A 53,962-nucleotide genomic window follows, 5' to 3' on the forward strand; every position below is an offset into this window, starting at 1 on the left:
CCTGCTGCTCGCCTCCGCGTGCCTGTGCGTGCCCGGGCTCATGGCCGCGGGAGGGCTGAGCTCGTTCGGCCGTCCGGAGCTGCGCAGCGCGGGCCTGCTGCTCACGCTGATCGTCTACCTGCTCGCCTTCGTGCTGCTGGTCCCGCTCTACGGGGTGTGGGGCGCGGCGTGGACCAGCGTGATCGGGAACATCGTCATGAGCTCGTTCATGATCGCCAAGGCGAGCAGGGTGCTCGAGGTGTCGCCGTGGCGCTTCGTCGCCATCACGTGGGCCGACGTGCGCCGCACCTGGGACCTCGGGATGCAGTCGGCCCGGGTGGTGCTCAGGCGTCTGGGCCGTTGACCGAGGTCTCCCCCGACGCATCGTCCGCGACGTCGGCGACCGCCGCATCGTCCCTGACCCCGGCATCGCCCGCGACCTCGCCGTCGCCCCCGGCTGCGGCATCGTCCATGACCACCGCGTCCTGACCGACCACCGCCGCGCCGATCAGCGTCGTGAGCGGCACCGCGAGGACGAGGCCGATCGAGCCGACGAGCGTGCGCACGACCTCCTCGGCGATGTCGGCACTCGTCAACGTCAGCCCGATGCTCTGCTGGTACATCGACACGAAGAGGATGGTCGGCAGCGCGGCGCCCACGTACGCGAACGCGATCGTGTAGACCGTCGAGGCGATGTGGTCGCGACCGATGCGCATGCCGCGGCTGAACAGCTCGCGCCTTCCCATGTCGGGGCGCGCCGCGCGCAGCTCCCACACGGCCGAGGCCTGTGTGATCGTCACGTCGTTGAGCACGCCGAGCCCCGCGAGGATGATGCCGCACAGCACGAGCCCCGGAAGCGAGACGCCCCGGTACCAGAACTCGAGGTGCACCCCCTCCTCGCTCCAGATGCCCGTGAGCTGCGAGGCGTCGACGGCCCACCACGCGAGCAGCGCCGTGACCGACAGCCCCGCGAGCGTGCCGAGGTAGGCGGTCGTCGTGCGCGCGTTGACCCCGTGCGCGAGATAGAGCAGCACGAACAGCGCCCCCGAGCCCGTCACGAGCCCGACGATGAGCGGGTTGCCGCCGTCGAGCAGCGCGGGCGCGGTGAAGAAGATGATGATGCCGAACGCGAGCGCGAGGCCGAGCAGCGAGCCGAGGCCCCGCCATCGCGCGACCGCGAGCACCACGACGACGTACAGCAGGAACAGCAGCAGGATGGGGGTGTTGCGCTCGAAGTCGGAGAAGACCAGCGTCCCGTCCTCGAGCTGAAGCGCCCGGATGATGTCACCGGTCTCGATCTCGAGCGTCGGGTCGCCCGTCTCGAGCAGCGTCTGCTCGCCCTCGGACTCCTCGCCATCGATGATGACGCCCCACGTGCCGTCGTCCGCGTTCTCCGACGTGACCTCACCCGTGACCCATTGCGCGCCGTCCTCGACGGTCTGCATCGAGCCGAGCATGTCCCATGAGCTGGGCCATACGACCATCGCGCCGACGAGCGTGAGGAACACCACCGCCGCGACGGCGGAGCCGAGCACGATCGACGTGCGCTCGCTCGCGCGCGGCCGCTCGTCGCTCATCTCTGCGTGCGAGTGGCCCGCACCCATCGAGTCAGGAGCTCCCCGGATCAGGCGCCGAGGAGCTTCGGCGCGAGGTACTCGGACACCTTGCTGAGCGCGACGCGCTCCTGCTGCATGGTGTCGCGGTCGCGGATCGTCACGGCCTGGTCGTCCTTGGTGTCGAAGTCGACCGTGAGGCAGAACGGCGTGCCGACCTCGTCCTGGCGGCGGTAGCGCTTGCCGATCGACTGCGTGACGTCGAGCTCGATGTTCCAGTGCTGGCGCAGCTCGTCGGCGAGCGCCTTCGCGGTCGGCACGAGCTCCTCCGACTTGGACAGCGGCAGCACCGCGGCCTTGACCGGCGCGAGGCGCTTGTCGAGGCGCAGCACGGTGCGGGTCTCGGTGCCGCCCTTGGCGGTGGGCACCTGCTCCTCCTCGTAGGCCTCGACGAGGAACGCCATGAGGGACCGGCTCAGTCCGGCCGCGGGCTCGATGACGTAGGGCACGAAGCGCTCGTTCGTGGCCGGGTCGAGATAGCTGAGGTCCTTGCCGGAGTGCTCGGAGTGCGTCGACAGGTCGAAGTCGGTGCGGTTCGCGATGCCCTCGAGCTCGCCCCACTCCGAGCCCTGGAAGCCGAAGCGGTACTCGATGTCCACGGTGCGCTTAGAGTAGTGCGACAGCTTCTCCTGCGGGTGCTCGAACAGGCGCAGGTTGTCCGCAGAGATGCCGAGGTCCGTGTACCAGGCGTGACGCGTGTCGATCCAGTTCTGGTGCCACTCCTCGTCGGTGCCGGGGACGACGAAGAACTCCATCTCCATCTGCTCGAACTCGCGCGTGCGGAAGATGAAGTTTCCGGGCGTGATCTCGTTGCGGAACGACTTGCCGACCTGGGCGATGCCGAACGGGGGCTTCTGGCGCGAGGCACGCATGACGTTCTCGAAGTTCACGAAGATGCCCTGCGCGGTCTCGGGGCGCAGGTAGTGAAGACCCGAGTCGTCCGAGGCGGCGCCGAGGTAGGTGCGCAGCAGGCCGTTGAACATCTTGGGCTCGGTGAACTGGCCGCGCGTGCCGCAGTTCGCGCACGCGATCTCGGCGAGGCCGCCCTCGGGGGCGCGACCCTTCTTCTCCTCGAACTCCTCGAGCAGGTGGTCCTCGCGGTAGCGCTTGTGGCAGGACAGGCACTCGACGAGCGGGTCGACGAAGGCCTTGATGTGGCCCGAGGCCTCCCACACCTGCGGCGCGAGGATGACGGACGAGTCGAGGCCGACGATGTCGTCGCGGCTCGTGACCATCGAGCGCCACCACTGGCGCTTGATGTTCTCCTTGAGCTCGACGCCCAGGGGTCCGTAGTCCCACGCCGACCGGGTTCCGCCGTAGATCTCGCTGCAGGGGAAGACGAAGCCGCGACGCTTCGCGAGCGAGATGACGTTGTCGAGACGGCTGGGTGCGGCCACGGTGGTGCTCCTCGGGGGTGGGTTCGATGCTCGCGTCAGTCTATAAGCGACCGGGCCCACCTCGTGCCGCGGATGCCCTCGAACACGGCGACGGCCCGGCTCCCCGAGGGAAGCCGGGCCGAGCGACTGCCGAGCCGCGACTACGCGCCCCGCGCCGCCGCCTTGAGCTTGCTTCCTGCGCTGACCTTCGCGACGGTCTGCGCGGGGATCTCGATCGCCGCGCCCGTCTGAGGGTTGCGACCGGTGCGAGCCGAGCGCTGAGCCGTCTCGATCGTAAGGAAGCCGGGCAGGCGCACGTCGTCGCCGCGACCGAGGGCCTCGGCGGCCTCCGCCTCGAAGCCGGCGAGCACCGCGGCCACGGCGTCCTTCGACAGCTCGGCACGCTCGCCGATCCGTTCGATCAGTTCGTTCTTGTTCATGAGCGCTCTTTCTCCTTATAGCTGGCGCCGCCTGCGCCCTTGCTGGACGCGCGACGGGGTTGGTGGCGATGCTCGCGCCGCGCGATTCCTCGCGGACGGCCGAGCATCGAGGCGTGTGAAGCGGCCCTCCCGTCTCTCGACGGAAGGGCCGCTTGAGGCGTCTCGTTGTCCGTGCGGCCCATCCCCATAAGCCCTCTGGACCGAGGCGCCGATCACCGGTGCGTTGTCAAGACCTACCGGTGATCAGGATCCACGAGGCCCTTCTGGACCGCGCGAACCAGGGGTCGCGGCACCCGATGGGTGATGCCGTCGACGGTGACGGGGACCAGGGCCGGCTGCTCGGCCTTCCACTGCGCACGGCGCTTGCGGGTGTTCGAGCGCGACATCTTGCGCTTGGGAACTGCCATGTCAGCCCTGCCTTCCCTTGAATCGAGGGTTTCGCTTGTTGATGACGTAGAGCTTCCCGCGGCGGCGCACGACCATCGCGCCCTCCTTCTTCGCGAGAGAGCGGATCGAGGCGCGGACCTTCATCGGCCCTCCTTCGCGTAGCGGCGGTTGAAGCGGTCGATGCGCCCGGCGGTGTCCACGACCTTCGCCTTGCCGGTGAAGAACGGGTGGCTCGCGGAGGAGATCTCGACGTCGATCACGGGGTACTCGCGGCCGTCCTCCCACACGATCGTCTGGGACGAGGTCGCGGTGGAGCGGGTAAGGAACGCGAAGTCGGCGGAGCGGTCGCGGAAGACGACGGGCTCGTAGCGCGGGTGGATTCCCTTCTTCATGGCTACCAGCTCGACTTCGTCACGCCGGGGAGGTCGCCGCGCAGCGCCGCCTGCCTGAACGACACTCGTGAGAGCCCGAACTTGCCGACGTGGCCTCGGGGTCGGCCGTCGGCCGAGTCGCGGTTGCGCAGACGCACGGGGCTCGCATCGCGAGGGAGCGCGTGGAGGGCGGCCATGGCGTCCGCCCTCCCCTGCGCGGTCAGGTGCGGGTTGACCGAGGCCTTCTTGAGCTCCTGGCGGCGCTCGGCATAGCGGGCCACGGTGGCCTCGCGCTGGTGCTGGCGCGCGATCTTGCTCTTCTTCGCCATCAGCGGGTCTCCTTGAAGTCGACGTGGCGCCGCGCGATCTTGTCGTACTTGCGGATCACGAGGCGGTCGGGGGTGTTGCGGCGGCTCTTGGTGGTGACGTAGCGCACGCCGGTGCCGGCGGTGGACTCGAGCACGATCTTGTCGCGCACGTCCTTGCGGCCGGCCATCAGATCTTCTCCCCGCTCGCGAGGAGGCGGGCGGCCACCGCATCGATGCCGTCGCGGTCGATGACCTTCAGGCCCTTCGTGCTGACGTTGAGGGTCACGTGCCGTCCGAGGCTCTCGACCCAGAACCGCTTGCGCTGGATGTTGACCTTCCACCGGCGGCTCGTGCGCCGGTGGGAGTGGGAGATGGTGTTGCCGAAGCTGGGGACTGCCCCAGTCACCTGGCATCGCTGTGCTGACATGCCGGACAACTTAGTAATGATTCTCATTCGCGTCAAGTGCTACAGTCTCACGCCATGAGCACCTTCACGATCTCGATCCTCGCCACCCTGGACCCCGTGGTTCGGGCGGCGCTCGCCTTCCAGCTGGCCACCGACTCCCCCGACACGGTCGTCGTCTCGCACGACGTCGACGAGGACGGCGTCCGCCACGTCGCCTCGGGCGCATGCGGCGTCGTCGAGAACGAGTCCGCGCCCCTCGAGCACTCGTGCCTGTCGTGCGCGGTGCGCGAGGACGTCATCCCCACGCTCGTGCGGATGCGCGACGAGGGCTGCTGGGCTCACGCCGTGGTCGCACTCCCCGTCACGGCCGACCCCGCTCCCCTGCTGCGCTCCCTCGAGCACGAGATGGGCCGCGCGGGAGTGCTCGCGGGCGCCCGGTTCGGCAGCGTCATCGCCGCGCTCGATGCCGTCACGCTCGTGGACGACGCCTTCTGCGACGAGTGGCTCGACGACCTGGGACTCGGGCTGTCGAACGACGACGATCGCGTGCTCGCCGAGGCCGTCGGTCCGGTCGTGTCCGTCGCGGACGTCGTGCTGCTCCTGAGCGAGTCCGAGGTGACCCCCGAGGCACGCGCGCTCGCGACGCACCTGCGTGGCGAGGGGGCAGCCGTGATGGACGGGGTGCTGGGCGAGGTCGACGCCGAGCGCCTGCTGTCCCGCAGGGGGCGGCCGGCCGATGCGCTGGCGAGGATCGCCCCGGCCCACCGCACGTCGCGAGTCACCAAGGACGAGAACGGCGTGTGGACGCTCGTGCTCGACAGCCCCCAGGCCTTCCACCCGGCACGGCTGCGCGAGAGCATCCACCGCTTCGCCGATCACAACGTGCAGGCGCGCGGGCACTTCTGGGTCGCCTCGCGCCCCGAGGGCCTGTGTGTCTGGGAGGCCGCGGGCGGTCAGGTGCGCGTGGGCGAGCACGGCCCGTGGCCGTCCGCGCGCCGCCGCCGGACGCACCTGCGGATCACCGGCATGGGTGCGGATCGCGCCCAGATCGCCCAGGCGTTCGCGGACTCGCTGCTGCGCCCCGGAGAGGCGATCGACGCCGACGCGGACACCATGGAGGACTGGTTCCCGGAGGCCTGATCGCGTCGCAGAACGTGAACCACCTGCGCGCTTGCTAGCGAGTTTGACAATGATAATCACCATACATACATTGGGTGTCATGAAGATTCGCTCCTCCGCGGCCCTCGCGGCCGCCGCCTCGTCGGTGCTGCTGCTCAGCGCCTGCTCGACCTCGACCGACGACTCGGCCAGCGCCTCGTCCGACTCGGACCTGCCACTCATCGCGGCGTCGTTCTACCCGCTTCAGTTCGTGGCGGAGCAGGTCGGCGGCGACCTCATCGACGTCCTCCCGCTCGCGCAGCCGGGCGTCGAGCCCCACGATCTCGAGCTCTCCCCCGCGACGGTCCGCTCCCTGAGCAAGGCCGACCTGGTGCTCTACCTCACCGACTTCCAGGCCGCCGTCGACGACGCGATCGAGTCGACCGGCGTGACCGGCCTCGACGTCACCGACTACGTCACCCTCATGGACGGGGACGACGAGGACGAGCACGAGGATGAGGAGCACGAGGACGAGGAGGAAGAGGAGCACGACCACGGCGACGTGGACCCGCACTTCTGGCTCGACCCGACCCTGCTCGCCGAGTACGCGGACGCGGTCGCGGATGCCTTCGGGGAGATCGACCCCGACAACGCCGACACCTACACGGCCAACGCCGAGGCGCTGAACACCGAGCTCGAGCAGATCGACGCCGACTACACCGAGGGCCTCGCCTCGTGCGAGCGCACGACGATCGTCACGAGCCACTCCGCGTTCGGCTACCTCGCGGCGGCGTACGGCCTGACGCAGGAGTCCATCGCGGGCATCGATCCCGACACCGAGCCCTCCCCCGCGCGCCTGCGCGAGCTGCGTACGATCGTCGAGGAGACGGGCACCACGACCGTGTTCACCGAGGACGCCGTCTCCGCCAACGTCGCGAAGTCCCTCGCGGAGGACGCCGGCGTGGAGACCACGGTGCTCAGCCCGATCGAGACCGTCGCCGACGGCGAGGACTACATTGAAGTCATGAACACCAACCTCGAGACGTTGCGGTCCGCACTTGGCTGCTCCTGATCTCACCAGCACCGACGCCCCCGCCGCACTCGATGCGGCGGGGGTTCACGTGTCTCTCCAGGGCAACGAGATCCTCCACGGGGTCTCCCTGAAGGCACATCCCGGCGAGGTCGTCGCCCTCCTCGGCGGCAACGGCTCCGGGAAGTCGACCCTCGTGCGCACCGTCGTCGGCGCGATCCCCGCGTCGGCGGGCACGATCTCGATCTTCGGCCAGCCCGCGGACGCCAAGAGCCGCGCGCGCCTCGGCTACGTGCCCCAGCGCATCTCGGCCGGAGGAGGCGTGTCAGCCACCGCGAGCGAGGTCGTCGTCTCGGGCCTGCTCGGCGCGGGCACCGCGTCGCGCCACGGTCGACTAGGCGGTCTGATCCCTCCGCGCAACGCGAAGGCCCTCGCCAAGGAGGCGCTGCGCGAGGTCGGCATCGAGGACCTCGCGGGTCGCGACGTCTCCCGCCTGTCCGGCGGTCAGCAGCAGCGCGTGCTCATCGCCCGCGCGCTCGTCCGCAAGCCCGACCTCATGATCCTCGACGAGCCGATGGCCGGCGTGGACCTCAGCTCCCAGGTGCAGTTCGCGCACACGCTCGGGCACCTCAAGGACCACGGCGTCGCGATCGTCGTCGTCCTCCACGAGCTCGGAGCCGTCGCGCGGCACATCGACCGCGCGGTCGTGCTCGACCACGGATGCGTGACCTACGACGGCCCGCCGCCCAAGGACATGGGAGTGCACGCCCTTCCCGGCCACGACCACGACCACCCGCACGACGACCAGCGTCGCGACGACCCGACGATCTCGATGGAGGTGCCCGGCGCATGATCGAGCTCCTCACGGACCCCCTGGTCCAGCGCATCCTGCTGGTCGGGCTCCTCGTCGGCATCACGGCGCCCGTCGTCGGCACGTATCTGGTGCAGCGGCGCATGGCGCTGCTCGGCGACGGCATCGGCCACGTCGCTCTCGCGGGAGTCGCGGCGGGCTGGCTCGCGGGCTCTGCGGCGAACCTCGCCGAGCAGGACGCCTGGGCGATCCCCGGCGCGGTGGTCTTCGCGGTGGCCGGCGCCGTCACGATCGAGCGCCTGCGCTCCCGTGGCGCGGCCGCCGACATCGTCATGGCGGTCCTCTTCTACGGCGGAATCGCGAGCGGCGTGCTGCTCATCTCGCTCGCGGGCGGCTCGAACGCGAACCTCCTCGGCTACCTCTTCGGCTCGATCTCCACCGTGACGTGGAACGACGTGTGGTGGACGGTCGGCATGGGCTCGGTCATCCTGATCATCGGCATCGGGCTGCGCAGCGCGCTGTTCTCCGTGACCCACGACCAGGAGTTCGCCGAGTCGACCGGGCTGCCGGTCAACGCCCTCAACATGGTCGTCGCGGTGCTCGCCGCGATCACCATCACGGTGTCGATGCGCGTCGTCGGCGTGCTGCTCGTCAGCGCGTTGATGATCCTCCCCGTCGCGATCGCCCAGCTCATCACCAGGTCCTTCTCTCGGACCATGCGGCTCGCGATGGCGATCGGCGCGGTGCTGACGCTCACCGGGGTGTGGATCACGCTGTTCCAGGACCTGAGCCCTGGCGCGCTCATCGTGGTCCTCGGCGTCGTGGTCTACGCTGCCGTGGGTCTGATCACCACCCTGACGCACGTGAGGAAGGCTCCCGCATGACCGAGGCAGCACGCCCCCGCATGACCCGGCAGCGCCAGGCGATCCTCGACGCGCTCGACGGCGGCGGCTTCCGATCCGCCCAGGACTGGCACGACCACCTGCGCCACCAGGGCGCGTCGATCGGGCTCGCCACGGTGTACCGCAGCCTCCAGCACTTCTCCGAGTCGGGCGACGTCGACACCGTCGTGACCGCGTCCGGCGAGACGCTGTACCGCCGTTGCGAGCAGCCCGAGGTCCACCACCATCACCTCCGCTGCCGCAACTGCGGCGCGGCGGTCGACATCGACATCCCGGACCTCGAGTCCGTCGCGACGCGCATCGCCGCCAAGCACGGCTACACGAACGTCGATCACACCGTCGAGCTCATCGGCACCTGCGCGGACTGCGCGAAGGCGGGCGGCTGATGGCAGGTGTGCCGTCGTTCATCTCCGACGGCCCCTGGCTCGGGCTCTTCGCCTTCCTGTTCTGCGTAGTCCTGCTGCGCGCGCAGGCGACGTACTGGGCGGGACGCTGGGTGCGCCGCGGCGCGGAGGCCGCAGCCCATGACGAGGTGCATGGTCGACGCGCCCGGTTCGCGAAGCATCTGTCGGGCCCCTCATGGGAGCGCGCGCAGGCGTTCCTGGATCGATGGGGCTTCGTCGGGGTCCCGCTGTCGTTCCTCACGATCGGCTTCCAGACGATGGTCAACGCCGCCGCCGGCTACACGCGCATGCGATGGGACCTGTACACGGCTGCGATGATCCCCGGCTGCGTCGCGTGGGCCGTCGTCTACTCGTTCCTCGGGCTGAGCCTCATGAGCGCCTTCGCGCGCTCGCCGTGGCTCGGCCTCGGCGTGGTGGCCGGCGTCGTCGCGGCGGCGTGGGGACTGACCACGCTGCGCCGCGCGAGCGCGCGCAAGGCTAGCGCACAGGGCTAGGCAGCGCCGAAGCGCCGGTTCCGACGCGCATACTCCTCGATAGCCGCCCACAGGTGCGTGCGGTCCACGTCGGGCCACAGCACGTCGGAGAACACGTACTCCGCGTAGGCCGCCTGCCACGGCAGGAAGTTGCTCGACCGCTGCTCTCCGGAGGAGCGCCAGAAGAGGTCGACATCGGGCATGTCGGGCTCGTCGAGGTGGGCGGCGAGAGTCGCCTCGGTGATCTTCTCGGGGTTGATCTCGCCGGCAGCGACCTTGCGCGCGATCTCCTTGGCCGCATCGGCGATCTCCGCGCGACCGCCGTAGTTGACGCACATCGTGAGCGTGAGGACCTTGTTGTCCTGGGTGAGCTCCTCGGCCTTCTCAAGCTCGGTGATGACCGACTTCCACAGGCGCGGACGCCGGCCGGCCCAGCGCACACGCACGCCCCACTCGTGCATCTCGTCGCGGCGTCGCCGGATCACGTCGCGGTTGAAGCCCATGAGGAAGCGCACCTCCTCGGGGCTGCGCTTCCAGTTCTCGGTGCTGAACGCGTACGCGCTGATGTGCTCGACGCCGACCTCGATGCCGCCCGCGACCACGTCCAGCAGGGAGGCCTCTCCCCTGGTGTGCCCCTCGGTGCGGGGAAGCCCGCGCTCCTTGGCCCAGCGACCGTTGCCGTCCATCACGACGGCCACATGCTTGGGCACCGCATCCTTGGGAAGCTCCGGGGGCGTCGCACCGCCTGCATGGGGGAAGGGCATCGTCGGGCTCACCCGTGTCAGCCTACTGGGGCCAGGACGATGCTCGGGCAGGGACGATGCGGGTGCCGGCTATTCGATCAGGGCGTCCGAGATGGCGGTGAGGGCGGCGGCGCGAGCGTCGGTCGCGGAGCGCCCGCGGCGGGCGACGAACGCCTCGACCAGGCCCTCGATCACGAGCGCCATGCCCGCGCGCGAGGTGAGCAGCAGCTCACCGGTGAAGGACGGGGCTGGGGAAGGCACCACAAGGATCGTGTTCGCATGCTGAGCCAGGGGTGAACGGGCGAAGGCCGTCAGGCCCAGCACCGTCGCGCCCGCGGCGCGGGCCGTGATCGCGGCGCCGACCGTCGTGGTGCTCGTGCCCGATCCAGAGATCGCGAGCAGGACGTCGCCCTCGACCAGCTGCGACGCGGTGATGCGCTGCGCGAGCGAGTCGGGCACGTACTCGACGGGGCGTCCCGCGCTCACGAGCCGCAGCGTGACGTCGTACGCGAGCGGAGCGGACAGTCCGCTCGCCGCGACCACGACCCTGCCCGCGCCATCCAGCGCCTCGAGGAACTCCTCGACGGCGCCCGCCGTGAGCCCGGAGGCCGCTGCCGGCAGCGTCTTGCTGAAGCGGTCGAGCGCACCCAGCACCACGCCGAGGCTGCCCTCGGCGCCGAGGGCGGGGTCGGCCACCTCCTCGCGCGCGAGCGCCACGCGCAGCTGGGGATACCCCTCGTAGCCAAGCGACTGCGCGGCCCGCACGACGGAGGCCCGCCCCACGCCCGCGGCCGTCGCGAGCTGCTGTGCGGTCATGTCGACCGAGGCGGCGGCGTCCTCCGCGATGGTCTCCGCGACCCTGCGCTCGCTCGGCTGGAGCGAGGGCAGGAGCGCGGCGATGCGCGCGCTCGGCGGCGCCTCCGGGGCTCCGGTCCAGGTCATGCGTGCTCCCCTCCCCAGGTCACGTGCGATCCGCCTCGGCGTGAGGGACGCGTCAGCGTGACGCGGCTCGCGCCCACGCGAGGATGTCGTCGTACAGCTCGGGCAGCGTCTCCGCCGCCATGGTCACGTCCGCGCGGTGCGTCTCCCACGTGGCACCGATCAGGGCGCTCGCGGCTCCCCGGTTCACCGCGGGCTCGAGATCGTTGACGTAGATGTCGCCGACGCTGAGCACGGGACCCGTCGGCAGGACCTGGTCGATCACCATCGCGAGCCCCGCGGGCTTGCGGGCCGAGCACACTCGGCGCGTGATGACGCTCGCGCCGAGAACGGCAAGCGCCTCGGTGATCCGCACGTCCGGCGAGTTGGTGACGAGCATGAGCTCGGCGTGCTCGGCGAGCCGGGCGAGGAACCCCTCGAGACCCTCCGGCGCGTGGATGGGCGCCTCCTCCGTTGCGAGCGCCGCGCGCGAGCTGACGTACCCGGTGGAGAGCGCATCGTCCCCGACCCCCGCCTCGAGCGCGACGATCCTCACGGCGTCGTAGCCGTCGATCGCGGGCCCCTCGCCCGCCTCGAAGGCGGCCAGCGCCTCGAGCGCCTGCGCGGCGAGGTCCGGAAGGCCCGCCGCCTCGGCGACCCCCCTCGCGTACGCCTCGATCGGCCCGTTGCCGAGCGCGAGAGTGCCGTCGAAGTCGAAGATCACCGTGGGGCGCATGGGGTCCTTTCTGCCGCGCGCGTGGACGCGGGGTCCAGCCTAGAGAATCGGGATGGCCCGTGGGGCCACAATGACGTGGCGATCGGGAGAACTTCCGGTGACGGCGCGGGACTGTGTCCCGTGGACCCGTGTCAGGCGCGGTCGACCAGGCCCAGCGAGCGCACCTTGCGCTCGAGGTGGTACTGCGCGTACGCCGCGATGAGGCCCGCGGCGTCGCGCCGCGCCCTATCCTCCGAGGCATCCGCGGGGCCCCACTCCCCCTCGAGCAGCGCGGAGAGCAGGGTGAACGTCTCGGGCGAGGGAGCAGCGGCGCCCGAGGGGCGGCACTCCTCGCACACCGCGCCGCCCTCGGCGATCGCGAAGGCTCTGTGAGGCCCGGGAGCCCCGCACGACGCGCAGTCGTCGAAGCTCGGGGCGTAGCCCGCGATCGCGAGCGAGCGCAGCAGGAACGAGTCCAGCACGAGCCCGGCGTCGTGCTCGCGGCGGCTGAGCGCGCCGAGTGCGCCATGCAGGAGCCGGTACTGCGGGTACGCGGGCTCCTTCTCGTGGTCGACCAGCTTGTCGGCGGTCTCGACCATCGCGGTCGCCGCGGTGTAGAGCGCGTAGTCCTCGGCGATGCGGCGCGCGTAGGGCTCCTTGGTCTCGACCTGGCTCACCACGTCGAGGTTGCGGCCCTCGTACAGCTGCACGTCGACGAGCATGAACGGCTCCACGCGAGCGCCGAGCCGGGACGACGTCCGGCGCACGCCCTTCGCGACTGCACGGATCTTGCCGTGGTGCCGGCTGAGCATCGTGACGATGCGGTCCGCCTCACCCAGCTTGTGGGTGCGCAGGACGATGGCGTCGTCACGATAGAGGGGCACCGCACCATTGTCCCCCGCGCGGGAGCAGGTTCGGCGGAGGCTCGCACCTAGCGCGCGAAGGCCTCGAGCCCGTCGAGGATCATGTCGAGGCCCACGTCGAACGACGCGCCGAACGAGTAGCCAGGCTGAGCGACGTGCTCCATCGCGAGCCGCGCCATCTGGGGGTACTCCCCCGTCATGAAGGCCTGCGCGATCTCCGCGGCGACGTCGGAAAGCCCATCCCCTCCCATGTCGGGCAGGTTGGCCTCCTCGATCGCGAAGCCGTAGACGAAGCTGTCGAGGATCGCGTAGCCGTGCGCCATGAGCGGCAGCGCCAGGCCGCCGCGCTCGAGGGTCGCGAGCATCGCCTCATGATGCCGGAGCAGCTCGGGCCCCGGCGACCTCCTCGACTCGAGCAGCGGCACGGACCAGGGATGACGCACGAGCACCTCGCGAGCCGAGCGGCAGCGGACACGAATCGCGTCGCGCCAGTCCAGGTCGGCCGGCGGATCGTCGATCTCGGAGAACACCCGCTCCACCATGAGGTCGAGCACCGCGTCCTTGCCGTCGACGTGCGTGTACAGCGTCATCGGCTTCGTCCCCAGCTCGTTCGCGAGGGCACGGATCGTGAGCGCCTCGACGCCACCGTCGTCCGCGATACGCATGGCGGCATCGACGATGCGCTCCTTCGTCAGTGCGATGCGGGCGGCGGCCATGAGGGGCTCCCTTCGTGAGCCGTACGGGATACGGGCTGATCAAGTGTCACAGATGTGGCGAGGCGACCGGCACGCCCGACACGCGCGTGTCGGGCGACCGCCACATGCGACATCAGTACGTCGCGGACGACATCATCGCGATGCCGTAGCCGAGCAGCGCGACCATCCCACCTGAGCTCAGCATGAGCATGGACAGGATCGCGGGGATCGCGTACCAGGGGTACTCCTTCTTGACTGCGGTCTCGCCTGCGGCGATCGGGGACTCGATGCGGGACATGATGCTTCTCCTCGGTGTAGTCGTACTTAGTACGCATACCACTGTAGATCGTACTTAGTACGCCGTCAAATCACCTGGTAAACATACCTCTTTTGAATTCTGGCTTGACGCTCGTACTAAGTACGCCTAGCGTTGTCATCAGCGGCGTACTAAGTACGACGCACGACAACCCTGGGGAGGGAAACCATGAACGCCAGCACCACCGCCACCGCCGCCACCTCGGCCGCCTCGATCGCCGCAGCCGCCTCCGCGACCGCCGCATCGTCCACGGACACGCACACGCACACGCACACGACCACGGAGACGACCACCATGCAGGCAGCAGTCCAGCGCCACTACGGCAGCCCCGAGCAGATCCACGTCGACGCCGTCGCCGTGCCGCAGCCCCGCGAGGGAGAGGTCCTCGTCGAGGTCCACGCCGCGGGCGTCGACCGCGGCGTGTGGCACCTCGCCACCGGCCGCCCGCTCGTCATCCGCGCGATCGGCTTCGGCCTCCGCCGCCCCAAGCAGCCCGTGATGGGCTCCGACCTCGCGGGCGTTGTCACCGCCGTCGGCGCGGGCGTCACCCGCTTCGCGGTGGGCGACGAGGTCTTCGGCACGGCGGACGGCTCGTACGCGCAGTTCGCGATCGCTAAGGAAGAGCGCCTCGCCGCGAAGCCCGCGGGCACCTCGATGACCGACGCGGGCGCGATGCCGGTGTCCGCCGTCGCGGCGCTCGAGGCAGTGGAGGACACCGCGAAGGTCGAGGCTGGCCAGCGCGTCCTCATCCTGGGCGCCTCGGGAGGCGTCGGCTCGTTCGCCGTCCAGATCGCCGTCGCCGCGGGCGCCCACGTCACCGGCGTCGCGAGCGCGGCGAAGGCCGACCTGGTGCGCGAGCTCGGGGCGGAGCGCGTCATCGACTACCGGACCACCAAGGTCACCGAGCTCGACGAGCAGTTCGACGTCATCATCGACGCCGGCAGCCTCACCTCGCTGGGCCGCCTGCGTCGCATCCTCTCCCCCACCGGCACCCTGGTGCTCGTGGGTGGCGAGGGCGGAGACTCGCTCATCGGCGGATCAGGCCGCTCGCTCGTGGCCCCGCTGGTCTCGCTCTTCACGAAGCAGCGCCTGACCGGGATGCTCTCGGCAACCAACGCCGTGCTCCTCAACCGCCTCGCGGTCCTGGTCGAGTCCGGCGCCGTCCGCGCCGCGGTCACGAGCACGTACCCGCTCGACCGTACGGCCGACGCGGTCACGGACCTCGCCGCGGGACGCATCGCCAGCAAGACCGTCGTCACCGTCCGCGACGCCGACTGAGCGCCGCACCCCCCGCACTGCGCCTCACCGCGCCGCACACCTGCATCCCAGCCCACACCAGCATCGTCTCGACACCAGAGGAGTCCTCACCATGAACGCCATCCGACCCGCCGCATCGTCCACATCCTCAACCGCCCTGTCCCCCGCCAACGCCGCGCGCCTCGCCGGCCTCGGCTACATCGCCATCGTGCTGCTCGCCATGGGCGCGAACTTCCTGGTCCGCAACCAGCTCGTCGTCCTCGACGACCCGGCGGCGACCATGAGCAACATCGCCGACAACGAGACCACGTTCCGCTTCGGGATCGCGGGCTTCACCGTGATCGCGATGATCGACATCGGCATCGCCTGGGCGCTGCACGTGCTGCTGCGCCACACCGGCGAGCGCCGCTCGCTGCTCGCCGCGTGGCTGCGCCTCGCCTACACCGTGGCGTTCGTGCCCGCGATCACCTTCATGGTCCTTGCGCTCCAGCTGTCCGTCGGCGGCGACGTCCTCACCGGGCTCGACGTCGGTCAGCGCGAGGCATGGACAGGGCTCGCGATGGAGGCCTTCGACGTCACGTGGCTGCTCGCCCTGATCGCGTTCGGCCTGCACCTCATCGTCGTCGGTCGCATCCTGTTCGCGTCGGGCCTCGGCCGAGCGCTCGGGATCGCCCTGTCGCTCGCGGGCGTCGCCTACATCGCGGACACGTTCGCCCACCTGCTGCTCGCCAACTACGCCGACTTCGGAGGTGCGTTCCTCGCGATCGTCGCGACGCTGTCGCTCGTCTCCGAGGTGTGGTTCATGATCTGGCTTCTCGCCCGCGCGCCGCGGGTGGTGGCCTCCCTCCCCGGCCAGAAGCCGGAGCTCGTCGCGGCCTGAGCCGTGGCAGCCGCCAGCGCTGCTCCGGCAGCCTGACCGCGACGACGACGCCCCGCCTGCCCCTCACGGGGTGGGCGGGGCGTTCTGCGTATGAGGACGCGCCGGGGTTCACCATGGTCGATGGCTCTCCTCCGGCGCGTCCGGTCCCGACCCCGCGTCCCCCGTGGTCTACGGGATGGCGTGGCTCGGCCGGGACGCTGCGACACGACCGCGCTTGGCGGCCCGCCGCAGAGCTTCGGGCTACCGCGCCTGGCGGTTGACGGCAGAGATGATGGCCTTGAGGGTGGCCGTCGTGATCGACGGGTCGATACCGACGCCCCAGAAGATCTCGTCGCCGATCTCGCACTCGACGTACGCAGCGGCGCGCGAGTCGCCGCCCGAGGTCATCGCGTGCTCGGCGTAGTCGAGGACCTCGACCTTCGCGCCGCGGGTACCGAGCGCGGCGACGAACGCCTCCACCGGGCCGTTGCCGTCGCCCTCGACCGTGACGGCCGCGCCGTCGTCGACGATGTCGGCCGACAGCGTGTCGGGGCCGGTCTCGGAGGACGTGGACCGCGTGCCCTGGAGCGCGAAGCGACCCCACTGCTTTTCGGGGTCGGGCGACGGCAGGTACTCGTCCTCGAAGATCTTCCACAGCGACTCGGCGGTCATCTCGACGCCGAGCTCGTCGGCGTGGCGCTGGACGACGCGCGAGAACTCGATCTGAAGCCGACGCGGGAGGTCGAGCTGGCGCTCCGACTTGAGAAGATACGCCACGCCGCCCTTGCCGGACTGCGAGTTGACGCGGATCACGGCCTCGTAGGAGCGGCCGACGTCCTTGGGGTCGATCGGCAGGTAGGGCACGGCCCAGACGAGGTCGTCGACCGACCCGCCCATGCGCATGGCCTTGTCCTCCATGGCCTCGAGGCCCTTCTTGATGGCGTCCTGGTGGGAGCCGGAGAAGGCCGTGAAGACCAGGTCGCCGCCCCACGGGTGACGCGGGTGGACGTCGATCTGGTTGCAGTACTCGACCGTGCGGCGCACCTCGTCGATGTCCGAGAAGTCGATCTGCGGGTCGATGCCCTGGCTGAACAGGTTCATGCCGAGCGTCACCAGGTCCACGTTGCCGGTGCGCTCGCCGTTGCCGAACAGGCAGCCCTCGATGCGGTCCGCGCCGGCCATGTAGCCCAGCTCGGCCGCGGCGATCGCGGTGCCGCGGTCGTTGTGCGGGTGCAGGCTCAGCACCACCGAGTCGCGGAAGTCCAGGTGGCGGTTCATCCACTCGATCGAGTCGGCGTACACGTTCGGCGTCGCCATCTCGACGGTCGCGGGCAGGTTGATGATCACCTTGCGGTCCGGCGTCGGCTGCCACACGTCCAGCACGGCGTTGCACACGCGCACCGCGTACTCGAGCTCCGTGCCCGTGTAGGACTCGGGGCTGTACTCGTAGAAGACGCGGGTCTCGGGGATCGTCTCCTCGAACTTCTGGCACAGCATCGCACCGTGGGTCGCGATGTCGACGATCTCGTCCTCATCCGCGCGGAAGACGACCTCGCGCTGCAGGATCGACGTCGAGTTGTAGAGGTGGACGATCGCCTGCTTGGCGCCCTTGATGGACTCGTAGGTGCGCTCGATCAGGTGCTCACGCGCCTGGGTCAGCACCTGGATCGTCACGTCGTCCGGGATGTGATCGTCCTCGATCAGCTTGCGGACGAAGTCGAAGTCCGTCTGGCTCGCGCTCGGGAATCCGACCTCGATCTCCTTGTAGCCCATGCGGACCAGGAGGTCGAACATGCGCATCTTGCGCTCGGAGTTCATCGGCTCGATCAGGGCCTGGTTGCCGTCGCGCAGGTCGACCGCGCACCACCGGGGCGCCTCGGTGATGACCTTCGACGGCCACGTCCGGTCCGCCATCTCCACGCGGATCTGGTCCTGGAACGGCACGTACTTGTGGATCGGCATGGGCGACTTCTTCTGGTCGCCGCCGGTGTAATGCGTGGGCTCGGTGCTGGTCTGCTCGCTCGTCATGTCGCTTCTCTCAGGGTCTCAACTCGTCGGTGGGCCGGCACACGAACCGCCGCGACGAGGAGCCAGCCTGTTCTAGGCCTCGTCGCGGCAGCTAAGAAGCAGCGAGCGTGCACGCATACGGCCACCATAGCGCACTCGATGCCGCGCGCCACCCATGGCGATCATGGGACGCGGGTCGCGAGGGTCGCGCCGCCGGCTCGCATCCGGGCGTCCGGCCAGGCGCTAGTCCTCGGAGTCCCGCAGCCCGAGCCGCACCAGCTGGAACCGCAGCGCCTGGTCGACGGCGGCCACCTCGTCGAGCAGGTCCGCCATGGATACGTAGCTCGTCTCGAACGACATCCGCATCCGCTCAGCGCGCTCGACGAGCGTGACGTCGACCTCGCCGTCCTTCACCGCGGTGACGCACTCGGTGAGGAGGTCGCGGAAAGAGTCGGCCTGCGCGGACAGCCCCGCGAGCATCTGCGGCACGCGCGGCGAGAGGGCCGCGACGCGCTCGAACAGCTCGGCCGCCGCGCGCACGTGCCCCGAGTGATCGGCATCCTGGACGTCTGGGTCGAGCAGAGCCGCGTCGCCGAAGGTCTCGAGGTCCGCGCACAGCCTCGTGCTGGTCTCGAGCCAGCGCTGGCCCGCCGCACCGACGGCGACGCCCACGTCCTTGAAGAGCTGCGCCTCGCGACCCACCCGGTCGACAAGCGCGCCCTGAGAGTCATCCACGGCAGAGGCTCCCTTCGCGACGACCGCCCGGCGCGACCGCAGGCGACCACGATACGTGGGCGCGGCGTGCGCTGACCAGGCCCCTCAGCGAACTCTCAGCGCACGGCGGCCGGAACCCGCAGTCGGCAGACGACGGCGACCGCGGACGCGGACGCGGGCGCTCAGAACCCGAGTCGCCCGAGCTGCTTCGGGTCGCGCTGCCACTCCTTGGCGACCTTCACGCGAAGGTCCAGGTAGACCTTGCGACCGAGCAGCCGCTGGATGCCCTCGCGGGCGGTCGCGCCGACCTCCTTCAGACGGGAGCCCGCCTTTCCGATGACGATGCCCTTCTGGGAGTCGCGCTCGACGAACACGTGCGCGCGGATCTCGAGGATGTCACGAGACGAGGTCTCCTCGCCGGGCTCGACCATCTCCTCGACGACCACGGCGAGCGAGTGCGGGAGTTCGTCCCGCACGCCCTCGAGCGCGGCCTCACGGATGAGCTCGGCGATCATCACGTCCTCGGGCTCATCGGTGACCTCGCCAGACGGGTACAGCGGCGGCCCCTCAGGGAGGTGGCCGACGAGGACGTCGGTGAGCACGTCGACCTGGATGTCCTTGACGGAGGAGACGGGGACGATGTCGGCCCACTCCCCCAGCTGCGTCACCTCGAGCAGGTGCTCGGCGACGCGATCGCGCGGCACCTTGTCGACCTTGGTCACGATCGCGATGACGGGCGCCCGCGCCTCGGAGAGCTCGCGCGCGATCCACTTGTCGCCCGGGCCGATCTTCTCGTCGGCCGGCAGGCAGAAGCCGATCACGTCGACCTCGGCGAAGGTCTCGCGCACGAGGTCGTTGAGGCGCTCGCCGAGCAGGGTGCGGGGACGATGCAGTCCCGGGGTGTCCACGACGACCAGCTGGGCGTCGTCGCGGTTGACGATGCCGCGGATCGCGCGCCGCGTGGTCTGCGGGCGCGACGACATGATCGCGACCTTCTCCCCCACGAGCGCGTTCATGAGCGTCGACTTGCCGGCGTTGGGCCGGCCGACGAAGCACGCGAAGCCGGAGCGGTGCTCGGTCGAGCCCTCCGTGGCCTCAGAACTGTCAGTCATCGTCGTGCTCCTTCCTGCGGGACCTGCCGGCCCTCACCGTGCGACGTTCGCCGGTGTCGGCTTCCGCCTCCTGCTCGTCGCGGCGCACCACGACGGACGTGAGCCGACGGCGTCGGCCCTCCGCGCGGTCCGCGAGCAGCTCGAGTCCGTGCGCCTTGGCGTGCGCGCCCGGGATCGGGACCTTGCCGAGCGCCTTGGTGAGGAGCCCCGCGACGGTCTCCACATCATCATCGTCGATCTCGACGTCGAACAGCTCGGCGAGCTCGTCGAGGTCCATGCGCGCGGGCACCCGGTAGACGCCCGTGGACAGCTTCTCGACCTCGGGGGCCGTGCGGTCGTGCTCGTCGACCACCTCGCCGACGATCTCCTCGAGCGCATCCTCGATCGTGACGAGCCCCGCGACGCCGCCGAACTCGTCGACCACGATGCCCATGTGGAAGACCTCGTCCTGCATGCGTCGCAGCAGATCGTCCGCGGGCAGCGACTCCGGGACGAACTCGGGCTCGCGCATGAGGTGGTCGACGGGCTCGGCGAGGCGCTCCGAGTCGTCCCACGTGTCGCGCACGCAGTCCTTGAGGTAGATGACGCCGCGCATGTCGTCGGTGCCGTCGCCGACCACGGGCACGCGCGAGTAGCCCGAGCGCAGGAACAGCAGCATCGCCTTGCGCACGGGGGTGCCCGCCTGGATGGTGATCATGTCGGTGCGGGGCACCATCACCTCGCGCACGAGGGTGTCGCCGAGGTTCACGACCGAGCGCAGCAGCTCGGCCTCGTCGGCCTCGAGCGCGTCCTCGGCCTGCTCGACCAGGTCCTCGGCCTCGGTGAGCTCCGGATAGCTGAGCGCGGGGATGATCGCGCGGATCGGCGTCGTCAGCCAGATGAGGAACCAGGCCACGGGCGCGAGCGCGCGCAGCACGCCCTCGGGGTAGGCCTTCGCGAGGCCGCGCGGGATCGCGCGCACCACGAGCAGGGACAGAGCCGCGCCGACGCCGGCCGCCGCCGTGACGACCAGGCCCCAGCTCCAGTCGAGGCCGTCCGCGATCTCCCATGCGATGAAGGCCCAGCTCACGAGCGCGAAGGCCTCGAGCAGGGAGTAGACCACGGACGATGCGGCATCGGCGTGGTCGGGCAGGGCGGCCAGCTTCGCGGCCGAGGTGGGGCGCCCGTCGGGACGCCGCGATGCCTCGATCTCGCGCTCGCGCGCGTACGGCACCTGCTCGATCGCCGCGACGACCGCGTGCATGACGGCGGCGCCGAGCGCGGCGACCACCACCAGCCCGATGAGGGTCGCCCAGGGGAAGGCCTCCATCTAGCGGATCACCGGCGCCGTCACGCGCCGCGGCTCGCGAGGAACGTGAGCAGGAGGCGCCGCTGCAGCGCGAACATCTCCTTCTCCTCCTCGGGCTCCACGTGGTCGTAGCCGAGCAGGTGCAGGATGCCGTGCGTGGTGAGCAGCAGCATCTCCTCCTCGGCGGTGTGACCGGCCTTGACCGCCTGGTCGGCCGCGACCGGGGGGCACACGACGATGTCGCCGAGCAGCCCCGCGGGCGTCGGATCCTCCGCGGTGCCGGGACGCAGCTCGTCCATCGGGAAGCTCAGGACGTCGGTGGGGCCGGGCTCGTCCATCCACTGGATGTGGAGCTGCTCCATCGCGGCCTCGTCGACGAACATGATCGCGAGCTCCGCCTCCTCGGCGACGTGCATCTCGCGCAGCACGAACTGCGCGAGCTCGGCGAACTCGATCTCATCGACCTCGGCGTCGGTCTCGTTGTTGACCTCGATCACTCGTCGTCCTCCTGCGTGCGGGCGGTCTGCTGGGCGCGGCCGGACTCCTGGGCACGGGGCGCGCGGTCGCGGCGCTCACGCCCGTTGCGGTCATGGGTGTCGCGGCGCTCGAACCGTCGCTGCTGTCCGACGGGGCGGTCGCCCCTGCCGTCGTCCTCCTTGGCCGCGTACGCGTTGATGATGTCGCTCACGAGCCGGTGGCGCACGACGTCGTCGGCACCGAGCCTGCAGAAGGCGATGTCGTCGACGCCCGCGAGGATCTCGCTCGCGGCGCGCAGCCCGGACTGCGTCCCCCCTGGCAGATCGACCTGGGTCACGTCTCCGGTGACCACCATCGTGGCGCCGAAGCCGAGCCGCGTGAGGAACATCTTCATCTGCTCACGCGTGGTGTTCTGCGCCTCGTCGAGGATGATGAAAGCGTCGTTGAGGGTGCGTCCGCGCATGTACGCGAGCGGGGCCACCTCGATCGTGCCTGCCTCCATGAGGCGCGGGATCGACTCGGGGTCGATCATGTCGTGCAGCGCGTCGTAGAGCGGTCGCAGGTACGGGTCGATCTTGTCGTTGAGCGAGCCCGGCAGGAAGCCGAGCCGCTCCCCCGCCTCGACGGCGGGACGGGTCAGGACGATGCGGTTGACGCGCTTCGCCTGGAGGGCCGCCACGGCCTGCGCCATCGCGAGGTAGGTCTTGCCCGTGCCGGCGGGGCCGATGCCGAACGTGATCGTGTGGTTCTCGATCGCCGTCACGTACTCAGCCTGGCCCGCGGTGCGGGGACGGATCGTCCGGCCGCGCGTGGACAGGATGGAGCGCGCGAGCACGTCCTTGGGGCGCTCGGAGGCCTTGCCCGCCGTCGCGGCGGCCGCCGCGGAGGCCACTCCCTGAACGCTGCGCAGCATGCGGACGGACTCGCGTGCGATGTCCGGCGTGAGCGGGACGCCCGCCGCGAGCACCGAGCGGAGCTCATCGACCGCGGTCGCCGCCGAGGCGACCTGCGCGTCGTCGCCACTCAGGGTGATCCTGTTCCCCCGGACATGGATGTCCACGTCGGGGTAGGCGCTCTCGACCTCGCGGATCACCGCGTCCCCGCTGCCGAGCAGCTCGGGCATCGTGGCGGCGTCCTCGACGAGGATCTCGCGGGTCGCGCTCACGCAGGCTCCCATCCGAGGGTCGCGCCGCCGAGCACGTGGCCGTGCGCGTGGAAGACGCTCTGGCCGGCCTCCGGCCCCGTGTTGAAGATCCATCGGTACTGGCCGCCGCACTCGGTGTCGGCGATGCCCTGCGCCATCGTGGCCATCTCCGCGAGGAGGCCCGGGTCCGCCTGCGCGACCTCGGCGACGTTCTCGAGGTGGCTGCGGGGCACGACGAGCACGTGCACGGGGGCCTTCGGCGCGACGTCGCGGAACGCGACGCAGGTGTCGTTCTCGGCGAGGATGTCCGCGGGGATCTCGCCCGCGACGATGCGGCAGAAAAGGCAATCGGTCATGACACCAGCGTAGGACGTGCGGCCGACATTCGCGTGCGCCCTCACCAGGTGCGACGCAGCGCCGCAAGCGCCGTGATACCGGCCGGCCCCGCGGTCGAGGCGCGGAGCACGTGCGGGCCGAGCAGCACGGCCTCGGCGCCCGCGTCGACGAGGGCCGCGACCTCGTCGTCCGAGACGCCCCCCTCGGGCCCGACGATGAAGGTCACCGGCTGGGAAGCATCGTCCCAGGACAATGAGGTGAGCGGCTGAGCCGCGACCTCGTGGAGCACGAGGACGCGCTCGCCGGCCGCCACGGCCTCCCTCACGCGCGCGACGAGCCCCCGGGTCGTGACGACCGGGTCCACCGTCGGCAGCACCGCGCGGCGGCTCTGCTTCATGGCCGCGAGCGCGAGCGCGTCCCACTTCGCTCGCGCCTTCTCGGCCTTGGGCCCGCGCCACTGCACGATCGACCGGTCGGCCTGCCAGGGCACGACCGTCGTGATACCGAGCTCGACCGCGGATTCGACGGCCTGCTCGTCGCGGCCGCCCTTCGCGAGCGCCTGGACGAGCGTCACCGCGGGGTCGCGATCCTCGAGGACCTCCTCGACCCGGATGGTGACCCGCCCCTCGGCGACCTCGACGATCGGGCCGCGAGCGCGTCGTCCATGTCCGTCGACAAGGTCCAGCACCTCGCCGGCCGCGCGCCGCTGGACGGTGCCCGCGTGCCGTGCCTCCGCGCCGTCGAGCGCGAGCGGCTCGCCGACCGTCGCCTTGGACGCGGCGGGGCACAGGAAGACGGGAGCGGTCACAGCCCGAATCTACAGTCCGAGCGCCTTCTGCTTCGCTGCGGAGAACTCCTCGTCAGTGAGCACGCCCGCCGCGTGGAGTTCGGCGAGCTTCTGTAGCCTGCCGATCGCGTCATCACCGGCGCTGACTTGCGCTGCCGGCGTGCTTGAGGATGGCGCGGCCTGCATCGTCGGGAGTTGGCCGGAGTAGTTCACGTGCTGCGTGTTCTCCTTGGTGCGAAGGCGATTCCGCGCCTCCAGCGACACCCGGTTGATGGCCTCCACCCCACCGCGGAAGTCACGGACGTCCTCGAGGAGCACCTGTTCGCGAGTCCCGCCGGAACGTACGGCGAAGAGCTTGATGGTCCCGACGCCGCGCGCCTTCTGGGTCATCGATTGCATCGCGTCCACATCGTGAATCTCGTGCGTGGCGATCTGCTGCGCGCGAGTGGACAACGCCCCCTTCTCGAAGAACAGGAATTCCTCGGTGAGACGGTAGCGACCCGCACCGATGCCGCTCAGGGGTTGTCCCACTGCACTCCAGACGGCTCCGGCGTCGGCAGAGTTGGCGCCTTGCATCGCCTGACCCTCCATGCCACCAAACTTCTGCGCATACTCGTCCGCGTAGTGCTCCGTCCAGGCCTGACCGTCCCAATAGCGCTGCCGCCCCGAGCCGTCGTCGTACCAACCTGCGGGCGTCGCACCCATACCCTCAGTCATGAGAGCGATTCTATCCGGAAGAGCAGCACATCTAGGTATGCACACGGAGGCGCTCGCCAGGCGCCGAGGCACGCCGAAGAGAATCGGCGCGGGGCGCACCTCCGTCATCGGCGCAGCGTGCGGCTCCGCGTCCCTGGGGCGCACGCGTACGGATCGTCGCGAACGCCCAACGCGGCGCTATGCCGCTGCGCCTTCGGCGCGCACTCCGATCGCCCTGCGCGACAGGGTGTTCGCGCCCACGACCGCGACGGGCATCGCGAGGAGCGTGCCCAACGGCAGCAGGAAGATCAGGAAGATGAACGTGCCGAACAGATAGGCGGTGGCGCGCACGGGACGCAGCGCAGTGATGCGGTCGCGCCGCGCGATGACACCCCTGCACGCCATGGGGTACGCGGTGAGCTCGAGGGCCAGCATGCGTCCGCCCAGGACGGCCGAGGCGAGGAACGCGGCGACGGTCCCTGCCACGGGGATGAGTCCGAGCAGGGCGGTCACGGCGAGGATCCCGAGCGACGTGGCCAGCGTGACGAGCCCCTCGACCATCCCCCTGCTGAGGGACCCGGTCCATGCCTCGTCGACGTTGACCGCCTCGATCCCGTCCCGCTCGTCGAGGTGTCGCGACAGGTACTCGAAGAACGGCTGCCCGATGATCAGCGCGATCGTGGTGAACATCAGCACCGCGACCACCGAGCCGCCGACGATGACGAGCACCGTGAGGAGCGCGGACAGCGTGCGGCCCAGCGTGCCGTCCAGACCGGTGGCGTCGAGGATCAGATCCTCGACGCTCGGCGAGACGACGAGCAGCGTGACGATGAGGGCGGCGATCAGGACGCCCGACAGAAGCGCGGGAAGCGCGCCGACGAGCATCACCTTCGGGTCGGTGAGCCACGCGCGGAAGCTGACCAGGACGAGCCTGATCGCCTCGCGCGCGCTGTCCATGAGCCGAGAGGTCCTGAGGCCTAGCCGCGACCCATGAAGGCGTCCTTGAGGCGCGAGAACACGCCTCCGCCGATCGGGGCCAGGCGAGCCTCGGGCATCTCCTCGCCGCGGAGCTTCGCGAGCGTGGTCAGCAGCTCGTGCTGCTCGTCCGTGAGGTCGGTCGGCGTGAGCACGTCGAGGTGCACGAACAGGTCGCCGCGACCCGGGCGCTGCAGACGGCCCACTCCGAGCCCCTTGAGACGCACGGTGTGACCCGAGTGCGTGCCCTGGGGGACGTCGACCTCCTGCGCGCCGTCGAACGTGTCGACCGTGAGCACCGTGCCGAGCGCGGCCGCGGTCATCGGCACCTCGAGGGTGCAGTGCAGGTCGTCACCGCGGCGCTCGAAGGTCTTGTGCGCCTTCTCGCGGATCTCGACGTAGAGGTCGCCCTTGGGGCCACCGCCGACACCCGCGTCGCCCATGTGCGGCAGGCGGATGCGCGTGCCGGTCTCGACGCCCGCGGGGATGTCGACCTTGATCGTGTGGCGCGAGTGCGTCCGACCGCGGCCCGCGCAGTCGGGGCACGGCGAGGAGATGATCGTGCCGAAGCCGCCGCAGTCGGGGCACGGCGAGGTGGTCATGACGTTGCCGAGCAGCGAGCGCGCGACGCGCTGCACCTGCCCCTGGCCGCGACAGGTCGCGCACGTCGTGGGCTGGGTGCCGGGCGCGCAGCACGAGCCCGAGCACGTCGAGCACACGTCGGCGAGGTCCGCCACGACCTCGTGATTCACGCCGAACACGGCCTCCTCGAGGCTCACCTCGACCCCCACGAGCTGGTCGCCGCCGCGCTGCACGCGCGACTGCGGGCCGCGCTGCTGGCCGCCGAACGGGCTGCCGCCGCCGAAGAAGGACTCGAAGATGTCCTCGAAGCCGAAGCCCTGGGCGCCGCCCTGCGCGCCGCCGCCACCGCCGCGCGGGTCGACACCGCGGTCGTACATGGCCTTCTTCTCGGGGTTCGACAGCACCTCGTAGGCGGCGCCGACCTCCTTGAAGCGCTCCTCGCCGTCGGGGCCGGCAACGTCCGGGTGAAGCTCGCGCGCGAGCTTGCGATAAGCCTTCTTGATCTCGGCCTCGCTGGCGTTCCTGTCAACGCCGAGGACTGCGTAGTAGTCGTTCAAGAATCAACCACCTTGGAGAGGTATCGGGCGACCGCGCGCACCGCGGCCATGGTCGAGGGATAGTCCATGCGGGTGGGGCCGAGGGCCCCGAGCAGGGACACGGAGGGGCCGCTGCCATAGCCGGCGGCGACGATCGAGGTGCGTGCGAGCGCCTCGTTCTGAGTCTCATGGCCGATGCGCACCGCGACGTCGGAATCGCCCGCGGTCATCTCGTGGAGGAGGCGCAGGAGCACGACCTGCTCCTCGAGGGCGTCGAGCACCGGTCCGATCGCGTCGGCCTGGAGGTCGCTGCCGCGCGCGAGGTTCGACGTGCCGGCGAACACGACGCGCTGCACGGCACCGCCGTACGCGGCCTGCATGATGGCCTGGACGACGGGCGCGGCCCACGCGGGCTGGCCCGCACGATCCGCCCAGGCGTCGAGCGCGGGCTCGAGGGCCGACGGCACGCGGCCGACGGCGAGCTCGTTGATCTCGCGGACGGCCCGGTCGACCTCCTCCTGCCGCACGGGAGTGGTGAGCGCGACGTTCGACTGCTCGACGCGCGCGTCGGCACTGATGACCACGACGAGGATCCGGTCGAGGCCGAGCACCACGAGCTCGACGCGGCGCACCGCGCTCTCGCGCAGGGACGGGTACTGGACCACCGCGACCTGCTGCGTCAGCTGGCTGAGCATGCGCACCGAGCGCTCGATCACGTCGTCGAGGTCGACGGCGTCGGAGAGGAAGGTGCTGATGGCACGCTTGTGGCTGTCGGGCAGGGCCATGTGGGCCAGGTAGTCCACGAACGAGCGGTAGCCGGCGTCCGTCGGGATGCGTCCCGCGGAGGTGTGCGGCTGCGCGATGAGCCCCTCCTCCTCGAGGATCGCCATGTCGTTGCGGATCGTCGCGGGAGAGACACCGAGACCGGTGCGGGCCGCGAGCGCCTTCGAGCCGATGGGCTCCGAGGTCTCGACGTACCCCTCGACGATCGCGCGCAGCACGGCATGCCTGCGCTCCTCCGTCATGCCGTTCCACCTCCCGTGATCTCGCTGGCACTCTCGGTTCGTGAGTGCCAATTCTAGCGTCGCCGCTCCACCGCCTCCACGAGCCGCAACACGATGGTGACGCCTCACCTTCCGCGAACGAAGTGTCACTCACTGCCATTACCGGATGTTCATGCACAAAAGGCCCGGTGATCGCTAGATTGGACGTGTCGGCGAACGCCCGGGGGACCTGTTCGACGCCCGGGACCGTGACGCCGGCCAGAGCGCACCATATGTCCCAACAATCGAAGTGGTGAAACCGATGTCAACGACTCCTCCTCCCCCGCCGCCCGTGTCGCCGACGCCGCAGCCGGGAAACCCGATGTCCGAGAGCGATGAGCGCCTGTACGCGACGCTCGGCCACGCCGGCATCATCCTGTTCGGCTTCGTGCCGCCCCTCATCGTGTGGCTGATCGGCAAGGACCGCTCGGCCTTCGTCGACAGCCAGGGCAAGGAGGCGCTGAACTTCTCCATCCTGATGGTGATCGGCCAGATCATCGGCTGGGCTACCAGCATCATCTTCATCGGCTTCCTGATCCTTCTCGCCGTCTTCGTGGTGACCCTGGTCTTCTGCATCCAGGCGGCCATCGCGGTGAACAAGGGCGAGGACTACCGGTACCCGTTCAACTGGCGCATCATCAAGTAACGCTCAGGGTTCACCCCGAGCGCACAATCAGGGCCCCGCTCCTTCTCCGGAGGGATGCGGGGCCCTGTCGCGTCGTGGGACCGTGAGGACATGAACGACACCGACCGCACCGAGGGCGTCGACGAGACGCCCGATGCCGCCTCTCAGGACGCCGCAGGCACCCCTGCCGAGGGCGTCAGCCAGCCGCCCGCTCTCGAGGCCGGCCCCACCGCATCGTCCACGTCAGCGGAGACTCCCGAGGCGCCCGCCCAGGCGAGCACCGCCCCTGCCGAGGGAGCAGTGCCTCCCCCCGCTTCCGGCTCGACCCCTCAGGGCGGCGCCTACGCGCAGGGCACCGTCCCGCCGTACCAGGGACAGCAGCCCGCCCAGCAGCCCTACGCGCCGCAGCGGATGCTCGAGTCCGAGGCCCGCAACTGGTCGATGCTCATCCACATCATCGCCGCGGCGGCCGCGCTGCTGTCCGCCGGCACCGTGTCGTGGCTCGTGCCGCTGATCATCTGGCTGATCTTCCGCGAGCGCTCCGCACTGATCGACCACCACGGCAAGCAGGCGCTGAACCTTCAACTCACGCTGCTCGTGGTGCTGATCGGCGGCGTGCTGATCGGCTTCGTGACCCTGTTCATCGGCTTCATCGTCACGGGACCGCTCATGGTCGCCTACGGCATCTACGCGATCGTGATCTCGTTCGTCGCCGGAGTGAAGGCCAACAACGGCGAGTACTACCGGATCCCGCTGATGATCCCGTTCCTGCGCTGAGGGCTCCTCACCCCCAGCCTCCCGTGCGCGGCATCCCTGCCGGTCACACCTCAGCCCGATGCCCCGCGGCCGCTCCGTACCCGGCCCGCGGGGCATCGGCATGTCCGGGGCCCGGGGCCGGACACGCTGCGTCGGCGACTAGCATCGCGTCCGTGCTCGATTACGACGACCCGCTCCCTCACCGGCCCCGACGCGTCGCCGTCGCGGGCGTCTCGGGAGCGGGCAAGTCGACCCTCGCGAGAGCGACCGCCGCCACGCTCGGCCTCCCCTACACCGAGCTCGACGCGATGTTCCACGGCCCGGACTGGACGCCGAGGCCCGAGTTCTTGGACGAGGTGCACGAGCTCGTCTCGCGCGAAGCGTGGGTCACCGAGTGGCAGTACGACCAGGCCAGACCGATCCTCGCCGACCACGCCGACCTACTCGTGTGGGTCGATATGCCCTTCCTCACAGTGACCTTGCCCCGGGTGATCCGGCGCACGATCCGCCGCAGCGTGCGCCGAGAGAAGCTCTGGAACGACAACGTCGAGCCGCCGCTGCGCACGATCTTCACCGATCGCGAGCACATCGTGCGGTGGTCCTGGGCGCGGCGGAGGTTCTACCACTCCGTGGTGCCCGAGGCGGAGACGGAGCACCCGGGCCTCGTCGTCGTACGGCTGCGCTCGCGGCGGCAGGTCGACCGCTGGCTCGCGGGTCCGCTCGCTGACGCAGCTCGCTGAGCCCTAGGTCAGCGCGCGCACCGCGGCGTCGGCGAGCAGTCGCCCCTTGAGGGTCAGCAGCAGCGTGCCGGCAAGCGCCTCGCGCCCGTCCAGCAGGCCCTCGGCCACGAGCCGTGCGATCTCCGTCGGCCGCGGCGAAGGCAGCGCGGCGACGGGCATTCCCTCGGCGAGACGCAGCCGCAGCATCACGGACTCGAGCGCCAGGTCGTCGGCCGTGAGTGGCTCGCGCTCGGCCTCGGGCGACTCCCCCGCCGCGAGACGGTCCGCGTACGCGCGCGGGTGCTTGACGTTCGACCAGCGCTCGGCGCCCAGCTCCTCGCCGGACGGGCTCACGCGCGGGCCCAGGTACGAGTGCGCACCGGGGCCGACGCCCCACCAGTCCTGGCTGCGCCAGTAGGCGACGTTGTGGCGGCATGCCTGCTCGGGCGAGCGCGCCCAGTTGGACACCTCGTACCAGGCATAACCTGCGGCGGACAGCTTGGCCTCCGCGAGCTCGTACATGTCCGCCTGCGTGTCGAGGTCCACTGCCTCGATCTGTCCGCGCCGCAGCTGCGCGCCCATGCGGGTGCCGGGCTCGATCACGAGCGCGTACGCCGACACGTGATCGGGCGACAGCGCGATCGCGGCGTCCAGACTCGCCTCCCAATCAGAAAGCGACTCCCCCGGCGTGCCGTAGATGAGGTCGACCGACACCGCCAGCCCCGCCTCGCGCGCCCACGCGACGGCGCGCCCCACATTCGAGGGATCGTGCGTGCGCTCGAGCGTCGCGAGCACGTGCGGCACCGCGGACTGCATGCCGAAGGACACCCTGGTGAACCCGGACGATGCGAGGGTCGCCAACGACTCGGGCGTCACCGAGTCCGGATTGGCCTCGGTGGTGACCTCGGCGCCCCGAGCCAGCCCCCACGTCGTCCTCACTCCCTCAAGGAGCGACGAGAGCGCGGCCGCGTCCAGCATCGTCGGCGTGCCGCCCCCGAAGAAGACCGTGGAGGCCGCGCGCCCATCGCCCGCCATGACCCGGCCGGCGAGCGCCATCTCGGCCAGCGCCGACTCGACGTAGCCCTCGCGCGTGGCGCCGCCCACCTCGGAGGGCGCGTACGTGTTGAAGTCGCAATAGCCGCAACGCACGCGGCAGAACGGCACGTGGATGTAGACACCCAGATCGCGCGCGGGGTGCGGGGACGATGCGGCGGCGGGCACCGCTACTTCTTCTTGCCCTTGTCCGAGCCGTCGTCGGCGGTGGACAGCGCGGCGATGAAGGCCTCGGGCGGCACCTCGACCGAGCCGATGTTCTTCATGCGCTTCTTACCGGCCTTCTGCTTCTCGAGCAGCTTGCGCTTGCGGGAGATGTCACCGCCGTAGCACTTCGCGAGGACGTCCTTGCGGATCGCACGGATAGTCTCGCGCGCGATGATGCGGGCGCCGATCGCGGCCTGGACCGGGATCTCGAACTGCTGGCGGTCGATGAGGTTCTTGAGCTTGCCGACCATCATCACGCCGTACGCGTAGGCCTTGTCCTTGTGGACGATCGCGGAGAACGCGTCGACCTGCTCGCCCTGGAGCAGGATGTCGACCTTGACCAGGTCGGCGGCCTGCTCGCCTGCGGGCTCGTAGTCGAGCGAGCCGTAGCCGCGCGTGCGGGACTTGAGCTGGTCGAAGAAGTCGAAGACCACCTCGGCGAGCGGCAGCGTGTAGTGCATCTCGACGCGCGTCTCGGACAGGTAGTTCATCGTCCCCATGGTGCCGCGGCGCTCCTGGCAGAGCTCCATGACCGTGCCGATGAACTCGCTCGGCACAAGGATCGAGGCGGCGACCACGGGCTCGCGCACCTCCGAGATCTTGCCGCTCGGGAACTCCGACGGGTTGGTGACGGTGTGGACCTTGCGGTCCTCCATCTCGACCTCGTAGACCACGTTGGGCGCGGTCGAGATCAGGTCGAGACCGAACTCGCGCTCGAGGCGGTCGCGCACGATCTCGAGGTGAAGGAGTCCCAGGTAGCCGCATCGGAAGCCGAAGCCGAGCGCGACGGAGCTCTCGGGCTCGAAGACCAGGGACGCATCGTTCAACTGAAGCTTGTCGAGCGCGTCGCGCAGCACCGGGAAATCGGAGCCGTCGACCGGGAACAGGCCCGAGTAGACCATCGGCCTGGGGTCGCGGTAGCCGCCGAGCGACTCCTCCGCGCGCCGTCCGGCGAGCGTCACCGTGTCACCGACCTTGGACTGGCGCACGTCCTTCACGCCCGTGATGAGGTAGCCGACCTCTCCCACGCCGAGACCCTTGGTGGGCTTCGGCTCGGGGCTGATGACGCCGATCTCGAGCAGGTCGTGGCTCGCGAGCGTCGACATCATCGTGATGCGCTCGCGCGGCTTGAGCGAGCCGTCGACGACGCGGACGTACGTGACGACGCCGCGGTAGGTGTCGTAGACGGAGTCGAAGATCATCGCGCGGGTGGGCGCGCTCGCGTCGCCCACGGGGGCGGGGATGTCGCGGACGACGCGGTCGAGCAGCGCGTCCACTCCCTCGCCCGTCTTGCCGCTCACGCGCAGGACGTCGTCCACTTCGCAGCCGATCAGCTGCGCGAGCTCGGCGGCGTAGCGCTCAGGCTCGGCCGACGGGAGGTCGATCTTGTTGAGGACCGGGATGATGGTGAGGTCGTTCTCCATCGCGAGGTACAGGTTCGCGAGGGTCTGCGCCTCGATGCCCTGCGCGGCGTCGACGAGCAGGATCGCGCCCTCGCATGCGGCGAGCGAGCGAGACACCTCATACGAGAAGTCCACGTGGCCAGGGGTGTCGATCATGTTGAGCGCGAACGCGTCGCCCTCGACCTCCCACGGCATGCGGACGGCCTGCGACTTGATCGTGATGCCGCGCTCGCGCTCGATGTCCATGCGGTCGAGGTACTGGGCCTTCATCTGGCGCGCCTCGACGACCCCGGTGAGCTGGAGCATGCGGTCGGCCAGGGTCGACTTGCCGTGGTCGATGTGCGCGATGATGCAGAAGTTGCGGATACGCTCAGGCGCAGTGGCGGCAGGCTCGATGCGGGGGTCGGTCACAGTGAGGAAACGTCCTGTTCGACTATCTCGTGGGCTTAACGGTCTATGGTCCCATGATTTTCAGGGCTCATGCGCGCCGGAAACGTGCCGATATCCCGTGTGGCGTACCTCACACCCCCCGCAGGGACGCCGACTGGAGGAGGCAGAGATGCGCACGGACGAACTGTTCCGGCAGGCGTTCCTGGAATCGCCCATCGGCATGGCGATTCTCGACGACGCCGGCACGTACCAAGAGGTCAACCCGACGTTCGCCTCCGTCGTCGGCCTGTCCACCGAGCAGGTGGCCGGCCGCTCCTACGAGGAGTTCACCCACCCCGACGACCGCCAGACGTCGCGCGAGACCCTTGCGCGGGTGCGTTCGGGGGACGCACCCTCCGCGCAGATCATCAAGCGCTACCTCAGCAACGAGGGCGAGATCGTCTGGGCGCGTGTGACCGTGTCCGACGCGCGCACCGCGACGGAGGACCCGAGCCGCCGCCTCCTGGTGCAGGTCGAGGACATCACCGAGGAGCGCCGCGCGAAGACCCTGCTCGCGCACCGCACCCACTACGACCCCCTCACGGGACTCGCGAATCGGCCCCTGCTGCTCGAGAAGCTCGCGCATGCTTTGCGCACCCATCGTGAGAGCGCGTCCACGGTCGCGTGCGTGTTCCTCGACATCGACCACTTCAAGGTCGTCAACGACTCTCTCGGCCACGACGCCGGCGACAACCTCCTCAAGGAGATCGCGCGCCGGATCCAGGACAACACCCGCGCCGGCGACACCGTCGCGCGACTGGGCGGCGACGAGTTCGTGATCGTGCTCGAGGACGTCCCCGACAGGGCAGCCGCCGAGCGCGCCGTCGCCTCCGTCGTGAAGGTCGTGCAGACGGCGGTCCGCATCGAGGGCCACGAGCTCGTCCCCACCGCGTCGATCGGGCTCGCCCTCGCGGAGCGGGAGTCCACCGCGGAGCAGCTGCTCATGGCGGCCGACACCGCGCTGTCGGCGGCCAAGCGCGGCGGCCGCGCCCGCGTCACGACCTACGACCCGCGCATGCGCACCGACGCGATGAGCAAGCTGTCGGTCGAGCTCGAGCTGCGGACCGCGATCAAGGAGGGGCACCTCGAGGTGCACTACCAGCCGATCGTGGACCTCCAGACGCGGCGCATCGTCAACTTCGAGGCGCTCGTGCGGTGGCGCCACCCGTCGCGCGGCCTGCTTCAGCCCGACACGTTCATCGGCGTCGCCGAGGAGGCCAACCTCATCGTGCCGCTCGGCGCATACGTGATCCGCGAGGCGTGCCACTTCATCGCATGGCACCCCGAGTTCACGGGCCGCATCCTCGTCAACGTCTCGACCAAGCAGATCGGCGCGGCCGACCTCACCGGCGTCGTCCGGTCGGCGCTCGCCGAGACCGGCGTGGACCCGTCGCGCGTCGGCCTCGAGATCACCGAGACCGGCATGCTCATGGCGACCCCGGCGGCGAAGTCCGACATCGCGTCCCTCACGGCGCTCGGAATCGACCTCGTGATCGACGACTTCGGGACCGGCTACTCCTCCCTGTCGTCCGTGCTGCTCAACCCGGTCTCCGGCCTCAAGCTCGCGCGCGAGTTCACCTTGAGGCTCGGCGACCTCGCGACCGGGGACCGCATCTCCCTCGCGATGGCTGCCCTCACCAGGTCGCTGCAGATGTACGGCGTGATCGAGGGGATCGAGACCGAGGTGCAGTACGCGATCGCGCGCCGCCACGGGTGGACGTACGGCCAGGGCTTCCTCTTCGGGCACCCCGTTCCCGCCGACAGGATCCGGTTCGACGACGACGGCACCGCGCGCATCCCTGTCGAGAAGAAGCCCGTGAACGCGGCTCCCGAGCGGCAGCGCCTGTGGACCGAGGCGCCCGAGTCGCCTGCGGCGTCCGATTCGACCGCTTCTCCCCTGCAGAGGCTCCGGCCGGACATCGACGAGGAGATCCTCATCCGCGCCGCCGAGTCGCGCTTCTAGGACGACGCCTCAGCTAGGCCCGGAACCTCCCGGCGCGCGCCCGCGTTCCGAGGTGACGCACGCCGAGGTGTGGCAGGCTCCTGGCCATGACCGGCGATGAGATCCCCTACGTCCTGCTCGCGCTCGCCGCGCTGACGTTCTTCCTGCTTCGCGGTCGAGCCCAGCGCCGCAAGCCCCGTGCGGGCGGCACGCGTCCCTTGGCCCGACCTGGGAAGTACCCCGGCGACTTCCGGGGCAAGGTCGACATCACGTACTCCCCTCGCACGGATGGCCAACCCGACCCCGGAGAGGTCGTGTGGACGTGGGTGCCGTTCGAGGAGGACCACGCGCAGGGCAAGGACCGGCCCGTACTGTTGATCGGCCACGACGGCCGCTGGCTGCTCGGCCTTCAGCTGACCTCGAAGGACCACGACCTCGACGCCGCCAAGGAGGCGCGCTACGGGCGCTACTGGATGGACATCGGCACCGGCCCGTGGGACCGTCAGCGTCGCCCGAGCGAGGTGCGACTCGATAGAATCATCCGTATCGACCCCGCTGCGGTACGCCGTGAGGGCGCGACGCTCGACCGCAAGAGATTCTCCTCGGTCGCGAAGTCGCTATCCGACCACCATCGGTGGTAAAGTAGGAGGCCGTGCGCGCGCGAGTCGTTCGCGCCGCCCCAGAACTTCAGCCCCACTACCCAAGGACTACCGTGGCTAACATCAAGTCGAAGATCAAGCGCATCGGCACCAACGAGAAGGCTCGCCTGCGCAACGTCGCCGTCAAGTCTGAGCTCAAGACCAACGTGCGCAAGGTCCGCGAGGCCATCGCGGCCGGCGACAAGGACAAGGCCGAGGCCGCGCTGTCCACCGCGTCGGTCAAGCTCGACAAGGCCGTCTCCAAGGGCGTCATCCACAAGAACCAGGCCGCGAACCGCAAGTCTGCGCTCGCGAAGCAGGTCGCCGCGCTCTAAGCGCAAGCCCTCGCAGCTTCTGCGCCCCGTACCGCTCACGCGGTCCGGGGCGCTTCTGCGTTCTTAGGCGCGTTCCCGGGCACGTGCCCCTGGTGCATTCCCGGGAGCGTGCCTCTGGGCGACGTCAGCCGCGCGCGAGGTCCGCGACGACCCGCACCGCGCGCTCGAGCGCGAAGTGGGGAGCGCGAGAGGCACCCTTGATCTCGGCGTCGGCGGTGGCGATCGCCTCGATCGCCTTCGCGAGCCGATCCGCGTCCCACATCCGCAGATCCTTCTTCGCCCGGTCGGCCTGCCAGGGTGCGAGGCCGAGATCCTTGACCGGGTCGAGCCGTCGTCCACGCGCGGCGCCCACCTTGGCGAGCGTGCGCAGCTTGGAGGCGATGGCCGCGACGAGCGGCACGGGGTCGGTGCCGGTCGCGACCGCGTGACGCACGAGCGCGAGCGCCTCTCCCGTCTTGCCGGCGATCGCGGCGTCGGCGACCGCGAAGCCCGTCGCGTTGACCCTCGTCCCGTAGTAGCGCGCGACGTGCTCCTCGGTGAGGGAGCCGTCCACGTCGTTCATGAGCTGGCGGCACGCCGCGGCGACCTCCGCGACGTCGCTGCCGATCGCGTCGACGAGGGCGCGTACGGCGCGCGCGGCGATCGGGCGCGAGGCGCGCGCGAACTCCCCCATCGCGAACTCGACGACGTCGGCGTCCTTCTTGATCGCGGGGCACGAGTAGACCGGGACGTCGCCCTTCTTGAGAGTGTCGAGCAGCTTCTTGCCGCGCACCCCTCCGCCGTGCCTGATGACGACCGTCACGTCCGGGTCGGGCGACGCCGCGTAGGCGAGCGCGTCCGCGAGGAACTCGTCGTTCATACGCTCGGCGCCCTCGACCACCACGAGCCCAGGGTCGTCGAACAGCGAGGGGCTCGCGGCCGCGATGAGCGCGCCCTTGCTGTAGCTGCCCGCGTCGAGCACGGTCGTCGCCACGGTCGCACCGCCACGCCTCAGGGCGCCCCCGATGCGCTCGACCGCGCGCGAGGCGAGCAGCTGCTCGGTGCCGGAGACCAGGACGAGCGGCGCCGGCGCTGCGGCATGCCAGGGACGGTCCGAGGAGGTGCGAGCGGCGGCCATGGGCCTAGCCTGCCATGACGGTCGGACACCTCGACGCCACGGTAAGGCCGTCGTCGGGTGACAGCACGATCGTGCCGCATTCGTCGGTGCGCATCGTCACCGCGCCCGTCGCCTCGTACAGCGCGAGGGCGCTGGACGCCGGGTGGCCATAGGTGTTCCCCTCTCCCGCGGAGAACAGCGCCACCGACGCGCGCAGATCGTCGGCGAGCGCCTCGTCCTGGCTTGCGGAGCCGTGGTGTGCGACCTTCACCGCGTCGACCTCGAGTGGCTCGATGGCATCCGCGAGCGCGGCCTGCGCCTCGGCCTCGAGGTCCCCGAGCACGACGATCGAGAGCCCTCCGGACTCGACGAGGAGCGCGAGGCTCTGGTCGTTGACCGCGCTGCCGTCGTCCGCCTGCGCGGGCGGATGCCCCGCCGTGCCGTCCGTGGCCAGCACCCGCAGCGTCGCCTGGCCCACGCTGGCCGTCGTCCCTTCGTCGGGGACGGTCGCGACGAGTCCGAGCGCCGCGAGATCGGCACCGGCCCGCGCTCCTGCGTCGCCCAATGCCGCGGACGACCACCAGACCTCCTCGATCCGGGCACGGTCAGCGATCTCGGCGATCGCGCCGTCGTGATCCGAGTGCGGATGCGTGAGCACCAGCATCGGCACCCGCGTCACGCCGAGCGCGTCGAGGCACTCCGCCGCTCCGCCACCCGGGCCCGTGTCGATCACGACCGCCGCTTCGGTCCCCGATCTCACGACGGTCATGTCCCCCTGGCCGACGTCGCATGTGGCGATCCGCCACGAGTCGGGAACCTCGGTCGACAGCGACTCGTGCGCGCCGCGGACGCTCAGCACCAGCACGACCGCGGCAGAGATCCCCCCGATCCAGCGCACCGGGACCGGGACCGATGCGACCGCAAGCGCCACGCCCGCGAGCAGAGCAACGGCGCACGCCACTCCGGCAGCCCCCTCGGGCCACGGCAGGCTCGCCCCAGGCGCGCTGGCGAGCAGGCTAGCGATCCTTGCGATCGGCAGTGCGAGCCGGCCCAACACCTGAGCGAGCGCTCCGGCTCCGGGCATCGACAGCGAGGCGGCGACGACGTCGAGCGCCCCGAGGGCCACGACGGGTGCGACGAAGGGCACCGCGGCGGTGTTCGCCACGGCGGTCCACGCCGACACCGTCGGGTCGAGCAGGACGAGCACCGGTGTGCACGCGAGCTGCGCCGCGACGGGGATGCTGAGCGCTCCCGCGACGAGCCCTCCGAGCGACGGGACGAGCGCGCGGCGCAGCGCGGGCGCGAGGAGGACGATGCCGGTCACGGCGCTCACGGACAGCGCCATGCCGTACTCGAGGGCCAGGTAGGGGTCCCACGCCATGAGCGCGATGACGCTCGTCGCGAGCGCGGGCATCGCCTGCGCGGGCCGCCCCCACATCCTGGCGGCCGCGCCGACGCACGCCATCCCGAGAGCGCGCACGACCGACGGTTGAGGAAGCACCAGCAGCGCGAAGCACCCCATCCCGACCAGGAGCGCCACCCACCGGGTCCGTCTGCCGACCGGCAACGCCCTGACGAGCACGCCGAGGAGGCCCGCGACGATCGCGAAGTGAGTGCCGGACACTGCGGTGAGATGCGTCAGCCCGACGGTGCGCATGTCGGCCGTCTGCGCGGCGTCCATGTCCGCGGTGTCCCCGATCACCATCCCGCGCACGAGGCCCCGCACCTCGTCGTCGAGGGAGGCGGTCGCCTCGCGGAAGGACTGGCGGGCGTGTGCGACGAGCGCCGCGACCCCCACCGGGTGACGCACCTCGACCAGCTCGGGGTCCCAGGCGATCGCGACCGCACGGCCGACGCCGGTCTCCTTGAGGCGGGCGACGACCGTCACCGTGTCCCCGACCCTGAGGTCGGACCACCTCTGATCGGCGATCACGACGACGCGACCCGACGTCCTCACCGCGCCCGCGCTGCCCGCCTGGCCGGAGGCGTCGGGAGTCGCGACGGCCACCGCGTCCAGGTCGAGGCGCACGCGCGCCTCGCCTGTGAACGAGTCCGGATTCGTGGGCTCGGGGTCCGACGCCGCGACCGCGGTCAGCAGCACCTCGCCGTCGCCGACGGCCGCCGCGAGCGGAGCCTCGCGGGCCAGGCCCGCGCCACCGACCAGCAGCACGGCCGCGCCCACCGCGACCGGCACCGCCAGCAGCGCCACACCGTCCCCGCCTCGCATCGCTAACCCCACGAGGATCACCGCCCCACCGGCAAGCACCGCCCACGCGATCCGGGGCTGGCCCGCGGCCGCCGCCATCGCGCACGCCCACGCGACGAGCGCGGCGGGCACGAGCCGCAGGTCGTGCCTCGCCGTCACGGCACGGCAAGGTCCGCGAGCCGCGAGACCACCACGTCCCCGATCCCCGACACCCGCGCAAGGTCCTCGACCGAGGAGAAGGGCCCGTTCTCCTCGCGGTCCGCGACGATCCGCTCAGCCAGGACGGGCCCGATGCCAGGAAGGCCCTCGAGCGCGGACGCGTCCGCCGTGGACAGGCTCACCTTCTGGCTCCCCGAGGAGCCGGAGGATCCGGACGACCCCGACGACGAGCCGCCGTCAGGACCGAGCGCAGGCACGACGATCTGCTCGCCGTCCATCGGCACACGCGCGAGGTTCACCGCGGACAGGTCGGCATCGTCGAGCACGCCGCCCGCGGCCTCGATCGCGTCCGCGACCCGCTGCCCCGACTCCAGCTCGACGATCCCCGGCTGCGCGACCTCGCCCGCGACGTGGACCACGAGCGGGGCCGCGGACGCGGGCGTGACGACCGACGAGTCCATCCCCTCGGCGGAGGCCGACGCCGAGGCGCTCGCGACCGTCGACTCCTCGAAGTCGCTCAAGGACTCGTCCTCCCCGCCCGCGATCAACGCCCACGCGACCAGGGCCCCGACTCCGATCACGAAGACGAGCGACAGCGCGGACCGGGGATCGAGCCGCCAGCGCAGACGCCTCGCCTCGGTCGGCAGCTCGTCGGCGTTGGCGCGCCGGTAGGCGGCCTCAGCTGCATGTGCGAGCGAGTCGCGCCATCGCGCCCTCACGTCCTCCTCGTCGGGCCGGATCACCGGCTCCGTGCTGTGCTCCATGACGCGACAGTAGGATTCGCGCCATCATGGGAGAGAGGGCCGCCCTCATTCTGGGGAGGACGGCGGCGAGGGCGAGGCCTGGGGACGATGCGCCCGCGTCAGAGCGAGCGCAACCTCGCCGCGAGCGCCTCCGGGACCTCCGCGACGCACGCCGCCACGGCGCCCGCACCCGCGTGCGCAGCCAGCACCGACGACACGGGGCCGGGGACCACCACGGCCTCGGGCACGAGGCCGAGGATCTGGTCCCGCACCCCGGAAACCGCATCGTCCTGGAGACCCACGACCGAGGCGACTCGCACGTGGCCGGGGGCGGGCGCATCGTCCCTGGAAAGCAGGCCAGCCGCGCGCGAAGCGACCGCGGCCCGCGCGCGCCGTGTCGTGCGCTCTCGCGAGTCCACGACGATCTCCCCGTCGCGCACCGTGAGCAGCGGGCGGATGGCGAGCGCGGAGCCGAGCGCGGCCGCCGCGCCGGAGAGCCTGCCTCCCCTGCGCAGGGGCTCGAGCGAGTCGACGGTGAACAGGCAGCGCGATCCCTCGGCGACGCGTCGCGCCTCGGCGGCGCAGTCCGCGAGCGAGGCCCCGCCGGAGGCCGCCTCCCGCGCCGCGAGCGCCGCGAGTCCCTGAGCCATCGTCACGGTGCCCGAGTCGACGACGTCGACGGGCACCGACGCGCGCCCGGCCGCCACGCGCGCGGCGTCGAACGCCCCGGAGAGCTGGCGCGACAGGGTCACCACGAGGACCGCGTCGGCACCGGCGACCACCGCCGCGTCGATCGCACGGGAGTAGGCATCGGGTCCGGGGTGCGCGGTTGAGACGTGCTCGCCCCGGTCGAGCGCCTCGGAGACGTCCTGCGGGGCAAGACCCACGCCCTCCGAGTGGACCGTCCCGTCGACCACGACGGTGAGCGGCACGACCGTGAGTCCCGGCGTGGCCGCGAGCGCGTCCGGCAGCGAGGCCGCCGAATCGGTCACCACCGCCACCCTCGTCGTCATAGCGCCCAGGCTAGCGACCCCAGCGGTGCGCCGAGGCATGCCAAGGGCGCACGTCGCGGGTCAGGGCGCGTCGGCCCCGGTCCATGCGAGCGCGCTGGCGGGGGCCTCCCCGCGAGCAGCCATCCGGTCGTACAGCTGGTGGAACGCCTCAGGCATCTCGGCCGCCGCGGCCATGAACAGTCCCGGCCCGGAGTTCGCCACGAGGGACATCGGCGCCGGCATCGCGAGGACGGGCCCCTCGACGTCGAGCTCGATCTCGTCCGGGTCGAGCGCGTTCCCGCCGAACCCGACCGCGCCGACCGGGCGCCGCATCGTCCTGGCCTCGCGATTCGCGAGCTCGCGCACGCTCTGGCGGGCGCCGCCCTCTCCCCTGCCCTGGGCCACGACGGCCGCTGCGTTGCGGTTCACGCGCAGGATCGGCCGCATGGGGTCGAGCCCGCCGAGCGACTCCTCGACCAGGTGCGCGCGCCCCGAGCGTCGGAAGTGCTCGAGCGTCTGCACCGTGGCGTACAGCTGGGTCCGGTGCGCGACCTCCTGGGCCACGCTCGCGATCGTGAGCGCGCCCGAGCCGGCCATGGCGACCGAGCCCGCGGCGAGCGCGGCGAGGGCCTGGCCGATCGCGACCGTGCCGGTGTCGACCACGGTCACGGGCCTCGGCGAATCGGAGGCCGCGGCGGTGGCATGGGCCACGGCGTCGGACATCGCCGAGCCGCCGAGCACGGCCACGATCCTGTCCGCGCCCGATCCCGCGCACTGGCGGAAGACGTCGGCGAACTCGGAGACGGTCGGCGCCGAGGTGCTGAGCGCCCCCGCCGTGTCGAGCATCGTCGCGGCCGCGTGCGCGCGCACCGGTCCGTCGCGATGCGCACTGCCCGCGGCCTCGATGCTCACGGGCACGATGAGCACGCCGAAGGACGCCGCGGCCCGCGGCGCGATGCCGCACGCGGAGTCCGTGATCACGGCGACCACGTCCCTAGCCATAGCGTCTCCTTCAGTCGATGCCTGTGTTGAAGGCGTCATCGACTGCGCGGACGCAGGTGTGAGGCGTCGTGAGGCCGCTCACGACGGCGCGGGGGGCGAACCGCCCGTGGCGGCCCGCCCGAACTGCCGACGGCTCAGAGCGTGACGATGTTGACGAGCTTCGGCGCGCGCACGATGACGGTGCGGATGCCGCCGTCGCCGATCGCGCGCTTCGCGCCGTCCGACGCGAGCGCGAGCTCCTTGAGCTCGTCCTCGCCGATGCTCGGGGGCACCTCGAGGCGGTCGCGGACCTTGCCCTTCACCTGGACGATGCAGGTGACGGTCTCCTCGACGAGCAGGGACTCGTCGACGGCCGGGTAGGTCGCGAGCGCGACGTCCTCGTGGCCCAGCATCGCCCACATGTCCTCGGCCGCGTACGGCGCGAACAGGCTCAGCAGGATCGAGACGACCTCGGCGGCCTCGCGCACGGCGGGGTCGGCCGGGCCGGCGCCCGAGTCGATCGCCTTGCGGGTGACGTTGACGAGCTCCATGACCTTCGCGACGACCACGTTGAAGCGGAAGCCCTCGACGAGCTCCTGCGACTCCTTGAGCACGCGGTGGGTGTGGGCGCGCAGCTCCTGGTCACCGGTCGCGGGGTCGACGCCGGGCTCGGACGTGACGTCGCGGGCCAGGCGCCAGGCGCGGGCGAGGAACTTCGCGGAGCCGGCGGGCGAGACATCCGCCCAGTCGATGTCGTCCTCGGGCGGGCCTGCGAACGCCATCGTGAGCCGCACGGCGTCCACGCCGAACTCGTCGAGCTGATCCGACAGGCGCACGAGGTTGCCGCGCGACTTCGACATCGCGGAGCCGTCCATCTGGACCATGCCCTGGTTGAGCAGCGCGGTGAAGGGCTCGTCGAAGTCGACCATGCCCATGTCGCGCAGCGCCTTCGTGAAGAAGCGCGAGTACAGCAGGTGCAGGATCGCGTGGGTGACGCCGCCGACGTACTGGTCGATCGGGGCCCACTTCTTCGCCTCGACCAGGTCGAACGGGGCGTCGGTGTTCTGCGGCGAGAGGTAGCGCAGGTAGTACCAGGACGAGTCGACGAACGTGTCCATCGTGTCGGTGTCTCGCTTCGCGGGCGCGTCGCACCGCGGGCAGGTCGTGTTGACCCAGTCCGGCACGGCGGCCAGGGGCGACTGCCCCTTGGGCTTGAGGTCCAGCCCCTCGGCCGGCGGAAGCGTGATCGGCAGCTGGTCGTCCGGGACGGGGACCTCGCCGCAGGTGTCGCAGTGGACGATCGGGATGGGCGTGCCCCAGTAGCGCTGGCGCGAGATCAGCCAGTCGCGCAGGCGGTAGTTGACCGACTTGGCGCCGGCGTCGTCCGCGGAGAGCTCCTCGATGACCTTGTCGATGGCCTCCGACTTGCTCAGGCCGTCGAGCGAGCCGGAGTTCACGCACACGCCCTCGCCCACGGTCGCGATGCCGGACTCGTTCGGGTCGGGCAGCGAGCTGCCGTCCTCGTCGAGCACGTCGACGACCACGCGGACCGGGAGGTCCATCGCGCGAGCGAAGTCGAGGTCGCGCTGGTCGTGCGCGGGAACGGCCATGATCGCGCCGTGACCGTAGTCGGCCAGGACGTAGTCGGATGCCCAGATCGGCAGGCGCTCGCCGTTGACCGGGTTGATGCCGTAGCGCTTGAGGAACACGCCGGTCTTGGGGCGCTCGGTGGACAGGCGGTCGATCTCCGAGGCGTTCTTGACCGACTCGAGGTAGCGGTCGAACTCCTCGCGCACCTCGCCGTCGGCTCCGTTGGCCAGTTCGGCGGCCAGGTCGGAGTCCGCCGCGACGACCATGAAGGTCGCGCCGTACAGGGTGTCGGGGCGCGTCGTGTAGATGTCGATCGGCTCGTCGCGGCCCTCGATCTGGAACGTCACGTCCGCGCCATAGGAGCGGCCGATCCAGTTGCGCTGCATCGCGATGACCTTGGACGGCCAGGTGCCTCGCAGGTCCTCGAGACCGTCGAGCAGCTCGTCCGCGTAGTCCGTGACCTTGAAGTACCACTGCGTGAGCTTCTTCTTGGTGACCGGGGTGTCGCAGCGCTCGCACAGGCCACCGACGACCTGCTCGTTCGCGAGCACCGTCTGGTCGTGGGGGCACCAGTTGACCTGGCTCGGCTTGCGGTAGGCCAGGCCGCGCTCGAACAGGCGCGTGAACAGCCACTGGTTCCAGCGGTAGTAGTCGGGACGGTGCGTCATCAGCACGCGGTCCCAGTCGAACGAGCACGCGTAGCGCTTCATCGACGCCTTCTGCTGCGCGATGTTGTCCTCGGTCCAGCCGTACGGGTCGATGCCGCGCTTGATCGCGGCGTTCTCCGCGGGCAGGCCGAACGAGTCCCAGCCGATCGGGTGGAGGACGTTGAAGCCCTTCTGGATCCAGTGGCGCGAGATCACGTCGCCGAGCGCGTACGCCTCGGCGTGACCCATGTGGAGGTCGCCCGAGGGGTACGGGAACATGTCGAGCACGTACTTGGTGGGGCGCCCGTCGTCCTCTCCGCCCGAGCGGAAGGGCTGGCGCTCCTCCCACACCGGCTGCCAGCGCTCCTCGAGCGCGCGGAAGTCGTAGCGGTTCTCGTCGGTCATCTGCTCAGAACTCACCCCACGAGTGTAGTGGGGACCCGGGCGGGAACGGACGCCACCGGGGCCAGACGCGCCTCAGGCCGTCTGCGTCACCGTCACGCGCACGTCGAGACCGGTGGTCTCCCCCGCCACGACGCCCGTGAGCGGCGGCACGTCGCGGTACTCGCGCCCGCGGCCGACGATCACGTGGTGGTCGGAGACCTCGCGGTCGTTGGTCGGGTCGAAGCCGTGCCAGTCGCCGGTCCACCACTCGACCCACGCATGCGACTCGCCTGCCACGGACTCACCGATCTCGGCGTCGCGCTTGGGGTGCAGGTAGCCGGAGACGTAGCGCGCAGGGATGCCGACGTGCCGCAGCGCGCCGATCGCGAGGTGCGCGAGGTCCTGGCAGACGCCCGACTTCTTCTCCCACGCGTCGGTGGCCGGGGTGTGCACCGAGGTGGCGCCGGGGACGTAGGCGATGCGCTCGTGCAGCATGTCGCAGATCGAGCGCGCCGTGAGATCGGGGCTCAGGCGGCCCGCCGCGTCCTCCGCGAACGCCGCGAGCTCCTCGGTCGGCTCCGTCGTGGGGGTGTTGCCCAGGTACTCGCACAGCAGGTCCTGGAAGCGCGGGCCCTGGATGTCGCCCCAGCTCACGCGCTCCTCACGGGCCCTGAGCGGCGAGACCTCCACGATGGACGTGCCGACCACGGTCAGGGCGGCGTGCGGCTGCAGCACCTCGAAGGCCACGACGTCGGTCTCCCAATAGTCGCGGTACGTGGTGCGCCACGTCGACGGCTCGATCTCGACCTTGGAGTCCAGCACGCGCTGCCGCGGCAGCCACGCGGGGGTCAGCCGCGCCTCGTTGTACGAGCTGACGATCTCCGAACCGTACGTGAACCGGGTGCGGTGCTCGATGCGAAGGGTGCTCACAGCGCCTCCTGGCTCCACAGCGTCGTCGACGCCGGGAGGAAGTAGCGGTCTCGGATCAGGTTCGATGCGGTGGCGCAGGCCCGCTGGACCTCCTGCATCTGCCCGGTCAGGTCGGTGAGGATCTCCCGCACGTCCCGGTACTCGAGGTTGGTGCGTGCGCGTCCGAGCGACAGCCGCGCACGGTTCGACAGCGCCCGCCCGTGCTCGCTGCCCTCGATCTGCTGGAGGATCGTCTCGGCGCGCTCGAGGTTGTAGGCGATCGACCGCGGGAACAGCCTGTCGACCAGGAGGAACTCGGCGGCCTTCTCCTCGGTGACGAGCGCCCGCACGGTGCGCAGGTAGGCCTCGTGGGCCGAGCACGACCGCAGCAGGGTCGTCCAGTTGGGACCCGTCGTCCCCTCGAGGTTCCTGGTCATGAGGAGGCGCGCGATCATGTCCGCGCGCTCGAGCGACCGCCCGAGCTCCATGAAGTACCAGGCGTCGTCACGCGTCGTCGTGGCCGACATGAGGCCCCAGACGACCGCCGCGCGCTCGCGCACCCACACGAAGTAGTCGTGCGGGCGGGGCGAGCGCGCCCAGCGGTCCACCTGCATGTGCGTCGTGTTGAGCGACTCCCACACCTCGGTCGAGATCACCTCGCGGGCGCGTCGCGCGTTCTCGCGGGCCGCCGACAGGGTGCCCGAGATCGAGCTCGGCGAGTCCTGCTGGTACGCGAGCGAGTGGAGCACGTCGCCGCGGCTCACCGGCCCCTCCCACGGCACGCTCATCACGGTGAGGAGCGACGCGTTGGCGCTCGGCTCATCGACCCACTGGTCCTCGAGCAGCACATTGAGGTGAACGTCGAGCAGGCGAGCGGTGTTGTCCGCCCTCTCGACGTAGCGGCCGATCCAGAACAGCGACTCGGCGATCCGGGACAGCATCATGATCCGCTCACCTCCCCTGCGTCGCGCTGCTGTTGCTGCTGCTGTTGCTGCTGGCCGTGGGCCCAGTCCTCGGGGTGCGCGTCCTGCGGCACCGAGGCGACTCCCTCGAGCTCGACCTTCGACTCGGGCGGCGGGACGACCGTCCCGCGGTGGCGCACGCCGCCGAGTACCCAGGTGTCCTTGGAGCCGCCGCCCTGCGACGAGTTCACGATCAGCTGGCCCTTCTGGAGAGCGACGCGGGTCAGTCCGCCGGGGAGCACCCACACGTCGTCACCGTCGTTGATCGCGAAGGGCCGCAGGTCCACGTGGCGCGGCTCGAGGCCGGTCTCCGTGAGCGTCGGCACGGTCGACAACTGGATCACGGGCTGCGCGATCCATCCGCGCGGGTCCTCGAGGATCTGCTTGCGCGTCGCCTCGAGCTCCTCCTTGGAGGCCTTGGTGCCGATCACGACACCCTTGCCTCCCGAGCCGTCGACGGGCTTGACCACGAGCTCGTTGAGCCGGTCGAGGACCTCCTCGCGCGCCTCCTTCTCCTCGAGTCGCCACGTGTCCACGATGGGCAGGATCGGCTCCTCGCCCAGGTAGTAGCGGGTGAGGTCAGGCATGTACGTGTAGATGAGCTTGTCGTCCGCGACGCCGTTGCCGATCGCGTTGGCGATCGTGACGTTGCCCAGGCGCGCGGCCTGGACGATGCCGGGGGCGCCGAGCGCGCTGTCGGGCCGGAATTGGACCGGGTCCAGGTAGTCGTCGTCGACGCGGCGGTAGATGACGTCGACGCGACGGCGTCCCGCGGTCGTGCGCATGTACACGCGGCCGTTGAGCGTCTCGAGGTCGCGGCCCTCGACGAGCTGCACGCCCATGGTCCGCGCGAGCAGCGAGTGCTCGTAGTACGCGGAGTTGAACACGCCGGGCGTGAGCACGACGATCGTCGGGTCGTCGACGCCCTCGGGCGCGGCCTTCGCGAGCGCGGAGCGCAGCCGCTGCGAGTACTCGAGCACGGGGCGCACGCCCATCGCACCGAACATGTCGGGATACATCTGGCTCATCGCGCGGCGGTTCGACAGCACGTAGCTCACGCCGGACGGCACGCGCACGTTGTCCTCGAGCACGCGCCAGATGCTGTGCTGGTCGCGCACCAGGTCGATGCCGGAGACGTGCACGCGCACGCCGTTGGCGGGGTCGACGCCGTGGACCGCGCGATAGAAGTACTGGCTCGAGGCGATCAGCCTGCGCGGCACGACGCCGTCGGTCACGCAGTGCTGCGAGCCGTAGACGTCCGCGAGGAACGCCTCGAGGGTCCTCACGCGCTGGGCGATGCCGGGGGCGATCACGTCCCACTCGTCCGCTCCGACCACGCGCGGCACGATGTCGAGCGGGAACGGCCGCTCCTCACCCGCGTGGTCGAACGTCACTCCCTGCGCGAGATAGCTCGACGCGAGCGCCTCGGCCTTCGAGTAGAGATCGTCGCCGGACATCCGGTCGATCTCGGAGTACACGCGCTGGTAGGGCTCGCGCACGTCGCCGTGCACATCCATCGCCTCGTCCCAGGCCTGGGCCGGGGAGTACCCGGACCACGGGGTCGACCTGTCGTCGCTCATGGTCCCCACCCTAGTCATGGCGTGTTTCCCAGGCGTGTCAGATATGTCGCCACGCCGAGACGACCACGAGGGACGGGGACGATGCGCCACTTCCCCCGTCGTGCACGTCACCGATACGCTCGGGCCATGGCGTACCCCAAGGACCTGCTTGCCCCCGACGAGGAGATCGTCGTCGAGGCGCACACCCACTGGAAGGCGCTCGTGCTGCCCGCGATCGTCCTCGTGCTCGCCGTCGCGGCGGCCGGCACCTACTCGTGGTGGCAGACGACGCTCGACCTGAGCCCGACGGCCTCGCTGTGGCTCGGCATCGCAGTCGCGGTGGTGTTCCTCGTCGTGCTCGCGGTGTGGGTCGTCTCGCCGTACATCCGGTGGGCGACGACGCACTTCGTCATCACCGACCGCCGCGTCATCTACCGCACGGGAGTGTTCACCAAGAGCGGCATCGACATCCCGCTCGCGCGCGTCAACTCGGTGCAGTTCCGCCACGGGTTCATCGACCAGATGTTCAAGACGGGCACGCTGATCATCGAGTCCGCGTCCGACGACCCGCTCGAGTTCGACGACATCCCGAACGTCGAGAAGGTCCACGCGACGCTGTACCACCAGGTCAACGACGTCATCGAGGACGAGGACGACGAGCGCTGAGCCGTCCCGAGCGCCCCGGCGCCGACCCGCGACGTACCGACCGAGCCCTGAGCGGCCCTAGCATCGAGGGCATGCATGCACGCGTGAGCGCCGTCGCGATCGTGGGTCTCATGGCCCTCGGGCTGACCGCGTGCGCCGCGCCGGATGACGAGAACCGGGACCAGACGCTCACGGTCCTCGCCGCATCGTCCCTGACCGATGTCCTCACCGAGATCGCCCAGGACTTCGAGGCGTCCCATCCGCACATCGACGTGCAGCTGTCCTTCGCGGGCTCGTCGACGCTCGCGCAGCAGGTGCTCGAGGGCGCGCCGGCCGACGTCATCGCGACGGCGAACGAGGCGACCATGAGGCTCGTCGCCGACGAGCTCGACATCGAGCCGCACGTGTTCGCGACCAACGTCCTCACGATCGTGGTGCCCGAGGGCAACCCCGCAGGGATCGCCGAGGTCTCGGACCTCACCGACGCCTCGACGAGGCTAGTCATCTGCGCCCCGCAGGTGCCGTGCGGCGCCGCGACCGCGCGCGTCGCCGAGGCCGCGGGCGTGGACCTCGCGCCGGTGTCGGAGGAGGCGAACGTCACCGACGTGCTCGGCAAGGTCGCCTCGGGCGAGGCCGACGCCGGCATCGTCTACGTGACCGACATCGGCCGGGCCGAGGGCGTCGAGGCGATCGCGCTCGCCCAGGCCGAGGCGGGGATCAACCTCTACCCCATCGCAGCCCTGCCCGGGTCGGGCGGGGCGCAGGACGTCACCGCCGACGCCTTCGTCGCCGCGGTGCTGTCGGACGCGGCCGAGGCCACGCTGGCCGACGCGGGCTTCGGCATCCCGTGACCCTGCCCCGCCGCCTGCTGCCCCTGGCCGCGCTCGGCGCCCTGCTCGTCGCGGTGCCGCTGCTCGCGCTCGCGTCACGGGTGGAGTGGGGCTCGTTCTGGCCGCTCGTGACCTCGGAGGCGGCGCTCGCCGCGCTGGGGCTGTCGCTGCGGACCGCGGTCGTGGCCGCCGCAATGTGCCTCGTGCTCGGTGTCCCGCTCGGCGCGGCCCTGCATCGGGCGCGCTTCCGCGGCGCCTCACTCGCGCGCGCCGTGGTCCTCGCGCCGCTCGTGCTGCCGCCCGTGGTCGGCGGCCTCGCCCTCGTGTACGCATTCGGGCGGCGCGGCCTGCTCGGCGGGACTCTCGAGGCGTTCGGGATGCAGATCGCGTTCACGACGAGCGCGGTCGTGATCGCCCAGACGTTCGTCGCGCTGCCGTTCATGGTGCTCGCGGTCGAGACTGCGCTGTCCGCACGCTCGGGCAGGCACGAGGCGATCGCCGCGACGCTCGGCGCGTCGCCGTGGCTCGTCTTCCGTCGCGTGACGCTGCCCGCTCTCCTGCCCGCGCTCGGCACGGGAGTCGTGCTCGCCTTCGCGCGGGCGCTCGGCGAGTTCGGGGCGACGCTCACGTTCGCGGGCAGCCTTGAGGGCGTCACCCGCACGGCCCCGCTGCAGATCTACCTGGCGCGTGAGAGCGATCCCGAGGCCGCCGTCGCGCTCGGGGTCGTGCTGGTCGTGGTCGCGGTCGGGATCGTCGCCGCCACGTTCCGGCGCGTCAGGCCGGTGGCGTCGTGAGCGGGCCGCGCGACGCTCGCGCGGGCACCTCTGTCGTGTGCGGGGCGGGCCGATGATGCTCAAGGCGGCGCTGCGCGCACCCGCACGTGGCGTCGAGGCCTCTCTCGAGGTGCCTTCGGGCGCCACCCTCGCCCTGCTCGGTCCCAACGGCGCAGGCAAGTCCACGATCCTCGAGGCGCTCGCCGGGATCGTGGCCGCGGAGGGCCTGATCGAGCTGGGTGCGCGCGCGCTGCTGGACGGCCGGACGGCGACGCCCCCGCATCGTCGCGGCGTGACGATCGTGACGCAAGACTCAGCCCTCCTGCCCTCGCTCACCGTGCGCGACAACGTGGCCTTCGGCCCGCGCGCCAAGGGTGCGTCCAGGGCCGAGTCGCGCGAGGTCGCCGATGCGTGGCTTGCACGGGTCGACTCGCTCGAGCTCGCACCCCGGCGGGTGGATGCGCTCTCGGGCGGCCAGGCGCGCCGCGTCGCCCTCGCCCGCGCGCTCGCCGCGGAGCCGGACCTGCTGCTGCTCGACGAGCCGTTCGCCGCCCTCGACCTCGAGGCCGCGACCGCGATGCGCGCGCTCGTCGCCGAGGTGCTCGAGGGCCGCACCGCGGTGCTCGCGACGCACGAGGTGCTCGACGCGCACGCGCTCGCCGACCATGTGGCGGTGCTCGACGAGGGCATGGTCGTCGAGCACGGCGAGACCGCGCGGGTCCTCACGCGGCCGCGCACCGCCTTCGCCGCGCGCATGGCGGGGCGCTCGCTCGTCCTCGGCACGTGGCGCGAGGGCTCGCTCGAGCTGCCCGACGGCACCGTGATGGCCGCGACGCCTCATCCCGACGAGCCGCCCCGAGAGGGAGCCACCGCGGCGATCGCGCCCCGACCAAGGGACGTCGTCCTCGCCTCGGCCGACGCCGACGACGGCCTCGCCGACGCGGTGCGCGCCCTCGAGCCGCACGGCGACGGGGTACGGGTGCGGGGCGCCCGCCTCGCCGCGGACCTCGACCCGCAGGAGGCGGCGACGCTCGCGCCCGGCACGCGCCTCGCGTTCCGGCTGCCCGAGCCGCCGCTCGCATACGCCAGCGACTGACCGGCGGCGGCTGGCCCGACACCCGGCGCTCAGCGCAACGAGACCGCAACCTGGCTCTGCCTAGACTGGCTCGCATGTCCCTGGAAGGTGCCCGCATCGCCGTCGTCACCGTCTCCGACCGGTGCGCCTCGGGCGAGGCCGAGGACCGCTCGGGACCGATCCTCGCGGAGGCCTTCGCCGCGCTGGGAGCGACCGTCGTCTCCTCCGTCGTGCCCGACGGGATCGACGCCGTGCGCGACGAGATCTCCCGGGCCGCCGGCTCTTCCGACGCCGTCGTCACGACCGGCGGCACCGGCATCGGCCCGCGCGACCTGACCCCCGAGGCGACCGCAACGCTGCTGACGACGCTCCTGCCAGGGATCCCCGAGGCGATCCGCGCCGCCGACGCCCACGTGCCAGGGGCCTCTCTCTCGCGAGGCCTCGCGGGCCTGACCGCGCAGAGGGTCATCGTCGTCAACCTCCCCGGCTCCACGGGCGCGGCGCGCACGGGCGCCGAGGTGCTGTCGCGCGTGCTCCCGCACGCGCTCGCGCAGCTGCGGGGTGCGGACCACGAGCGGAGCGCGTCATGAGCGTGCGCCTCGCCGAGCTGTCCGACGATCCCCTGGACCTCGCGGCGCACGTCGCCGCCGTCTCGGATCCCGCCCACGGAGCGATCGCGACCTTCATGGGGACCGTGCGCGACCACGACCCGTCGGTGACCGGCGAGGTCACCCACCTGGACTACTCCGCGCACCCGGACGCCGCATCGTCCCTGTCCCGCATCGCCGAGGGCGTGGCCCTGGACCACCCGGAGACGGCCCTCGCCGTGACGCATCGGGTCGGACTGCTCGCCGTCGGAGACGCCGCGATCGTCGCCGTGGCCGCGTCCGCGCACCGCGCGGAGGCCTTCGACGCGTGCCGCGACCTCGTCGAGCGGGTCAAGGCCGAGCTGCCGATCTGGAAGCGCGAGATCCTCGCCGACGGCTCGCACACGTGGGTCGGCCTGTGAGCGGCGACCGTCCCTCGCCTGCGAGTGGCGCTCCCCTCGCGGACACCTTCGGGCGCACCCACCGCGACCTGCGCATCTCGCTGACCGACCGCTGCTCGCTGCGCTGCACGTACTGCATGCCCGCGGACGGCGTGCCGTGGCTCGCGAAGGACACGCTGCTGACGACGGACGAGCTCGTGCGCGTCGCGCGCGTCGCGGTCGAGGCCGGAGTGGACTCGATCCGGCTCACCGGAGGCGAGCCGCTGCTGAGGCCCGACGTCGTGGACGTCGTCGCGCGGCTGTCCGCACTGTCCGGCCCCGCGGGCGCCCCAGAGCTGTCGCTCACGACCAATGCGCTGAGGCTCCCCGAGCTCGCCGTGCCGCTGCGCGAGGCCGGGCTCGAGCGCGTGAACATCTCGCTCGACACGCTGCGCGCGGACCGGTTCCTGTCACTGACCAGGCGCGATCGCCTCGACGACACCCTCGACGGGATCGCGGCGGCGCTCGCCGCGGGGCTCGCACCGGTGAAGATCAACACGGTCGCGATGCGAGGAGTGAACGACGACGAGATCGTGGACCTCGCGCGCTTCGCGGCTGAGCGCGGACTGCACCTGCGCTTCATCGAGCAGATGCCGCTCGACGCGGGCCACACGTGGCGGCGCGAGGAGATGGTCACGGCGGACGAGATTCTCGCCGTGCTGCGCGCCGAGTGGACGCTCACCGAGCTCGACGGGCGCGGCGCGGCGCCGGCGCAGACGTGGCTGCTCGACGACGGGCCCGCCTCGGTCGGCGTGATCGCGTCCGTGACCCGGCCGTTCTGCGGCGACTGCGATCGCCTGCGGCTGACCGCGGACGGCCAGGTACGCGCGTGCCTGTTCGCGCGCGAGGAGACCGACCTGCGGGCAGTGCTGCGCTCGGGCGGCTCGGACGCGGAGATCGACGCGGCGATCCGCCGCTGTCTGCTGGGCAAGAAGGCGGGCCACGACATCGACGACCCGAGCTTCCTGCAGCCGACCCGCCCGATGAGCGCGATCGGCGGGTAGCCGTCTCTGGCTCCCCGCCCCACCCCCCTTCGTTCGGGTCGGCCTGTGTCAGTCTGAGGAGCTCGCTGCGTCTGACAGGTATATGAGTGTCGCTGCGGCGTGACTCAGGCCGGCTTGCCGAGGTGTGTGAGTCCCGTCGACCCGAAGTGACTGAGAATCGCCTTGCCACCGCACCGAATTGCGGCGAACACTACGGATCCGCAGCGATCCCCAGTCACTTCGGCCCCCACATCGGGCCCGCGCGGGCTCCCTACTCCCAGAGCCCCTCGATCGGCAGATCCGCACGCGCGACCCGGCACGCCGCGCGGTGCCCCGACAGCATCGCGGCCGGCACGGTCGCCGGGTCGTCGGTCCACGTCGCCTCGCCCGCGAGGTGCAGCACGCCCCCGACGGGCGTCGCGAGCGCGTCGTGGTCCGCGGTCGTCGAGCCGCGCGTCATGTACGCGTAGGCGCCGCGCGCGAACGGGTCGGCATGCCACGCGGTGCGGTCCACGCGGTTCGGCGAGGGGATCGCTTCGCCATACAGACGACGCAGCTGGGCCATCACCGACTCGGCCACCTCCTCGTCGGTCCAGTTGGCGGTCGCCCGCGCGGCTGGTCCTGCGGCAAACG

At 71.0% G+C, this 53,962-nt stretch carries 61 protein-coding genes (2 of these 61 only partly in view); 22 read left to right on the plus strand and 39 right to left on the minus strand.

From position 1 onward, the window contains the following. Window positions 1–343 carry the end of a lipopolysaccharide biosynthesis protein gene (locus tag B7K23_RS12180; protein WP_159451404.1) on the plus strand. 992 nt of this gene lie to the left of the window's left edge, so only the last 343 of its 1,335 coding nucleotides appear in the window; its start codon lies beyond the left edge, outside the window; it ends in the stop codon at window positions 341–343. On the opposite strand, the gene B7K23_RS12185 is transcribed toward B7K23_RS12180, so the two are convergent. From B7K23_RS12185 to rpmB, 9 genes are all read right to left on the minus strand, one after another. Beyond that, entirely contained in the window at window positions 324–1,556 is a 1,233-nt protein-coding gene (locus B7K23_RS12185) for a YibE/F family protein (RefSeq protein WP_159451405.1), read from the minus strand. The two genes, B7K23_RS12180 and B7K23_RS12185, sit on opposite strands and share 20 nt — an antisense overlap. Window positions 1,557–1,603: 47 nt before the next feature. Then, complete coding sequence (locus B7K23_RS12190; protein WP_084126840.1) at window positions 1,604–2,989, minus strand: glycine--tRNA ligase; 1,386 nt, start codon at window positions 2,987–2,989, stop codon at window positions 1,604–1,606. Window positions 2,990–3,129: 140 nt separating this feature from the next. After that, window positions 3,130–3,408 carry an HU family DNA-binding protein gene (locus B7K23_RS12195; protein ID WP_084126841.1) on the minus strand — a complete coding sequence of 93 codons (279 nt, stop codon included), beginning with the start codon at window positions 3,406–3,408 and terminating at the stop codon, window positions 3,130–3,132. 233 nt (window positions 3,409–3,641) lie between these two features. Beyond that, window positions 3,642–3,815, minus strand: a complete 174-nt coding sequence (gene rpmF / locus B7K23_RS12200) for a 50S ribosomal protein L32 (protein WP_084126842.1) — start codon at window positions 3,813–3,815, stop codon at window positions 3,642–3,644. Window position 3,816: 1 nt separating this feature from the next. Then, window positions 3,817–3,939 (minus strand): 50S ribosomal protein L36, encoded by a 123-nt coding sequence (gene rpmJ / locus B7K23_RS12205; protein WP_084126843.1) that lies wholly within the window; start codon window positions 3,937–3,939, stop codon window positions 3,817–3,819. Beyond that, the gene (locus B7K23_RS12210) at window positions 3,936–4,187 is read right to left on the minus strand and encodes a type B 50S ribosomal protein L31 (RefSeq protein ID WP_084126844.1); all 252 of its coding nucleotides are present in this window, start codon (window positions 4,185–4,187) and stop codon (window positions 3,936–3,938) included. The genes rpmJ and B7K23_RS12210 overlap by 4 nt, the downstream gene beginning before the upstream one ends. A gap of 2 nt (window positions 4,188–4,189) precedes the next feature. Continuing rightward, window positions 4,190–4,495: a 30S ribosomal protein S14 gene (rpsN, locus tag B7K23_RS12215; protein WP_084126845.1), complete on the minus strand. Its 306-nt coding sequence runs from the start codon at window positions 4,493–4,495 to the stop codon at window positions 4,190–4,192. Further along, a complete protein-coding gene (gene rpmG / locus B7K23_RS12220; RefSeq protein ID WP_084126846.1) occupies window positions 4,495–4,662 on the minus strand; it encodes a 50S ribosomal protein L33 in 168 nt (55 codons plus the stop codon). Before rpmG ends, rpsN begins: the two co-directional genes overlap by 1 nt. Then, window positions 4,662–4,901: a 50S ribosomal protein L28 gene (rpmB, locus tag B7K23_RS12225; protein WP_084126847.1), complete on the minus strand. Its 240-nt coding sequence runs from the start codon at window positions 4,899–4,901 to the stop codon at window positions 4,662–4,664. The genes rpmG and rpmB overlap by 1 nt, the downstream gene beginning before the upstream one ends. A gap of 54 nt (window positions 4,902–4,955) precedes the next feature. Between rpmB and B7K23_RS12230 the strand changes: the two genes are divergently transcribed. From B7K23_RS12230 to B7K23_RS12255, 6 genes are all read left to right on the plus strand, one after another. Then, complete coding sequence (locus tag B7K23_RS12230; RefSeq protein ID WP_084126848.1) at window positions 4,956–6,020, plus strand: GTP-binding protein; 1,065 nt, start codon at window positions 4,956–4,958, stop codon at window positions 6,018–6,020. A gap of 79 nt (window positions 6,021–6,099) precedes the next feature. After that, entirely contained in the window at window positions 6,100–7,050 is a 951-nt protein-coding gene (locus tag B7K23_RS12235) for a metal ABC transporter substrate-binding protein (RefSeq protein ID WP_084126849.1), read from the plus strand. After that, the gene (locus B7K23_RS12240; protein ID WP_084126850.1) at window positions 7,037–7,861 is read left to right on the plus strand and encodes a metal ABC transporter ATP-binding protein; all 825 of its coding nucleotides are present in this window, start codon (window positions 7,037–7,039) and stop codon (window positions 7,859–7,861) included. Before B7K23_RS12235 ends, B7K23_RS12240 begins: the two co-directional genes overlap by 14 nt. Continuing rightward, a complete protein-coding gene (locus B7K23_RS12245) occupies window positions 7,858–8,703 on the plus strand; it encodes a metal ABC transporter permease (protein WP_084126851.1) in 846 nt (281 codons plus the stop codon). Before B7K23_RS12240 ends, B7K23_RS12245 begins: the two co-directional genes overlap by 4 nt. Then, entirely contained in the window at window positions 8,700–9,107 is a 408-nt protein-coding gene (locus tag B7K23_RS12250; RefSeq protein ID WP_084126852.1) for a Fur family transcriptional regulator, read from the plus strand. Before B7K23_RS12245 ends, B7K23_RS12250 begins: the two co-directional genes overlap by 4 nt. Beyond that, window positions 9,107–9,619 (plus strand): DedA family protein, encoded by a 513-nt coding sequence (locus tag B7K23_RS12255; RefSeq protein ID WP_084126853.1) that lies wholly within the window; start codon window positions 9,107–9,109, stop codon window positions 9,617–9,619. Before B7K23_RS12250 ends, B7K23_RS12255 begins: the two co-directional genes overlap by 1 nt. On the opposite strand, the gene B7K23_RS12260 is transcribed toward B7K23_RS12255, so the two are convergent. The 6 genes from B7K23_RS12260 to B7K23_RS15765 all read right to left on the minus strand — a co-directional run bounded on the left by B7K23_RS12260 (window position 9,616) and on the right by B7K23_RS15765 (window position 13,830). Next, window positions 9,616–10,362 (minus strand): isoprenyl transferase, encoded by a 747-nt coding sequence (locus B7K23_RS12260; protein WP_084126854.1) that lies wholly within the window; start codon window positions 10,360–10,362, stop codon window positions 9,616–9,618. The two genes, B7K23_RS12255 and B7K23_RS12260, sit on opposite strands and share 4 nt — an antisense overlap. Before the next feature lie 69 nt (window positions 10,363–10,431). After that, on the minus strand, window positions 10,432–11,283 hold the full coding sequence (locus B7K23_RS12265) for a MurR/RpiR family transcriptional regulator (protein WP_084126855.1): 852 nt from the start codon (window positions 11,281–11,283) through the stop codon (window positions 10,432–10,434). Between the two features lie 52 nt (window positions 11,284–11,335). Next, complete coding sequence (locus tag B7K23_RS12270; RefSeq protein WP_084126856.1) at window positions 11,336–11,995, minus strand: haloacid dehalogenase-like hydrolase; 660 nt, start codon at window positions 11,993–11,995, stop codon at window positions 11,336–11,338. A gap of 131 nt (window positions 11,996–12,126) precedes the next feature. After that, window positions 12,127–12,858, minus strand: a complete 732-nt coding sequence (gene recO / locus B7K23_RS12275) for a DNA repair protein RecO (RefSeq protein ID WP_084126857.1) — start codon at window positions 12,856–12,858, stop codon at window positions 12,127–12,129. 47 nt (window positions 12,859–12,905) lie between these two features. Beyond that, window positions 12,906–13,553, minus strand: coding sequence for a TetR/AcrR family transcriptional regulator (locus tag B7K23_RS12280; protein ID WP_084126858.1), 648 nt, complete (start codon window positions 13,551–13,553; stop codon window positions 12,906–12,908). Window positions 13,554–13,665: 112 nt separating this feature from the next. Beyond that, entirely contained in the window at window positions 13,666–13,830 is a 165-nt protein-coding gene (locus B7K23_RS15765; RefSeq protein WP_159451406.1) for a hypothetical protein, read from the minus strand. A gap of 186 nt (window positions 13,831–14,016) precedes the next feature. Here B7K23_RS15765 and B7K23_RS12285 point away from each other — a divergent pair, with 186 nt between their 5' ends. Together B7K23_RS12285 and B7K23_RS12290 are read left to right on the plus strand one after the other, a co-directional pair. Continuing rightward, entirely contained in the window at window positions 14,017–15,126 is a 1,110-nt protein-coding gene (locus B7K23_RS12285) for an NAD(P)-dependent alcohol dehydrogenase (protein WP_234996521.1), read from the plus strand. 91 nt (window positions 15,127–15,217) lie between these two features. Further along, window positions 15,218–15,985, plus strand: a complete 768-nt coding sequence (locus tag B7K23_RS12290) for a DUF4386 domain-containing protein (RefSeq protein WP_084126859.1) — start codon at window positions 15,218–15,220, stop codon at window positions 15,983–15,985. A 240-nt stretch (window positions 15,986–16,225) separates the two neighbouring features. On the opposite strand, the gene leuA is transcribed toward B7K23_RS12290, so the two are convergent. The 12 genes from leuA to hrcA all read right to left on the minus strand — a co-directional run bounded on the left by leuA (window position 16,226) and on the right by hrcA (window position 27,643). Further along, entirely contained in the window at window positions 16,226–17,992 is a 1,767-nt protein-coding gene (gene leuA, locus B7K23_RS12295) for a 2-isopropylmalate synthase (protein WP_084126860.1), read from the minus strand. Window positions 17,993–18,214: 222 nt separating this feature from the next. Beyond that, on the minus strand, window positions 18,215–18,706 hold the full coding sequence (locus tag B7K23_RS12300) for a hypothetical protein (RefSeq protein ID WP_084126861.1): 492 nt from the start codon (window positions 18,704–18,706) through the stop codon (window positions 18,215–18,217). Window positions 18,707–18,867: 161 nt separating this feature from the next. Next, complete coding sequence (era, locus tag B7K23_RS12305; RefSeq protein ID WP_084126862.1) at window positions 18,868–19,797, minus strand: GTPase Era; 930 nt, start codon at window positions 19,795–19,797, stop codon at window positions 18,868–18,870. Continuing rightward, a complete protein-coding gene (locus tag B7K23_RS12310) occupies window positions 19,790–21,106 on the minus strand; it encodes a hemolysin family protein (RefSeq protein WP_084126863.1) in 1,317 nt (438 codons plus the stop codon). The genes era and B7K23_RS12310 overlap by 8 nt, the downstream gene beginning before the upstream one ends. Before the next feature lie 20 nt (window positions 21,107–21,126). After that, window positions 21,127–21,582, minus strand: a complete 456-nt coding sequence (ybeY, locus tag B7K23_RS12315) for an rRNA maturation RNase YbeY (protein WP_084126864.1) — start codon at window positions 21,580–21,582, stop codon at window positions 21,127–21,129. Beyond that, the gene (locus tag B7K23_RS12320) at window positions 21,579–22,739 is read right to left on the minus strand and encodes a PhoH family protein (RefSeq protein ID WP_200809832.1); all 1,161 of its coding nucleotides are present in this window, start codon (window positions 22,737–22,739) and stop codon (window positions 21,579–21,581) included. The genes ybeY and B7K23_RS12320 overlap by 4 nt, the downstream gene beginning before the upstream one ends. Further along, window positions 22,724–23,062 (minus strand): histidine triad nucleotide-binding protein, encoded by a 339-nt coding sequence (locus B7K23_RS12325; RefSeq protein WP_084126865.1) that lies wholly within the window; start codon window positions 23,060–23,062, stop codon window positions 22,724–22,726. Before B7K23_RS12325 ends, B7K23_RS12320 begins: the two co-directional genes overlap by 16 nt. A 41-nt stretch (window positions 23,063–23,103) precedes the next feature. After that, window positions 23,104–23,850, minus strand: a complete 747-nt coding sequence (locus B7K23_RS12330; RefSeq protein ID WP_084126866.1) for a 16S rRNA (uracil(1498)-N(3))-methyltransferase — start codon at window positions 23,848–23,850, stop codon at window positions 23,104–23,106. Between the two features lie 9 nt (window positions 23,851–23,859). Then, the gene (locus B7K23_RS12335; RefSeq protein ID WP_234996522.1) at window positions 23,860–24,546 is read right to left on the minus strand and encodes a DUF2510 domain-containing protein; all 687 of its coding nucleotides are present in this window, start codon (window positions 24,544–24,546) and stop codon (window positions 23,860–23,862) included. A 177-nt stretch (window positions 24,547–24,723) separates the two neighbouring features. Next, complete coding sequence (locus B7K23_RS12340) at window positions 24,724–25,482, minus strand: EI24 domain-containing protein (protein ID WP_084126868.1); 759 nt, start codon at window positions 25,480–25,482, stop codon at window positions 24,724–24,726. 20 nt (window positions 25,483–25,502) lie between these two features. Further along, window positions 25,503–26,639 (minus strand): molecular chaperone DnaJ, encoded by a 1,137-nt coding sequence (gene dnaJ, locus B7K23_RS12345; protein ID WP_084126869.1) that lies wholly within the window; start codon window positions 26,637–26,639, stop codon window positions 25,503–25,505. Continuing rightward, a complete protein-coding gene (hrcA, locus tag B7K23_RS12350; RefSeq protein ID WP_084126870.1) occupies window positions 26,636–27,643 on the minus strand; it encodes a heat-inducible transcriptional repressor HrcA in 1,008 nt (335 codons plus the stop codon). Before hrcA ends, dnaJ begins: the two co-directional genes overlap by 4 nt. Before the next feature lie 340 nt (window positions 27,644–27,983). Between hrcA and B7K23_RS12355 the strand changes: the two genes are divergently transcribed. The 3 genes from B7K23_RS12355 to B7K23_RS12365 all read left to right on the plus strand — a co-directional run bounded on the left by B7K23_RS12355 (window position 27,984) and on the right by B7K23_RS12365 (window position 29,782). Beyond that, window positions 27,984–28,307 (plus strand): DUF4870 domain-containing protein, encoded by a 324-nt coding sequence (locus B7K23_RS12355; protein ID WP_143338268.1) that lies wholly within the window; start codon window positions 27,984–27,986, stop codon window positions 28,305–28,307. Window positions 28,308–28,397: 90 nt separating this feature from the next. Then, the gene (locus B7K23_RS12360) at window positions 28,398–29,063 is read left to right on the plus strand and encodes a DUF4870 domain-containing protein (RefSeq protein WP_159451407.1); all 666 of its coding nucleotides are present in this window, start codon (window positions 28,398–28,400) and stop codon (window positions 29,061–29,063) included. Between the two features lie 152 nt (window positions 29,064–29,215). Next, window positions 29,216–29,782 carry an AAA family ATPase gene (locus tag B7K23_RS12365; protein WP_084126873.1) on the plus strand — a complete coding sequence of 189 codons (567 nt, stop codon included), beginning with the start codon at window positions 29,216–29,218 and terminating at the stop codon, window positions 29,780–29,782. A 3-nt stretch (window positions 29,783–29,785) separates the two neighbouring features. Here the strand turns inward: B7K23_RS12365 and hemW are convergent, their stop codons facing one another. Both hemW and lepA read right to left on the minus strand, forming a co-directional pair. Beyond that, window positions 29,786–30,982: a radical SAM family heme chaperone HemW gene (gene hemW / locus B7K23_RS12370; protein ID WP_084126874.1), complete on the minus strand. Its 1,197-nt coding sequence runs from the start codon at window positions 30,980–30,982 to the stop codon at window positions 29,786–29,788. Between the two features lie 2 nt (window positions 30,983–30,984). Beyond that, complete coding sequence (gene lepA, locus B7K23_RS12375; protein WP_084126875.1) at window positions 30,985–32,835, minus strand: translation elongation factor 4; 1,851 nt, start codon at window positions 32,833–32,835, stop codon at window positions 30,985–30,987. A gap of 148 nt (window positions 32,836–32,983) precedes the next feature. On the opposite strand from lepA, the gene B7K23_RS12380 reads away from it, so the two are divergent. The 3 genes from B7K23_RS12380 to rpsT all read left to right on the plus strand — a co-directional run bounded on the left by B7K23_RS12380 (window position 32,984) and on the right by rpsT (window position 35,768). Then, window positions 32,984–34,816: a bifunctional diguanylate cyclase/phosphodiesterase gene (locus tag B7K23_RS12380; protein WP_159451408.1), complete on the plus strand. Its 1,833-nt coding sequence runs from the start codon at window positions 32,984–32,986 to the stop codon at window positions 34,814–34,816. 86 nt (window positions 34,817–34,902) lie between these two features. Continuing rightward, the gene (locus B7K23_RS12385) at window positions 34,903–35,436 is read left to right on the plus strand and encodes a type II toxin-antitoxin system PemK/MazF family toxin (RefSeq protein WP_084126877.1); all 534 of its coding nucleotides are present in this window, start codon (window positions 34,903–34,905) and stop codon (window positions 35,434–35,436) included. 71 nt (window positions 35,437–35,507) lie between these two features. Beyond that, entirely contained in the window at window positions 35,508–35,768 is a 261-nt protein-coding gene (rpsT, locus tag B7K23_RS12390; protein WP_062201845.1) for a 30S ribosomal protein S20, read from the plus strand. A gap of 124 nt (window positions 35,769–35,892) precedes the next feature. Here the strand turns inward: rpsT and holA are convergent, their stop codons facing one another. From holA to B7K23_RS12435, 9 genes are all read right to left on the minus strand, one after another. After that, the gene (gene holA / locus B7K23_RS12395; protein ID WP_084126878.1) at window positions 35,893–36,885 is read right to left on the minus strand and encodes a DNA polymerase III subunit delta; all 993 of its coding nucleotides are present in this window, start codon (window positions 36,883–36,885) and stop codon (window positions 35,893–35,895) included. Window positions 36,886–36,889: 4 nt separating this feature from the next. Beyond that, the gene (locus tag B7K23_RS12400) at window positions 36,890–39,229 is read right to left on the minus strand and encodes a ComEC/Rec2 family competence protein (protein WP_084126879.1); all 2,340 of its coding nucleotides are present in this window, start codon (window positions 39,227–39,229) and stop codon (window positions 36,890–36,892) included. After that, entirely contained in the window at window positions 39,226–39,993 is a 768-nt protein-coding gene (locus B7K23_RS12405) for a ComEA family DNA-binding protein (protein ID WP_084126880.1), read from the minus strand. Before B7K23_RS12405 ends, B7K23_RS12400 begins: the two co-directional genes overlap by 4 nt. Window positions 39,994–40,091: 98 nt before the next feature. Beyond that, window positions 40,092–40,985, minus strand: coding sequence for a DegV family protein (locus tag B7K23_RS12410; RefSeq protein WP_159451409.1), 894 nt, complete (start codon window positions 40,983–40,985; stop codon window positions 40,092–40,094). A 60-nt stretch (window positions 40,986–41,045) separates the two neighbouring features. Further along, window positions 41,046–41,966, minus strand: a complete 921-nt coding sequence (locus B7K23_RS12415) for a DegV family protein (RefSeq protein WP_159451410.1) — start codon at window positions 41,964–41,966, stop codon at window positions 41,046–41,048. Window positions 41,967–42,100: 134 nt separating this feature from the next. Beyond that, entirely contained in the window at window positions 42,101–44,587 is a 2,487-nt protein-coding gene (gene leuS, locus B7K23_RS12420) for a leucine--tRNA ligase (RefSeq protein WP_084126883.1), read from the minus strand. A 72-nt stretch (window positions 44,588–44,659) separates the two neighbouring features. Next, window positions 44,660–45,496 carry a transglutaminase family protein gene (locus B7K23_RS12425; protein WP_084126884.1) on the minus strand — a complete coding sequence of 279 codons (837 nt, stop codon included), beginning with the start codon at window positions 45,494–45,496 and terminating at the stop codon, window positions 44,660–44,662. Next, on the minus strand, window positions 45,493–46,416 hold the full coding sequence (locus B7K23_RS12430) for an alpha-E domain-containing protein (protein WP_084126973.1): 924 nt from the start codon (window positions 46,414–46,416) through the stop codon (window positions 45,493–45,495). Before B7K23_RS12430 ends, B7K23_RS12425 begins: the two co-directional genes overlap by 4 nt. Beyond that, window positions 46,416–48,017, minus strand: coding sequence for a circularly permuted type 2 ATP-grasp protein (locus B7K23_RS12435; RefSeq protein ID WP_084126885.1), 1,602 nt, complete (start codon window positions 48,015–48,017; stop codon window positions 46,416–46,418). The genes B7K23_RS12430 and B7K23_RS12435 overlap by 1 nt, the downstream gene beginning before the upstream one ends. 126 nt (window positions 48,018–48,143) lie before the next feature. On the opposite strand from B7K23_RS12435, the gene B7K23_RS12440 reads away from it, so the two are divergent. From B7K23_RS12440 to moaA, 7 genes are all read left to right on the plus strand, one after another. Further along, window positions 48,144–48,662, plus strand: coding sequence for a PH domain-containing protein (locus B7K23_RS12440; RefSeq protein ID WP_084126886.1), 519 nt, complete (start codon window positions 48,144–48,146; stop codon window positions 48,660–48,662). Between the two features lie 71 nt (window positions 48,663–48,733). Then, window positions 48,734–49,492, plus strand: a complete 759-nt coding sequence (gene modA, locus B7K23_RS12445; protein ID WP_084126887.1) for a molybdate ABC transporter substrate-binding protein — start codon at window positions 48,734–48,736, stop codon at window positions 49,490–49,492. Beyond that, a complete protein-coding gene (locus B7K23_RS12450; RefSeq protein WP_084126888.1) occupies window positions 49,489–50,265 on the plus strand; it encodes an ABC transporter permease in 777 nt (258 codons plus the stop codon). Before modA ends, B7K23_RS12450 begins: the two co-directional genes overlap by 4 nt. Window positions 50,266–50,317: 52 nt before the next feature. Then, window positions 50,318–51,340, plus strand: a complete 1,023-nt coding sequence (locus tag B7K23_RS12455) for an ABC transporter ATP-binding protein (RefSeq protein ID WP_084126889.1) — start codon at window positions 50,318–50,320, stop codon at window positions 51,338–51,340. 74 nt (window positions 51,341–51,414) lie between these two features. Next, window positions 51,415–51,909, plus strand: coding sequence for a molybdenum cofactor biosynthesis protein B (locus tag B7K23_RS12460; protein ID WP_084126890.1), 495 nt, complete (start codon window positions 51,415–51,417; stop codon window positions 51,907–51,909). Continuing rightward, window positions 51,906–52,328: a molybdenum cofactor biosynthesis protein MoaE gene (locus tag B7K23_RS12465; protein ID WP_084126891.1), complete on the plus strand. Its 423-nt coding sequence runs from the start codon at window positions 51,906–51,908 to the stop codon at window positions 52,326–52,328. The genes B7K23_RS12460 and B7K23_RS12465 overlap by 4 nt, the downstream gene beginning before the upstream one ends. Then, window positions 52,325–53,350: a GTP 3',8-cyclase MoaA gene (gene moaA / locus B7K23_RS12470; RefSeq protein ID WP_234996523.1), complete on the plus strand. Its 1,026-nt coding sequence runs from the start codon at window positions 52,325–52,327 to the stop codon at window positions 53,348–53,350. The genes B7K23_RS12465 and moaA overlap by 4 nt, the downstream gene beginning before the upstream one ends. A 250-nt stretch (window positions 53,351–53,600) precedes the next feature. Here the strand turns inward: moaA and B7K23_RS12475 are convergent, their stop codons facing one another. Then, window positions 53,601–53,962, minus strand: partial view of an NAD(P)/FAD-dependent oxidoreductase gene (locus B7K23_RS12475; RefSeq protein WP_304441567.1) — the final stretch only. It continues 961 nt past the right edge of the window; only the last 362 of its 1,323 coding nucleotides appear in the window; its start codon lies off the right edge, out of view; its stop codon occupies window positions 53,601–53,603.

The sequence above is a fragment of the Demequina sp. NBRC 110054 genome (assembly GCF_002090115.1).
Taxonomy (GTDB): Bacteria; Actinomycetota; Actinomycetes; order Actinomycetales; family Demequinaceae; genus Demequina.

Excerpts from the sequence above, each read along its gene's own strand:
- B7K23_RS12185 (WP_159451405.1), bottom strand. The coding sequence starts at position 1,556 with ATGAGCGACGAGCGGCCGCGCGCGAGCGAGCGCACGTCGATCGTGCTC.
- B7K23_RS12195 (WP_084126841.1), bottom strand. The coding sequence starts at position 3,408 with ATGAACAAGAACGAACTGATCGAACGGATCGGCGAGCGTGCCGAGCTG.
- rpmF (WP_084126842.1), bottom strand. The coding sequence starts at position 3,815 with ATGGCAGTTCCCAAGCGCAAGATGTCGCGCTCGAACACCCGCAAGCGC.
- rpmJ (WP_084126843.1), bottom strand. The coding sequence starts at position 3,939 with ATGAAGGTCCGCGCCTCGATCCGCTCTCTCGCGAAGAAGGAGGGCGCG.
- B7K23_RS12210 (WP_084126844.1), bottom strand. The coding sequence starts at position 4,187 with ATGAAGAAGGGAATCCACCCGCGCTACGAGCCCGTCGTCTTCCGCGAC.
- rpsN (WP_084126845.1), bottom strand. The coding sequence starts at position 4,495 with ATGGCGAAGAAGAGCAAGATCGCGCGCCAGCACCAGCGCGAGGCCACC.
- rpmG (WP_084126846.1), bottom strand. The coding sequence starts at position 4,662 with ATGGCCGGCCGCAAGGACGTGCGCGACAAGATCGTGCTCGAGTCCACC.
- rpmB (WP_084126847.1), bottom strand. The coding sequence starts at position 4,901 with ATGTCAGCACAGCGATGCCAGGTGACTGGGGCAGTCCCCAGCTTCGGC.
- B7K23_RS12230 (WP_084126848.1), top strand. The coding sequence starts at position 4,956 with ATGAGCACCTTCACGATCTCGATCCTCGCCACCCTGGACCCCGTGGTT.
- B7K23_RS12235 (WP_084126849.1), top strand. The coding sequence starts at position 6,100 with ATGAAGATTCGCTCCTCCGCGGCCCTCGCGGCCGCCGCCTCGTCGGTG.
- B7K23_RS12245 (WP_084126851.1), top strand. The coding sequence starts at position 7,858 with ATGATCGAGCTCCTCACGGACCCCCTGGTCCAGCGCATCCTGCTGGTC.
- B7K23_RS12250 (WP_084126852.1), top strand. The coding sequence starts at position 8,700 with ATGACCGAGGCAGCACGCCCCCGCATGACCCGGCAGCGCCAGGCGATC.
- B7K23_RS12255 (WP_084126853.1), top strand. The coding sequence starts at position 9,107 with ATGGCAGGTGTGCCGTCGTTCATCTCCGACGGCCCCTGGCTCGGGCTC.
- B7K23_RS12260 (WP_084126854.1), bottom strand. The coding sequence starts at position 10,362 with ATGCCCTTCCCCCATGCAGGCGGTGCGACGCCCCCGGAGCTTCCCAAG.
- B7K23_RS12265 (WP_084126855.1), bottom strand. The coding sequence starts at position 11,283 with ATGACCTGGACCGGAGCCCCGGAGGCGCCGCCGAGCGCGCGCATCGCC.
- B7K23_RS12270 (WP_084126856.1), bottom strand. The coding sequence starts at position 11,995 with ATGCGCCCCACGGTGATCTTCGACTTCGACGGCACTCTCGCGCTCGGC.
- B7K23_RS12280 (WP_084126858.1), bottom strand. The coding sequence starts at position 13,553 with ATGGCCGCCGCCCGCATCGCACTGACGAAGGAGCGCATCGTCGATGCC.
- B7K23_RS15765 (WP_159451406.1), bottom strand. The coding sequence starts at position 13,830 with ATGTCCCGCATCGAGTCCCCGATCGCCGCAGGCGAGACCGCAGTCAAG.
- B7K23_RS12285 (WP_234996521.1), top strand. The coding sequence starts at position 14,017 with ATGAACGCCAGCACCACCGCCACCGCCGCCACCTCGGCCGCCTCGATC.
- B7K23_RS12290 (WP_084126859.1), top strand. The coding sequence starts at position 15,218 with ATGAACGCCATCCGACCCGCCGCATCGTCCACATCCTCAACCGCCCTG.
- leuA (WP_084126860.1), bottom strand. The coding sequence starts at position 17,992 with ATGACGAGCGAGCAGACCAGCACCGAGCCCACGCATTACACCGGCGGC.
- era (WP_084126862.1), bottom strand. The coding sequence starts at position 19,797 with ATGACTGACAGTTCTGAGGCCACGGAGGGCTCGACCGAGCACCGCTCC.
- B7K23_RS12310 (WP_084126863.1), bottom strand. The coding sequence starts at position 21,106 with ATGGAGGCCTTCCCCTGGGCGACCCTCATCGGGCTGGTGGTGGTCGCC.
- B7K23_RS12320 (WP_200809832.1), bottom strand. The coding sequence starts at position 22,739 with ATGGGAGCCTGCGTGAGCGCGACCCGCGAGATCCTCGTCGAGGACGCC.
- B7K23_RS12325 (WP_084126865.1), bottom strand. The coding sequence starts at position 23,062 with ATGACCGATTGCCTTTTCTGCCGCATCGTCGCGGGCGAGATCCCCGCG.
- B7K23_RS12335 (WP_234996522.1), bottom strand. The coding sequence starts at position 24,546 with ATGACTGAGGGTATGGGTGCGACGCCCGCAGGTTGGTACGACGACGGC.
- B7K23_RS12340 (WP_084126868.1), bottom strand. The coding sequence starts at position 25,482 with ATGGACAGCGCGCGCGAGGCGATCAGGCTCGTCCTGGTCAGCTTCCGC.
- hrcA (WP_084126870.1), bottom strand. The coding sequence starts at position 27,643 with ATGACGGAGGAGCGCAGGCATGCCGTGCTGCGCGCGATCGTCGAGGGG.
- B7K23_RS12355 (WP_143338268.1), top strand. The coding sequence starts at position 27,984 with ATGTCCGAGAGCGATGAGCGCCTGTACGCGACGCTCGGCCACGCCGGC.
- B7K23_RS12360 (WP_159451407.1), top strand. The coding sequence starts at position 28,398 with ATGAACGACACCGACCGCACCGAGGGCGTCGACGAGACGCCCGATGCC.
- B7K23_RS12380 (WP_159451408.1), top strand. The coding sequence starts at position 32,984 with ATGCGCACGGACGAACTGTTCCGGCAGGCGTTCCTGGAATCGCCCATC.
- B7K23_RS12385 (WP_084126877.1), top strand. The coding sequence starts at position 34,903 with ATGACCGGCGATGAGATCCCCTACGTCCTGCTCGCGCTCGCCGCGCTG.
- holA (WP_084126878.1), bottom strand. The coding sequence starts at position 36,885 with ATGGCCGCCGCTCGCACCTCCTCGGACCGTCCCTGGCATGCCGCAGCG.
- B7K23_RS12405 (WP_084126880.1), bottom strand. The coding sequence starts at position 39,993 with ATGGAGCACAGCACGGAGCCGGTGATCCGGCCCGACGAGGAGGACGTG.
- B7K23_RS12410 (WP_159451409.1), bottom strand. The coding sequence starts at position 40,985 with ATGACGACGAGGGTGGCGGTGGTGACCGATTCGGCGGCCTCGCTGCCG.
- B7K23_RS12415 (WP_159451410.1), bottom strand. The coding sequence starts at position 41,966 with ATGGCTAGGGACGTGGTCGCCGTGATCACGGACTCCGCGTGCGGCATC.
- leuS (WP_084126883.1), bottom strand. The coding sequence starts at position 44,587 with ATGACCGACGAGAACCGCTACGACTTCCGCGCGCTCGAGGAGCGCTGG.
- B7K23_RS12430 (WP_084126973.1), bottom strand. The coding sequence starts at position 46,416 with ATGCTGTCCCGGATCGCCGAGTCGCTGTTCTGGATCGGCCGCTACGTC.
- B7K23_RS12435 (WP_084126885.1), bottom strand. The coding sequence starts at position 48,017 with ATGAGCGACGACAGGTCGACCCCGTGGTCCGGGTACTCCCCGGCCCAG.
- B7K23_RS12440 (WP_084126886.1), top strand. The coding sequence starts at position 48,144 with ATGGCGTACCCCAAGGACCTGCTTGCCCCCGACGAGGAGATCGTCGTC.
- modA (WP_084126887.1), top strand. The coding sequence starts at position 48,734 with ATGCATGCACGCGTGAGCGCCGTCGCGATCGTGGGTCTCATGGCCCTC.
- B7K23_RS12455 (WP_084126889.1), top strand. The coding sequence starts at position 50,318 with ATGATGCTCAAGGCGGCGCTGCGCGCACCCGCACGTGGCGTCGAGGCC.
- B7K23_RS12460 (WP_084126890.1), top strand. The coding sequence starts at position 51,415 with ATGTCCCTGGAAGGTGCCCGCATCGCCGTCGTCACCGTCTCCGACCGG.
- B7K23_RS12465 (WP_084126891.1), top strand. The coding sequence starts at position 51,906 with ATGAGCGTGCGCCTCGCCGAGCTGTCCGACGATCCCCTGGACCTCGCG.